The following is a 57,053-nucleotide window of genomic DNA, read 5'->3' as shown; positions in this document are numbered from 1 at the left end:
GAAGGCCTTGCCATCGCGATGGACGGCGGCGTGACGATGGCGGGCAAGCTACTGGTCGTGCAACTTCCGCTGAACGACTGAGGATTACTCACCGTTCCGACGCGGGGCTATTTCCTGAAAGCCCCTGTCACCCTGCGGTGTGTGCGCTCTACCATCGCTCTATCCGTAGCAGGCTCTCCTCCGTTTGTGCCGGTGCCCGGTTCTACGCGGGCATACCGGCTTGTACGGAGCATCGGGGGATGCACATGACCAGCGCTCCGCACCTGCTGACCGAAGACCGGCCCGAATTCGATCGGCTCCTCGACGAGGCGCTGCGCACGGCACCCGACCGGCCCGAGCTCGCCACTCTCGGCGAACGGCTGAACGCCGAACAACTGCGCACGATGGCCATGGCCGCCAGGGAGCTGGTGACGGCTGCGGCCACCGCCGAGTACGACCACTACGTGAAGATCCGCGAAGAGCGGCGCGACGAGATCCTCTCCACTCCCGGAAGCACCGGGGAGGAGGACGACGGGCAGGGCAGCGGCAGTGGCGTCGGAATCAGCGCCGTCGTCGCGGTCCTCGCGCCGGTCCTGGCGGGCACCGCCATGCTGATCTTCCTGCTCGTGGGCTACATCCTGAAGCTGGTGGAGCCCGAACCCGCCTTCGCCGACACCATGCTGACGGCCGGCTGGCTGTTCGGCGCGCTCACCGTCGCCGCCCTGGTGTTCGCGGTCATCGGGCTGCTGCTGACGGCCGTCCGCAACAGTTCGACCGAGGTCGTGGCCGACGAGACGGAGGCGGTGCCCGACGAGGTCGCCCGTGCGCGCGAGGCCTGGAGGCACGCCCTGCTGGAGCGGGGCATCGTGCCCTTCCTGCGGGACGCCCTGGCCGACCCGAGCGCGGGTCCGGGATACCCGACGCCCCGTACGCCAGGGGCCGGGCGCATCCCCAACCTGGGATACACCCGGCCCGACTTCACCAGCCCCGGAAGCCCTTCACAGGGACCCCGGCCCGGCTATGCCGCACCGGACTTCACGAGCCCGGACTTCGGCGGCCCGGATCACGAGCCGCAGTGACCTAGCGCGTGCTGTTCGGGGTCACCGAGGGGGAGAGGCCCTTCTTGTCGATGCCCTTGCTGCGCAGGCCCACCATCGGGTTCGGGCCCGGCAACTGCGGGAACCAGGCCTCGGCCCAGATGAAGTTGTTCATGCTCACATTGCCGTGCGTCTGGTACACCCCACCGGTCGTTGTCAGCACCTTCACCCAGGCGTTGTCGCCCTGGGTGAAGATGGAAATGCCACAGGCGAGACCCACGGGGAATCCCGGGTTGTCATCGGGGTCGCTGATGTTCTGCCACACCGGGGCCGCACCGGCCGGGGTCGCACGTCCCGCGTAGGCGACTCCGCCCACGATCGCGGCGTGGAAAGACTCCTCCGCCGAAACCACGACGCTATCGACGTCGACACAGGGACCGCCAGGCCCCGTGGCCCCGGTGGCGCCCGTCGGACCCGTCAAACCGGTCGGGCCTGTGAGCCCGGTGGGCCCCGTCAGACCGGTCGGTCCCGTCGGGCCCGTGGCACCCCGAGGACCGCGCGGACCCGTCGGGCCCTTCGGACCACGTGGCCCGACCGAGCCCGACTGGCACTTGTCGCTGGCGGCAGGCTTGGCTGCCTTGCCGTTCGACGCCTTGCACGGGGCGCCGGCTCCCGGCGTGGCAACCGTCCCCTTGCCCACCGGAGTGGCCGCAGCCGGGGCCACGATTCCCGTCAGCACCAGCGCCACGGAGGCGAGGGTGCCTCCGGCCAGCCAGCCGGCCCGTCGGGGCAACGGGCCCAGGAACGAACGTGCCCTGTCCTCAGAACTCATGTACTGCTCCTCGCACACACCAGGATCGAATGGTTCTGCGAAATCCGGATAGAGGACCGGACTCCGCGGGTCATCCTGAGTACTGCGGCCCGTGTCATCACCTCGGCTCGCCCACGTGTCAGCGGAACGGCTCAGCCGTACACCGCCACATGGCTGCGCCCGCAGGGGCCACCCGGGGCCCGGCACCGGCGTGCCGCCCCCGCCCCGCGCCGTGCCCTGCCTAGGGTCGGCCGCCGTGAAGCCGACCATTTGCCTCTGCATGATCGTGAAGAACGAGGCCGCCGTGATCGAGCGCTGCCTCGAGTCCGTGCGGGACCTCATCGACACCTGGGTCATCTCCGACACGGGTTCCACCGACGGCACCCAGCAACTGATCCGCAAGGCTCTGAAAGGTGTCCCGGGAGAGCTCCACGAGGAGCCGTGGACCGACTTCGGTCACAACCGCAGCCTCAACATCGCTCACGCCCGCGGTAAGGCCGACTACCTCTTGCTCCTGGACGCCGATCTCGTCCTGCGCCGCACCGGGCCACTGCCCCCGCTCACCGCGGACTCCTACATGCTGCGCCACGAGGGTGTGACCGAGTACCGCATCAAACGGCTGGTCCGGGGCGACCTCCCCTGGCGGTACGAAGGAGTCACCCACGAATACATCACGTGCGACCGGCCGGACGAAAACGAGCAGCGGCCCGGCCTCCAGGAGAACCTCGACGCGCTCGTCATCGACGACCGCGGAGACGGCGGCTCCAAGCACGACAAGTTCGAACGCGACGCGCGTCTGCTCGGCGCCGAGTTCGAGAAGGACCCGTCCAACACCCGCACCGTGTTCTACCTCGCGCAGACCATGCGCGACATGGGCGATGCTGCTGCCGCCATCAGCCTCTACGAACGCCGCGCGACGATGGGCGGCTGGCCCGAGGAGGTCTACTACGCCCTCCTCCAGGCAGGCGTCCTCCTCGCGGAGTCCGGGAACTGGCCGGCGGCCATGGACGCCCTCTCGCGTGCCTGGGAGTCCCGCCCCACGCGCCTGGAAGCGTGCTACGAACTCGCCTCGCGGCTACGGGAGCAGGGCCGCCACCATGCCGCGTACGCGTTCACCAGCGCAGCACTGGACCGGCCGGCACCGGGCGACCTGCTGTTCGTCCAGCCCTGGGTGTACCGCTGGGGCCTGCTCTTCGAGCACTCCATCAGCGCGTACTGGGTGGGGGACACGGCCGCTTCGCTCGAAGCGTGCGACCGGCTCCTGGCCCTTCCCGATCTTCCCGAGAGCTACCGCCGCCAGACGGAGACGAACCGCACGTTCGCAGCAGCGGCCCGCGGTCTGGCTGCCGGCGGCAGTGTTTCACGTGAAACACGCGTGCCTGTTTCACGTGAAACATAGCCGGAGTCCTGCTCTGGGAACTCCCCTCCAGTTCCCAGAGCAGTGCTCGTCGCCAAAGGGTCAGTCGGCGAGCGGCAGGTAGACCCGGTTGCCGGAGGCCGCGAACTCGGCGGACTTCTCCGCCATGCCCGCCTGGATCTCGTCGGCCTTCAGGTCACCGCCGTGCTCACGGCGGATGTCCTGCGAGATCTTCATCGAGCAGAACTTCGGACCGCACATGGAGCAGAAGTGCGCGGTCTTGGCCGGCTCGGCGGGGAGGGTCTCGTCGTGGAACTCACGGGCCGTGACCGGGTCCAGGGCCAGGTTGAACTGGTCCTCCCAGCGGAACTCGAACCGCGCGTCCGACAGGGCGTCGTCCCACTCCTGAGCTCCGGGGTGCCCCTTCGCCAGGTCCGCGGCGTGCGCCGCGATCTTGTACGTGATGACGCCGGTCTTCACGTCGTCACGGTTGGGCAGGCCCAGGTGCTCCTTGGGCGTGACGTAGCAGAGCATCGCGGTACCCCACCAGGCGATCATCGCAGCGCCGATGCCCGAGGTGATGTGGTCGTAGGCGGGCGCGACGTCCGTGGTCAGCGGGCCGAGCGTGTAGAACGGCGCCTCCTCACAGATCTCCTGCTGGAGGTCGATGTTCTCCTTGATCTTGTGCATCGGGACGTGTCCCGGGCCCTCGATCATCGTCTGGACGTTGTGCCGCTTGGCGATGGTGTTCAGCTCGCCCAGCGTCTTCAGCTCCGCGAACTGCGCCGCGTCGTTGGCGTCCGCGATGGAACCCGGGCGCAGGCCGTCGCCCAGCGAGTACGTGACGTCGTATGTCGCGAGGATGTCGCAGAGCTCCTCGAAGTTCGTGTAGAGGAAGTTCTCCTTGTGGTGCGCCAGGCACCACGCGGCCATGATCGAGCCACCGCGCGAGACGATGCCGGTCTTGCGGCGGGCGGTCAGCGGCACGTAGGGCAGCAGCACGCCGGCGTGGACCGTCATGTAGTCGACGCCCTGCTCGGCCTGCTCGATGACCGTGTCCTTGTAGATCTCCCAGGTCAGGTCCTCGGCGCGGCCGTCGACCTTCTCCAGCGCCTGGTAGAGCGGCACAGTGCCGATCGGGACCGGGGAATTGCGCAGCACCCACTCACGAGTGGTGTGGATGTTGCGGCCGGTCGAGAGGTCCATGACCGTGTCGGCGCCCCACTTGGTCGCCCAGGTCATCTTGTCGACCTCCTCCTCGATGGAGGAGGTGACCGCGGAGTTGCCGATGTTGGCGTTGACCTTCACCAGGAAGCGCTTGCCGATGATCATCGGCTCGATCTCCGGGTGGTTCACGTTCGCCGGAAGCACGGCGCGGCCTGCGGCGATCTCCTCGCGGACGACCTCGGGGGAGACGTTCTCGCGGATCGCGACGTACTCCATCTCCGGGGTGATCTCGCCGCGGCGGGCGTACGCGAGCTGCGTGACGGCAGCACCACCACGGCCCCGGCGAGGCTGGCGGGGGCGGCCCGGGAAGACCGCGTCGAGGTTCTTGAGGCCACCGCGCGGCGAGGTGTGCTTGATGCCGTCGTCCTCGGGGCGCACGGGACGGCCCGCGTACTCCTCGGTGTCGCCGCGGCTGATGATCCAGTTCTCGCGCAGCGGGGCGAGGCCCCGGCGCACGTCCGTCTCGATCTGCGGGTCGGTGTACGGCCCGGACGTGTCGTAGAGCGTCACGTCCTTGCCGTTGGTGAGGTGGACCTGGCGGACCGGCACCCGGAGGTCGGGGCGGGAGCCTGCCAGGTATCCCTTGTGCCAGCCCGGCTGGCGCTCGGTCTGGCCGTCGGCGTCCTGGCTGACGGCAGGCGTGCGTGCGTCCTGAATGGTCATGAGACCTGATCTCCCTACGCCGGCATTACCCGGTAACAGGTTCGGCGGTCGACGCAGCCTCTTCCCGTACGCATAAGTGATCGCGTACGGTGATCAGCGCCCTCTCAGCCCGGTGCTCCGAGCTCCCGCGTTGTGCAAAGGTGCCCCCACGCTAGCGTCATCTGTGGCGTGCTGAACAGTGGGCCCCCTCATCTCTTGCGATGATCGGCTCGTGACGTCCTCGCCGCAGCCCCCCAACGAACCCACCGAACCCCCTGGCCACACCGGTCACGCGCACTCCGGTCACGGACATGCATCCGGCCATTCCCACAGCCACAGTCACGGCCCGGCAGCCCCCGTCTCGAAGCACCTGCGCAAGGTCATCGCGGCCGTACTGATCCCCTTCGCCACCGCCGTCTTCATCGGCATGGTGGTGCTCTGGCCCGGCGGCGCTCCCGCCCACGAGCGCAGTGGGGTCGGTTTCGACCGCCAGACGCAGCAGGGCAAGGTCGTCTCGCTGGAGCAGGTCGACTGCAAATCCGTGAACGCCTCGCAAGTGCCGCCCACGGGCGACACGTCCACTCCCGAAGGCCGCGAGGCCCAGGCCGCACAGACCGGCGACTGCAAGAAGGCCACCGTCGAGGTCACCTCGGGCCCGGACAAGGGCCGCACCTTCGTCGAGATCGTCCAGCCGGGCGCACCACGGCAGTTGGAGGACGGCCAGAAGGTGGTGGTCGCCTACGCGCCGGACGCGCCCAGCGACCTCCAATACTCCGTGATCGACGTGAACCGCAAGCTCCCGCTGGCCCTGCTGGCCGGCATCTTCGCCGTCTCCGTGGTCCTCGTCGGCCGGATGCGCGGGCTGTTCGCGCTCATCGCACTGGTCATCAGCTTCGGAGTGCTGACCCTCTTCATCCTCCCGGCCATCCTGCAGGGATCCAACCCGCTGGTCGTGGCGGTCGTCGGGGCGAGCGCGATCATGCTCATCGCGCTGTACATGTGCCACGGACTGACCGCACGGACCTCGGTGGCCGTCCTCGGCACGCTCGTCTCACTGCTGCTGATCGGCCTGCTCGGTTCGCTGTTCATCGACTGGGCGTTCCTCAGCGGCAACACCGACGACAACACGGGTCTGATCCACGGCCTCTACCCCGAGATCGACATGAGCGGCCTGCTGCTCGCGGGCGTGATCATCGGATCGCTCGGCGTGCTCGACGACGTGACGGTCACTCAGACCTCGGCGGTCTGGGAACTCCGCCAGGCCGACCCGACGATGGGGCCCCGCGCCCTGTACCGGGCGGCCATCCGGATCGGCCGTGATCACATCGCGTCGGTGGTCAACACCCTGGTCCTCGCGTACGCGGGCGCGGCCCTGCCCCTTCTCCTGTTGTTCTCGATCGCGAACAGCAGCATGGGCTCGGTGGCCAACAGTGAGGTGGTCGCGGAGGAGATCGTACGGACGCTCGTGGGCTCGATCGGGCTCGTGGCCTCGGTGCCGGTGACCACGGCGCTCGCGACGCTGGTGGTGTCCGCCGACCGGCCGGGGACCCCGGAAGCCGCCCCGGCCCCCGGGCCGGGGCGCGGCGGCCGGGGCCGACGCCGCAAGCGCTGAGAGGGGGCGGGTCCGGGGCCGGCGGCCGACGGACCTCAGCCCGCGTTCTGCTCGTTCTGACGGGACTCGGCGAGGATCTTGTCGAGGGCCTCGTCGAGGTTCTCCTCGAAGTCGCCCAGATTGCGCTCCTGACCGAGCGGCACGAGCCGGTCGGTCCGGTCGAGGAACGCGACGAGCGGCGCCGCACTGGCGCGGAACAGGGCCCGGTCGCCGCCGACCTGGAGCCGGATGTGGACGTCGGACAGTTCTTCGGGATGGGTGGGGGCGATGTGCACATCACCGTCACCGCAGGGCTTGTTGATTCCGTCGAGGAGGAGCTCCCGGCCGAACGCCCAGGTCACGGGCGCATCTCCGGGAAGGTGGAAGGTCAGGCGGATGGCGTAGGGATCACGAGCGTCGTACCGGAGTTCCACCGGGATCCGGAACGAGAGCTCCTCGGAAACGAGGAAGCTCATCATGACCTCTGCCTGTACCGACTCGCGCATTGCCTACCCCGCTGTAGTGGAAGTGGCCAGGAATGGTCCCCCAGGGCCCTCTTGACAAGGGTGGTGTAAGCGCATGCAGATCACAAGGAGTGAGTTTTCAGATACTGATAGAGAACGAGAGGGTGCTCAACAGCGCGCCTACTTCACTCCGTAGTCGATCGACTACATAACGCAATCGATCCTCCTGGTGCAAAGGGAGTGAAATCGCCATAGTTGCGGCGGCATCCCCCGCGGTAATCGGAATGGCGGCGCACACCGTCCCCAGGGAGTACTCCTGACGCTCCGTAACCGGCTGCATTCGGCCGAGGGAGCTGATCCGCTGTTCCAGGGACTTCAGATCAGCCACCGTGTACGGGGTGATGGCCTCGACGGGGTGCCGGTCGTAGTGGTCCTTGCGCGTCTTCTCGTCGAGCTGGCCGAGCAGGCACTGGCCGATGGCGTGCGCGTGAGCGGTCGCCCGGAAGTCGGCCCACTCCTCGCAGGCCGGGCTGGCCGGGGTGTCCGAGACACCCACGACCTCGATCTCGCCTTCGCGGTAGACGGCGAAGTAGACGGGGGCCCCGACGGCGTCGCGGAAGTGCGCGAGGGAGTCGAGGATCATGCTGCGACGTTTCTGCTGGAGTCCCCCATGGGCAAGTCGCCCGGCGGCGTCGCCCAGTACGAACACTCCGCTCTCCCGCCGCAGATAGCCCTCGTGCGTCAGAGTGCGCAGCAGGTGGTACGCGGTGGGGAGCGGGAGCCCGGCTTCGCGCGCCAGTTGTTTCGCCGGGGCTCCCTCGCTATGGGAGCCCGCTGCTTCGAGCAGCCTCAGCGCCCGCTGCACCGAACCGATCAACGTCGGCACACCGGCGTTGTGAACCGGAGCCAAAGCTCACCCCCAGGTGTGGCGGCAGGCCTCGGGGTGGCCCGCCCTGCGGGGGCCGCCCCCGCACGTGCCGTGACTCCTGGGGTCGCGCTCGGCAGTTGCGCTTACATAACCGCAGGTCAATGCGGCCTTACCGACGTTCGGTGCCCAGGGGAACGGCACAGATTGCCACTCTATCTGCCGGTTCCGGGGGTGTGGGCGGTTTCGGGCGACACGTTCCCCCGCCTGGCTCAATCACGACGTCTGCGGCTCGGCGTGTCCTACCAGTCCCCGGACGAGGACTTGGACGCGCTCCCGCTGAACTTCTTGACGACGAAGATCAGGCCGCCGACGAGGGCGACGAACAGGAGCAGCTTGAAGACCAGCCCGATGAGGGCGCCGAGGATGCTGGTGATCACACCGCCGAAGACGAACAGCGCCAGCAGCGGAACGGCGACCCACTTGACCCACCAGGGCATGCCCGCGAAAACCTGTCGGATGCCGTCCATGTCCTCAACCTCTTCCTCGTCAATGACTTCCTGCCTTCGATGCTAGGAGGCCGGAACGCCACACGGGCCCCCGCGAGCCCCCGGAGTCCCCTGATCCGACCCCTAGGGGCATCAGGGGACCGACCCTCATCCGAGCCGCCTGCCGACCGCGGCTGACAGGAGTGCTCACCCCTCCGGCGGGGAGAACACCACCATCACCCTCAAGTCCTCCGCGATGTGGTGGAACTTGTGCGGAACCCCGGCCGGGACGTAGACCACGCTGCCTCGCGCCACCGTCGTGGTCTCCTCCCCGACCGTGATCGAGGCCCGTCCGCTCACGACGAAGTAGACCTCGTCCTGACGGTGCGGCTGCTGCGGGTCGCTCTGGCCCGCGTCGAGCGCGTACAGCCCGACCGACATGTTCCGCTCGCGCACGAACTGCAGATACGCGCCGTCGTTGGCGACCCGCTCCGCTTCGAGTTCGTCCAGCCGGAAGGCCTTCATCGTCGTTGTGCCCCTTGTGTTCGGTGATGGCGCGGCATCCGCTGATCTGCTGATGTCCCGCCGGGATCTTCTCTGCCACGATCAGACACATGACGAATTTCGTAGTCAAGACGCTCGCCAACGCCGCGGCCCTGGCCGTCGCCGTCTGGCTGGTCCACGGCATCACCCTCGACGAGGACAGCAGCACCGCCAGCCGTACGCTCACCCTGATCCTTGTGGCGCTGGTCTTCGGCCTGGTCAACCTCATCGTCAAGCCCGTCGTGCGGCTGCTCTCGCTGCCGCTGTTCGTTCTCACGCTCGGTCTGTTCACCCTCGTCGTGAACGCCCTGATGCTGCTCCTGACGTCCTGGCTGGCCACGCAGTTCAACCTCAGCTTCCACGTCGACGGCTTCTGGACCGCGATCAAGGGCGCCCTGATCATCTCCATCGTCTCCTGGGCCGTGAACCTGGCCCTGCCCGACAAGAACTGAACGGGCCGCCCATGTACCGCGTGTGCTTCGTCTGCACGGGCAACATCTGCCGCTCCCCCATGGCCGAGTCCGTCTTCCGCGCCCACGTGGCCGCGGCCGGACTCGACGGCCAGGTCGAGGTGGACAGCGCCGGCACCGGAGGCTGGCACGAGGGCGACGGAGCCGACCCGCGCACCGTCGCCGTCCTGGAGTCGGCCGGATATGCACAGGACCACCGGGCCCGGCAGTTCCGGCGCTCCTGGTTCGCCCGGCTCGATCTCGTCATCGCCCTCGACGCCGGGCACCTGCGGGACCTCAGGGCGCTCGCCCCCACCCCCGAGGACGCCGCCAAGGTCCGGCTGCTGCGGTCGTACGACCCGGCCGCCGCCTCGGAGACCGACGTACCGGACCCCTACTACGGATCGTTCGACGGGTTCGAGGCGTGCCTGGAGCTCGTCGAGGCGGCGAGCCCGGGCCTGCTGGGCGCCGTACGCGAAGCAATGAAGGAGCACACCTCGTGAACGACTTCGACGACGCAGCCCCGACCCACGGCGCCGCAGCGGCCTCCCGCATCGGTGACGGCACCCGGGCCGTGCGCGCCGGTCTGCCGGAACCCGTCAAGAACGAGCCCCCGCTGCCCGGGCCGGTCTTCGCCGCGCACTTCCACCTGCCCGGCGACGTCGAAGGGCCGTACACCTACGGCCGCGACACCAATCCCACCTGGACCCTGCTGGAACGGGCCATCGGAGAACTGGAGGCACCGGGCCGGGAGGTGGAGACCGTCGTGTTCGCCTCCGGCATGGCCGCGACCTCCGCGGTCCTCCTCTCCCAGGCGCGCACCGGGGACACCGTCGTCCTGCCCGACGACGGCTATCAGGCGCTCCCGCTGGTGCGCGCGCAGCTGGAGGCCTACGGAATCCACGTGCGCACCGCCCCGACCGGTGAGGACGCCCAGCTCACGGTGCTCGGCGGGGCCCGGCTGCTGTGGATCGAGACCCCCTCCAACCCGGGGCTCGACGTATGCGACGTACGCCGCCTCGTGGACGCCGCGCATGCCGGCGGCACCCTGGTCGCGGTCGACAACACCCTCGCCACCCCGCTCGGACAGCGGCCCCTGGAGCTCGGGGCGGACTTCTCCGTCGCCAGCGGCACCAAGGGACTGACGGGCCACGGCGACCTGCTGCTGGGGTACGTCGTCTGCCGGACGCCCGAGCTGGCCGACCGGGTCCGCCAGTGGCGCAAGGTCGTCGGCGCGATCCCGGGCCCGATGGAGGCCTGGCTCGCCCATCGCTCCCTGGCCACCATCCAGCTGCGCGCCCAGCGCCAGTGGGCCAACGCGCTGGCCGTGGCCGAGGCCCTGGCCGACCGCGCGGAGGTGTCCGGAGTGCGCTACCCGGGCCTGCCGACGGACCCGTCCCACAAGACGGCAGCCCGCCAGATGCGGGGCTTCGGGTCGGTCGTCTCCTTCACCCTTCCCGACCGCGCCCACGCGGAGCGGTTCATGGCCGCCCTGCACCTCGTCGAGGACGCCACGAGTTTCGGCGGTGTACGGTCCACCGCGGAGCGGCGCGGGCGGTGGGGCGGCGACGCCGTGGCAGAGGGTTTCATCCGGTTCTCCGCGGGCGCCGAGGACACCGATGACCTCGTCGCAGATGTCCTGCGGGCGCTGGATTCCGCAGGTGGCAAGGGCTGAACGGACCGCGGAAAGGCGGTCCGAGCCTCCCCCCTCGTGGCTCGGACCGCCTCAGGTTCCGCGCGCGAAGAACCACGTGGTCAAGGCTAGTTGACCCAGCGTCAGAGTCCAATCACGGTAAAGACAGGGGCCTATCGGCATATTTATAGTTGAAGGCCCCCACCGAGAGGTGCCGTCATGGACCTGGCCCTGCTGCGCACCTTCGTCGCCGTGCACCGGGCGGGCTCGTTCACCCGGGCCGCCACGCTCCTCGGGCTCTCCCAGCCCGCTGTCACCTCGCAGATACGCACCCTGGAACGCCAGCTGGGCCGCCCTCTCTTCCACCGCCGGGCCCGCGGCGTCACCCCCACTGCCGTCGGCGACGAACTCGCCCACAAGGCGGCCCCGCACCTCGACGCCCTGCTGCGCATCACCGAGGCCGAACGGGAGACCGCCGGTGCGTTACGCACCCTCCACGTCGCCGGGCCGCCCGAGTTCCTGTGCCTGCGCGTGCTCCCCGCACTCGCACCCCTCGTCGGCCAGGGCCACACCTTGCGCACCACCCTTCAGGCCGGTGCCGGAGAGACCCTCGACGGCCTGGCCGCGGGCCATCACGACCTGCTCGTCACCACCGCCCGGCCCCGGGGCAGCCTCTTCACCGCCACCGCGCTGTGCGACGAGGAGCACGTCCTGGTCGCGGCCCCGTACTGGGCCGCTCTCGTGGACCCGGACCGGCTGCGGGACGAGGGGCCCTCCGCCCTCGACGGCATCCCGCTCGTCGAGGTCCACGAGAGCCTGCCGCTCGTCACCCGCTACTGGGCCGCAGTATTCGACACCCGGCCCGACACCAGGCCCGCCGCCGCCACCGTCGTCGCGCCCGATCTGCGGGCCGTACTGGAATGCGTCCGTGCCGGCGCCGGGCTCGCCGTACTGCCCCGCTACCTGTGCCGGACCAACCTCGACAGCGGCCAGATCACCGCCCTGCTGGAGCCCGCGGTCCCGCCCCTGCGGACGTGGTTCCTCGTCGTCCGGACCGGCAGCCTCGCCCTCGCACACGTCGCCCGGGCCCACGAGCGGCTGCTGCGCGCCGCCGTGCACTGGTGAGCCCCCGCCTTTCCCTGCCGTGGCGCGTTTCAGATGCGGAGTCTGGGGCCACTCTTCTCCCATGACCGAACGTCCCGTGGTCAAACGCACCGCCCGCGCGATCCTGCTCGACGGTGACGACCTGATCCTCATCAAGCGCACCAAGCCCGGCGTCGATCCCTACTGGCTCACCCCCGGCGGCGGGGTGGAGTCCTCCGACACCACGGTCGTCGACGCCCTGCACCGGGAGGTCCACGAAGAACTCGGAGCGAAGATCACCGATGTGGTGCCCTGCTTCGTGGACACCGTCGAGCACATCGCCGACGGGGGAGTGACCGGCGTCAAGGTGCAGCACTTCTTCGTCTGCCACCTCGAATCGATGGACCCCAGCCAACGGCACGGCCCCGAAATCGACGAGCCCGAGGGCGAGTACGAGATCGTACGCGTGCCCTTCAGCCGGGTCGGAATCGCCGCCGTCCACCTCGTCCCCCTGTCCCTGCGGCACTACCTCGACGGCAACATCGAGGGCGTACGCGCCATGCACGCGCCTGATCTGGGCTGACGGAGCGCCCGCCCTCCCACGTCACGGGCAGCAGGCTCGGCTGGGACCGCCGGTATCCGGCGGTCTCAGCCCGCGACCCCCGCGAGCTCCTCCACGGCATCGTGCCGGATGCGCTCGCCGGGGATCCCGATCCTCTTCAGTTCGTCCACTCCACTGCGGATCATCGCGGGCGGTCCCGAGATGAACGCGTCGTAGCTGCTCCACGGTCCGTGCCGGCCGACCGCCTGCGGCAGCTGCCCGGCCAGCCAGTCGCCGACCACCGGACGCACCGAGAGCCACGGATGTGAGCGCTGGAGCCCCAACAGGGTGTCCTTGTCGTACAGGTCGTTGTCACTGCGTGCCCCGAAGAACACCTCCACGGGACGCCGTTCGCCGTGTTCGGCCACGTCCTCGATCAGGGCCTTGATCGGGGCGATGCCTGTTCCGCCGCCCAGGCAGAGCATCCCGTTGTCCGTGCTGTGGTCCACCACCATCGAGCCGGCCGGCGGACCGAGGCGCAGTACGTCCCCCGGCCTGGCATGGCGCACCAGCGCGGTGGATACCCATCCCGCGGGGACGGCCTTGACGTGGAAGGAGAGCAGCCCGTCGGCGCGCGGCGCCGAGGCGAAGGAGTAGTGCCGCCACACGCGCGGCCACCACGGGGTCTCCAGGCTCGTGTACTGGCCGGCCAGGAAGGCGTACGGCTGGTCGGGGCGGACCGTCAGCACGGCGATGTCCGGCGTGCGCAGATCGTGGGAGACCACTTCCGCGTGCCACCACGCGGGGGCCTTCGCCTCGTCCTCGGCAGCCGCATCGATCATGATCTGGGAGATCGCGGTGTACGCCCGTACCCACGCGGCCTGTGTCTCCGGCCCCCAGGTGTGCGACGCGTACCGGGCCAGCGCACCGATCAGGGCTTCTCCCACCACCGGGTAGTGCCCCGCCATGGTGCCGTACTTGCGGTGCCCAGTGCCCAGCCGACGCAGGTAGGGGCCGAGGACCTCGGGATCGTCGATGTGCTCGGCTGCGGTCAGCAGCGCCTTCAGCAGCCGGTCGCGCTGCGCGTCCATGGCTGCGGGGAACATGCTCCGCACTTCCGGGTGCCCCGTGAAGACCAGGGCGTAGAAGTACGAGGTCACCTTGTCGGCGACCGGTGCGATCTCCGTCAGGGTCCGGCGGATGAGCACGGCGTCCGGGGAGGGCTCGGTGCCACCGCCCCCGGCGGGTATCCGGGCCGCCCCCCGTCTGGCCGGTCTGTTGGGCGCAGCGTCCATGCGGTGCCTCGCTTCGAGCATCTCGGTCGGTCTGCACACGCCACGGCCTTCGAATCCGTGGTTCCGGGTTTCACAGCGTGCCAGCCGGTCCAGAGCCCTGTGGGGAAACGCGGGAAATCAGCGTTTCGAACCCACTTTCCTCTTAAGATGCCTCAATTCTCGGGCGTGCCACCCCTACGAGCTGATATGCCTCACGTAGGTCCCGGCCCTCGTAGACGTGGGTCGCGCGCTCCGTCAGCAGGGGCCGCGCGTTGACGGCCACGGACACCGGGACCGCCTCGAAGAGCACCATGTCGGTCACCGAATCCCCGTACGCGACGCAGTCGCTGCGGGTCACCCCGAACTGCTCGCACAGCCTGTCGGCCACCGTGACCTTGGCCGCGGGAGTGAGGATGCCGGCCGCTTCAACGGGCCGGGTGAACGGCACAGCGGGGAAAACCGAGCCGTGCGCGGCGTGCGCGCCCCACTCGAGCAGCAGCTCGACGAAGAACGAAGGTGACAGCGAGATCACCGCACAGTAGTCACCGCGCTCGCGGATCTCCTGCCAGACATCGCGGATGCCCGCGAGCCACGGCGACCCCTCGAACGCGGCCCTGACATGGTCGGGTGTCAGGTCGGCCCACAGTGCGTGTACGGCCACCGAGAACTGGTGGGGTCCGATCTCCCGCGCGCTGAAGGCCAGTTCCAGCTCGGCGATCTCGGTGCTCAGCCCGAGCTGACGGGAGAGCTCGACCGGCGCGGCCGAGCCGTACATCAGCGTCCCGTCGAGGTCGAAGAGGTGCAGGAGGGTCATAACCGTCGAGGCTAATGCGTCCGATTCCCTCCGAGCAGCTTGTTTCACGTGAAACAGCGGCCGGGTCGCGCATGGGCCTCGGACCGTTTCACGTGAAACATCGGCCGGTTTCACGTGAAACATCCCTCCTTCAAATTCCCTGGACGGCCCCCAGCTGATGATCCAGTCTGATCCGGTGACACCACCACACCTCACCGAACTGCCTATCCGCGCACTGACCCCGGATGACCTCCGCCACTGTGCAGACCTCTCAGAAGACCGCGGCTGGGCGCGCGAGGAATACAGATGGGGACTGCTCCTCGCTGCCGGAAGCGGCTACGGCATCGATGCGCCCGACGGGAACGGGCTCGCCGCTGCCTGCATCGTCACCCGCTACGGCCTCAGACCCGCCGAGCCGGAGCTCGCCGCGATCGGGATGGTCCTCGTGGCCGGCCGCTACGCCCGCCAGGGCCTGGGCCGCCACATGATGACCCACGTCTGCGACGAGATCCTCAAGGGCATTCCGCTCACCCTGTACGCCACGCCCAACGGCCGCCCCCTGTACGAGGAGCTCGGTTTCGAGACCACGGGCCGCGCCGAGATGCTCAGGGGTCCCTTCCGCCCTGATCCCGCCGCTTCCGCTTCCGTCCCGGACAGGATCAGGCCGGCCAGCGCCGAAGACCTGCCGCGGCTCGTCCGTCTCGACACCGAGGTCTTCGGCACCGACCGGACCCACATGATCACTCGTCTCCCCGCCTTCGCGGACCGGCTGCTCGTCGCCGAGGACGCCGCGGGAGAGCTCACCGGATACGCCGCACTCTGGCCGAACATGGAGACGCATGTCATCGGCCCGCTGATCGCCCGTGACATCTCTGCCGCCCAGGCCCTGGTCACCGCCCTCGCCGCCGGGACCGAGCGGCCGCTGCGCACCGATGTCGACGTACGCCACGAGGAACTCCTGGCCTGGCTCAAGGAACGCGGCCTCGACTCCGCGGCCTTCAACACCGTGATGACCCGCGGCACCCCCGGTCTGCCCGGCGACTGGACCCGTCGCTGGGCCCCGCTCACCGTGGCAGCGGGCTGAGAAAGGAACCTCCCCCATGAGCGAAAGCGCCGAACTGGCCATCCGTTCCGCCACCGCGGCCGATCTGCCCGCCGTCGTCGCGATGCTCGCCGACGACCCGCTGGGTGCCTCCCGGGAATCCCCCGACGACCTCACCCCGTACCTCGCCGCCTTCAAGCGCCTGGACGAAGACCCGCACCAGCACCTGGTCGTCGCCGTGCGTGCGGACCGCGTCGTCGGCACCCTTCAGCTGACGATCGTCCCGGGCCTCTCCCGCAATGGGTCCACCCGTTCCATCATCGAAGGGGTACGCGTCCACGCCGACGAACGCGGCAGCGGTCTGGGTACCCGGTTCATCGAATGGGCGATCGAGAAGTCCCGGCTCGAGGGCTGCCAGCTCGTCCAGCTCACCTCGGACGTGACGCGTACCGACGCGCACCGCTTCTACGAACGGCTCGGCTTCACCGCCTCCCACGTGGGGTTCAAACTGCAGCTCTGATCGGCCCGGTGCCGGCCGGGCCCCTGCATCGGCGGCCCGGCCTACGATCGGTGGATGAGCCCCAGCCTTCCTCTGATCACCACGGCCGAGCGGCGCCACCGGCTCGGACGGCGGCACCGACTGGCTCCTTCGGCTCGCGCCACCACGGTCAGCGAGGCGGCCGACGCCGTCGTCGCCCTGCACGCCACCGACGCAGCGACCGTCTTCCTCTCCGCCCGGGCACGGCTCGCCGAAGGCGGCCCCGGCACCGTCGAGCGGGCACTCTACGAGGACGTCGGCCTCGTCCGGCTGCTGAGCATGCGCAACACCCTCTTCGCGGTCTCCGCCGAACTCGCCCCGTACGTCGACTCATCCACGGCCCGGGGCATCGCCGCCAAGGAACGGCGCACGCTCCTCAAGCACCTCGACGAAGACGGCCAGGGTCTCGACGCCGACTGGCTGGCCGGGGCCGAGGCCACCGCCCTCGACGCCCTCGACGCGCACGGCCCGTGCACCGGCAGCCAGTTGTCCGCAGCTGTGCCCGCCCTGCGCCAGAAGATCACCATCGGCCTCGGGAAGAAGTACGAGACGCAGACCGGCGTCGCCACCCGCGTCATCCGCCTGCTCGCGGCCGATGGGCGCATCCGCCGCGACCGGCCGCGCGGGTCATGGACCTCCAGCCAGTTCCGCTGGGTCCACACCGAGCCCTGGCCGGCCGTACCCGCCGCCGAGGCCCGCGCCGAGATCGCCCGCCGCTGGCTCCGGGCCTACGGTCCGGCCACCGAGGCAGACCTCAAGTGGTGGACGGGCTGGACCCTCACCGACGCCCGCAAGGCCCTCGCCGCCGTGGACCCCGATCAGGTACGCCTTGAGGACGGCACCACCGCGCTGGTCCTCCCCGGCGACACCGCGCCCGAGCCGGCCCCGGAACCCTGGGCCGCGCTCCTGCCCGGCCTCGACCCGAGCGGCATGGGCTGGTCCGACCGCGGCTTCCACCTCGATCCCGCCCACCGGCCCGCCCTCTTCGACTACGCCGGGAACATCGGTCCTACCGTGTGGTGGAACGGCGAGATCGTCGGGGGCTGGGCCCAGCGCCCTGACGGAGAGATCGTCTGGCGGATGCTGGGCGACCCCGGCCGCGCCGCCGAACAGGCGGTCGCGGCCGAGGCCGGCCGCCTCGCCGACTGGGTGGGCGCGGCCCGTGTCACACCCCGCTTCCGCACTCCGCTGGAGCGCGAACTCGTCGCCTGAGGGGCGACGTCAGCGTCAGCCGATGCCCCGCCAGCCCTGCGGGTCCACCCCGCCGGGCACCGGGGCCTGCGCGTCGTAGGGCTCGCGAGTGAACACGAAGGACCCCAGGTCGAGGTGGCTCACCGTGCCGTCCGCGCGGCGCACGGCCCGCAGCGTCTCTCCGGCGTAGTAGCCGTTGAGTCCCGTCCAGGTTCCGTCGGTCTCGGCACGGAAGCGTGCCGTGCGGCCGGTCGCACCGACCGGCCCCAGCTCCAGCGACCCGTCCGCGTTCAGCCGCAGCGCATTGGCCGAAGTGCCCCAGTACCAGGGGCCGCACAGTTCCAGCGCCACCGGGTCGGCCTCGCGGAACGGGCGCCACGGCTCCGGGAACCGCGGCTCGGCTTCCGCGACGATCCCCACGAGGTCCGCCGCCACGGTCGCCGCAGGCAGCCCCGAGGTGCAGTTCGCCAGTACGACGGCCGCCACGTCCTGCGCCTCGTTCAGCCACAGCCCCGCGACGAAACCGGGCAGAGAGCCGGTGTGCCCTGCCAGCCGGTGCGTGCCGTGGGCCACCACCTGCATTCCCAGCCCGTAGCCGAGATCGCCCGTGCCCGGCTCCGGCGGCGCGGCCGGCGTACGCATCTCCCGTACCGACTCCGCGGCGAGGACACGCTCGTCACCGCGCAGCAGGAAGTCCGCGAACCGCCCCAGATCCTTGGTCGTGGACCACAGCTGACCGGCCGGAGCCATCAGTCCCAGGTCCTCCAGCGGCTCCGGCATCATCACGTCCGCCCACGGATGCACCGCCCAGCCGCCCGCGTGCGGCGCCTGCGGCTGCCCGCTCGTGCGGTCGAGCCCCAGGGGATCCAGGACCTCGCTGCGCAGCACCTCTTCCCAGGGCTTCCCCCTCAGCGCCTCGACGAGCGAACCGAGCAGCGTGTAACCGGGGTTGGAGTAGTGGTGCCTGCGCCCTGGCGCGTGCTTGAACGGCTCCGTGCCGAGTACGTCGGAGAGCTCCGGGCGCGTCCCACCGGGGGTGCGCTCCCACCACGGACCGGGCGTCTCCGCCGCCAGACCGCCGGTGTGGGCGAGCAGTTGGGCGATGGTCACCTCCCCGGCGGGGGTCCCCGGCAGGTGCTTCTCCAGCGGGTCGGTGAGTTCGAGCAGTCCCTCGTCGCGGAGCCTCATCACCAGAACTGCGGTGAAGGTCTTACTGATCGACCCGATCCGGTACTGCACGTTCCCGTCCGGACCGTGACCGGCCACCGAGGTCTGGGAACCCTCCCAGACCAGCTCCCCGCCCCGTATGACGGCCGCCACCACCGACGGGGCGCGTCCTGTGCTCTGGGCGACAGCGATCCGGTGCCGCAGTGCACGGCGGGTGGCAGGGAGCAGTTCCAGGTCTTCAGAGAGCGCATCCATGATCGGATGCTACGTGTTGGCCATGTCCACGAACCGCGAATAATGGCCCTGGAAGGCCACGGTGATCGTGGCGGTGGGACCGTTTCGGTGCTTGGCCACGATCAGGTCGGCCTCGCCCGCGCGGGGCGATTCCTTCTCGTAGGCGTCCTCGCGGTGCAGCAGGATCACCATGTCGGCGTCCTGCTCGATCGATCCCGATTCACGCAGGTCGGAGACCATCGGCTTCTTGTCGGTGCGCTGTTCGGGACCACGGTTGAGCTGGGACAGTGCGATCACGGGCACTTCGAGTTCCTTGGCCAGCAGCTTGAGGTTTCGGGACATGTCCGAGACCTCCTGCTGACGGCTCTCGGGACGGCGCGAGCCACCCGACTGCATGAGCTGCAGGTAGTCGATGACGACGAGGGAGAGGTCGTTGCGCTGCTTGAGCCGACGGCACTTGGCCCGGATCTCCATCATCGACAGGTTCGGTGAGTCGTCGATGTACAGCGGGGCGGCCGATACGTCCGGCATCCGGCGGGCCAGCCGGGTCCAGTCGTCGTCGGTCATCGTGCCGGAACGCATGTGGTGCAGCGCCACCCGGGCTTCCGCCGAGAGGAGGCGCATGGCGATCTCGTTGCGCCCCATTTCGAGGGAGAAGATGACGCTGGGCAGATTGCTCTTGATGGAGCAGGCCCGGGCGAAGTCCAGGGCGAGCGTGGACTTACCCATGGCGGGACGGGCAGCGATGACGATCATCTGCCCCGGGTGCAGGCCGTTGGTGAGCGAGTCGAGGTCCGTGAAGCCGGTCGGGACTCCGGACATCTGTCCGCTGCGCGAGCCGATCGCCTCGATCTCGTCGAGAGCGCCCTCCATGATGTCGCCGAGCGGCAGGTAGTCCTCGGAGGTCCGCTGCTCGGTGACCGCGTAGATCTCGGCCTGGGCGCTGTTGACGATCTCGTCGACGTCACCGTCCGCCGCATAGCCCATCTGCGTGATCTTCGTACCAGCGGCGACCAGGCGCCGCAGGACGGCTCTCTCGTGGACGATCTCCGCGTAGTACTCGGCGTTGGCCGCGGTCGGGACGGACTGCACGAGCGTGTGCAGGTAGGAGGCCCCGCCGACCTTGCTGATCTCCCCGCGGCGGGTGAGTTCGGCGCCGACCGTGATCGGGTCGGCCGGCTCGCCCTTGGCGTACAGGTCGAGGATGGCCTGGTAGATCGTCTCGTGCGAGGGCCGGTAGAAGTCGTGCCCCTTGAGGACCTCGACCACGTCGGCGATCGCGTCCTTGGAGAGCAGCATGCCGCCGAGCACCGACTGCTCGGCGTCGAGGTCCTGCGGGGGGACGCGCTCGAAGCCGCCGCCTCCACCGTCCCAGGAGCCGCCCTCACGGCCCCGGTCGTGCTGCTCGTCCCCGCGGCCGCGGCCCTCGCTGTTGCGGCGCGTACGGGCGGGCAGACGGTCACCTGGACCGCTGTCGGCCCAGGGGTCGTCCATGGGCTCGGGCATGCTCACCGGGCCGCCTCCTCCCGTCCGCAACGCGGACCTCGCCGTGCGACTCTTTCTACGACACGGCTCTGACATTTGGGGCACCCGGATCGGCTCTCGGCGAGTCGGGCAACGCACCACGGTAGGGCCGCGGGCGGCGTCAGCCAATCTGGTTATCCACAGGCTGTGTGGATGAGATGTGGATGACGGCACCAATGCTGTGGGTAACTCCCCGGAAGCTGTGCACGGACCGGGGGACGACGCTGTGGACAAAATCACCTGACCCACCCACACACCCCACATGACCTGCACTTTCTCTCTCTGTGGGCTGTGTGGGACAAAAATCTTGGCCACTGTCTCAAGATCGCCTCCAACGGGTTGCCGGGAACGCCCAAGTCAGCGCGTTGGTAAGGATCTAAAGACCCTTGCGTCTGTTACCTGTGGAAGATTAGATTGAGCACATGACACAGGCCCCCGCAGCACCGAAGGCTGCCCCGAAGCGGCACGACCGAGAGATCATCGCACTCGCCGTCCCCGCCTTCGGCGCCCTCGTCGCCGAACCCCTCTTCGTGATGGCCGACAGCGCCATCGTGGGACACCTCGGCACCCCTCAGCTGGCCGGCCTGGGCATCGCCGCCGCACTGCTCACCACCGCGGTGAGCGTCTTCGTCTTCCTCGCCTACGCCACCACCGCGGCCGTCGCCCGGCGGGTCGGTGCAGGCGACCTCCAGGCGGCCATCCGGCAGGGCATGGACGGGATCTGGCTCGCCCTGCTGCTCGGCGTGGCCGTCATCGCCGTGGTGCTGCCCGGGGCCCCCTGGCTGGTCTCCCTCTTCGGCGCCTCCGACACCGTGGCCCCCCACGCGATCACCTATCTGCGGATCTCCGCCCTGGGCATCCCGGCCATGCTGATGGTCCTGGCGGCCACCGGCGTCATCCGGGGCCTCCAGGACACCCGCACCCCGCTGTACGTCGCGATCGGCGGCTTCGCCCTCAACGGGGTCCTGAACGTCGCCCTGGTCTACGGAGCGGACCTGGGCATCGCCGGTTCGGCCTGGGGCACGGTCATCGCCCAGTGCGCCATGGCCGCCGCCTACCTCGTCGTCGTCGTACGCGGCGCCAGGCGGCACGGCGCCTCGCTGCGCCCTGATGCCGCGGGAATCCGGGCCTGCGCCCAGGCCGGAGCGCCCCTGCTGGTGCGCACGCTGTCCCTCCGCGCGGTGCTGATGATCGCGACGGCCGTGGCCGCCAGGCTCGGCGACGCCGACATCGCCGCCCACCAGATCCTGCTCTCCCTGTGGAGTCTGCTCGCCTTTGCCCTGGACGCGATCGCCATCGCCGGCCAGGCGATCATCGGCCGCTATCTGGGCGCGGGCGATACCCAGGGCGCGAAGGACGTCTGCCGCCGCATGGTGCAGTGGGGCATCGCCGCGGGCGTCGTGCTCGGCCTGCTGGTCGTCCTGGCCCGTCCGGTGTTCATCCCCCTGTTCACCAGCGACCCGGCCGTGGAGGACGCACTGCTGCCCGCACTGCTCGTCGTGGCGGTCTCCCAGCCCGTCTCCGGCATCGTCTTCGTCCTCGACGGGGTGCTGATGGGCGCGGGCGACGGCCGCTACCTGGCCTGGGCCATGCTCTTGACGCTCGCCGTCTTCACCCCGGCCGCCCTGCTCGTACCGGCCGTCGGCGGTGGCCTGACGACCCTCTGGTGGGCCATGACGCTGATGATGCTGGTCCGCATGGTCACCCTCCAGCTGCGGGCCCGCTCGGGCCGGTGGCTGGTGGCCGGAGCCACGCGCTGAGCCGACGGAACCGCGACAGCGGGGTCTCCTCTGCATGTTTCACGTGAAACATGCAGAGGAGACCCCGCTGTGTTTCACGTGAAACACAGCCCGCGGTCCGCCGTCCGGAAACGACGAAGGGCCGCACCCCAGGGGGTACGGCCCTTCACGCGCTGCCCTTAGGCGGCGACGACCTCGATGCCCACGTTCGCGGCCACGTCAGCGTGCAGACGCACGGAGACCTGGTACGAACCGAGGGTCTTGATCGGGGAGCCCAGCTCGACGCGGCGCTTGTCGACCTTCGGGCCGCCCGAGGACTCGATCGCCGTGGCGATGTCGGCCGGGGTCACGGAACCGAAGAGACGACCGGCGTCACCCGCGCGGGTGGCCAGACGAACCTTCACGCCCTCGAGCTTGGCCTTGACCTCGTTGGCCTGCTCGATGGTCGCGATCTCGTGGATCTTGCGGGCGCGGCGGATCTGCGCCACGTCCTTCTCGCCACCCTTGGTCCAGCGGATCGCGAAACCACGCGGGACCAGGTAGTTGCGAGCGTAACCGTCCTTGACGTCGACGACATCGCCGGCGGCACCGAGGCCAGAAACCTCGTGGGTCAGGATGATCTTCATTAGTCGGTCACCCTTTCCTTATCGCGCGGTGGACGTGTAGGGCAGCAGCGCCATCTCACGGCTGTTCTTCACGGCCGTGGCGACGTCACGCTGGTGCTGCGTGCAGTTGCCGGTAACGCGGCGGGCACGGATCTTGCCGCGGTCGGAAATGAACTTCCGCAGCATGTTCGTGTCCTTGTAGTCCACGTAAGCGGTCTTGTCCTTGCAGAACGCGCAGACCTTCTTCTTAGGCTTGCGCACAGGCGGCTTCGCCATTGTGTCTCTCCTGTGTGATCAAGAAGTGGGGAAGCGAGCTGCCCTAGAAGGGCGGCTCGTCCGAGTAGCCACCGCCGGAGCCGCCGGAGCTTCCGCCCCAACCGCCCCCGTTGCCGCCCTGCTGCTGGCCACCGGCCGGCGCGCTGGACGCCCACGGGTCGTCGGAGGGAGCTCCGCCGCCCTGCGGGGCACCGGCAGCCGGGGCGCCGCCCCAGTTGCCACCGCCGCCGCCCTGCTGCTGACCGCCGCCGCCGTATCCACCCTGGCCACCGCGACCCGTGGTCTTGGTGACCTTGGCCGTGGCGTTCTTCAGGCTGGGGCCGACTTCCTCGACGTCCAGCTCGTAGACCGTGCGCTTGACACCCTCACGGTCCTCGTACGACCGCTGCCTCAGCCGGCCCTGCACGATGACGCGCATGCCCCGCTGAAGGGACTCGGCCACGTTCTCGGCCGCCTGCCGCCACACCGAGCAGGTCAGGAACAGGCTCTCGCCGTCCTTCCACTCGTTGGTCTGGCGGTCGAAGGTGCGGGGGGTGGACGCGACACGGAACTTCGCGACCGCCGCACCCGAGGGGGTGAAGCGCAGCTCGGGGTCGTCGACGAGATTGCCGACGACCGTGATGACGGTCTCGCCTGCCATGGATGAACCTCTCGGCGGGGATTGCTGCTGGGCTGCTGTGCTACTCGGTCCCGATTACCGCTGAACCGAAGTTCAGTGGGTCTCGGGGCGGAGGACCTTGGTCCGGAGAACCGACTCGTTCAGGTTCATCTGTCGGTCAAGCTCCTTGACGACCGCAGGCTCGGCCTGAAGGTCGATGACCGAGTAGATGCCCTCGGGCTTCTTCTTGATCTCGTAAGCGAGACGACGACGGCCCCAGGTGTCGACCTTCTCGACCTTTCCGTTGCCCTCACGGACGACGGAGAGGAAGTTCTCGATCAGCGGGGAGACAGCGCGCTCCTCGAGATCGGGGTCGAGGATGACCATCACTTCGTAGTGACGCATGTGGAACCCACCTCCTTTGGACTCAGCGGCCACGGTCGTTCCGTGGCAGGAGGGTCGTGATGCGTAAGCACGGCGTCCGCAGAGCAGACACCGCGCAGCTGTACAGACTACCTGCTCGCGCCCTTCCGGTTGAAATCCGGCGAGAGAGGGCCACAATCTGTATCCATCGGGTGTGCTCGGTGCTAAGCCCTCGGCCCCTTGCCGGAGACAGCCCGCAGCACCGCCAGCTTCAGCCAGGAGGTGCCCTTCCGATGGCACAGGCAATGCGGCCCCCTCAGATCTCCCTGCTCTCCACCGACGGCAAGCCCCACCCGCTGCAGGACACCCTGATGGCGGTCACTCTGACCCTCGGCGCCGTGGCGTTCGTCACGGCCTTCTTCCACAACCTGCACCTGATCAGCTCGTGGGCCGGGCTGATCGGAATCGTGACGGGTGCGTACGGACAGTTCGTCTCCGTCACGACACGCGAGCGCTTCGCGCTGATCATCGGCCTTGGCGCGTCTGCCATCGGCTTCTACCTCGGCATGTTCCACGGCGGCCTCTTCGGGGGCTGACCGGGCCGAGCGGGACACCTCCGCGGCAGGGCGCCGGCCGTGCACCGGCCCGGGCCCACGCCCGTCCCCCAGAAGGGTGGCGCCCCCGTCGCAGTAGGCTTCGCGCCATAGCCAGCGAAGCCGCCGGAGGAGACGCCCCGCATGAGCCTGTCCCTGAGGACCATCAGCCGAGAGCAGCATCTGGGTTACCTCCAGAGCCTGCCCTCGGCGAGCCACTGCCAGGTCCCGGCGTGGGCCGACGTGAAGAACGAGTGGCGTTCCGAGAACCTGGGTTGGTTCGACGGATCCGGCGAACTCGTCGGCGCCGCGCTCGTGCTGTACCGCCAGCTGCCCAAGGTGAAGCGGTACCTCGCGTACCTTCCCGAGGGCCCTGTCATCAACTGGTACGCCCCGAATCTGGAGGAGTGGCTCCAGCCGATGCTGGCGCACCTCAAGCAGCAGGGCGCCTTCACGGTGAAGATGGGCCCGCCCGTCGTCATCCGCCGCTGGAACTCCACCGCCATCAAGGCCGGAATCCAGGACCCGGACGTCAAGCGCCTGCGCGACGTGGAGGCCTCGGTCATCGAGCCCCGCGCCTTCGAGGTCTCGGACAAGCTGCGCCGCATGGGCTGGCAGCAGGCCGAGGACGGCGGAGCCGGTTTCGGCGACGTCCAGCCGCGCTACGTCTTCCAGGTGCCCCTGGCCAACCGCTCGCTGGACGACGTCCTGAAGGGCTTCAACCAGCTGTGGCGCCGCAACATCAAGAAGGCCGAGAAGGCCGGCGTCGAGGTCGTCCAGGGCGGCTACGACGACCTGCCGACCTGGCAGCACCTGTACGAGATCACGGCCGAGCGCGACAAGTTCCGCCCGCGCCCGCTCAGCTACTTCCAGCGCCAGTGGACGGCCCTCAACTCCGAGGACCCCAACCGGATGCGGCTCTACATCGCGACGCACGAGGGAGAGCCGCTGGCCGCCGCCACGATGCTCACCGTCGGCCAGCACGTCTGGTACTCGTACGGCGCATCCGCCAACCACAAGCGCGAGGTGCGGCCCTCGAACGCGATGCAGTGGCGCATGCTGCGCGACTCCTACGCCCTCGGCGCCAGCGTCTACGACCTGCGCGGCATCTCTGACACCCTGGACGAGAACGATCACCTGTTCGGCCTGATCCAGTTCAAGGTCGGCACGGGCGGCGAGGCCGTGGAGTACGTCGGCGAGTGGGACTTCCCCCTGAACAAGGTCCTGCACAAGGCGCTCGACATCTACATGTCGCGCCGCTGACCCCACACCGATCCACCCACCCCACGCACCGCTGCACCACGCAGCTTCTCAGGAGAGGTTCCGGACGGGCATGGCGCTCACGCTCTACGTCGACACCGCGCGCTGGCGTGCGCACCAGAAGCAGATCCAGGACCAGTTCCCCGGGCTGATCCCGGTCTGCAAGGGCAATGGCTACGGCTTCGGCCACGAGCGCCTGTGCGAGGAGGCGACCCGTATGGGCGCCGACGTGCTGGCCGTGGGGACGACGTACGAGGCCGCCAGCATCAAGGACTGGTTCGGCGGCGACCTCCTGGTCCTCACCCCGTTCCGGCGGGGAGAGGACCCGGTGCCGCTGCCCGACCGGGTCATCCGCTCGGTGGCCTCGCTGGACGGGGTACGCGGCCTGGTCGGGGCCCGGGTGGTCATCGAGTGCATGAGCTCGATGCGCCGCCACGGCATCTCCGAGCAGGACCTCGGCCAGCTCCACGCGGCGATCGAGGACGTCCGGCTGGAGGGCTTCGCCCTGCACCTGCCCCTGGACCGCCCGGACGGCTCGGACGCCGTCGAGGAGGTCATCGGCTGGATGGACCGGCTGCGTGCGGCGCGTCTGCCGCTGCACACCATGTTCGTCAGCCACCTGCGGGCAGAGGAGCTGGCCCGGCTGCAGCAGCAGTTCCCGCAGACCCGCTTCCGGGCCCGTATCGGAACCCGGCTGTGGCTCGGCGACCACGACGCCACCCAGTACCGCGGCGCCGTCCTCGACGTCACGCGCGTCGCCAAGGGCGACCGCTTCGGATACCGCCAGCAGAAGGCCGCCTCCGACGGCTGGCTGGTCGTGGTGGCCGGCGGCACCTCGCACGGCGTGGGTCTGGAGGCGCCCAAGGCCCTCCACGGCGTGATGCCGCGTGCCAAGGGCGTCGCCCGCGCGGGACTGGCCACCGTCAACCGCAACCTGTCGCCCTTCGTCTGGGCCGGCAAGCAGCGCTGGTTCGCGGAACCGCCGCACATGCAGGTGTCGATCCTGTTCGTGCCGTCGGACGCGACCGAGCCGAAGGTCGGCGACGAGCTGGTGGCGCACCTGCGCCACACGACCACGCAGTTCGACCGGGTGCTCGACGCCTGAGCCGGGCGGGGCCGCTCCGAGCGGCCCCGCCCGTCCGCCCGGTCAGTCCTTGGGGTCCACGCCCCAGGCGACCCGCTGTCCCTCCGAGGGCGCCGCGTACCGCGGCGCCCTCGTCTTGTCCGACAGCACGAACACGTCCTCGGCCCCGTCCAGGACGCCGCCGGAGGGGTCGTCCGAACCGTCGCGGCGCACCACGTCCCGCTCGGGCAGCAGGATGTCCCGCACGATGACGGCGCACAGGTAGAGCGTGCACAGCAGATGCGCCGTGATCGCCAGCTGGTAGCCCTCGACGGGCAGCCCCTGGTGCTTGTCCCCGCTGGTCGTGTAGGCGAGGTAGAACCAGATACCGAGGAAGTACACGACCTCGCCGGCCTGCCAGATCAGGAAGTCGCGCCAGCGCGGCCGGGCCAGCGCGGCCAGCGGGATGAGCCAGAGCACGTACTGCGGCGAGTAGACCTTGTTGCAGAGGATGAAGACGGCGACGACCAGGAAGGCCAGCTGCGCGAAACGGGGCCTGCGCGGTGCGGTCAGCGTGAGCAGGCCGATGGCTCCGCACAGCAGGACCGTCAGCCCGGTCGCGTAGGTGTTGGCCCCGTCCAGGGGGTTGCCCGAGCGCTGGGAGATCAGCAGCCACACGGAACCGAAGTCGATGGGGCGTTCCTGGCTGAAGGTGTAGAACTTCGTCCAGCCTTCCCAGGCACCGATCATGACGGGCAGGTTCGCCACGAGCCAGGCACCGACCGCGCCGAGGACGGCGCCGCCGAAGGCGCGCCACTTCCCGGCCCGCCAGCAGAGCACGAACAGGGCCCCGAGGAGCAGGACGGGGTAGAGCTTGGCCGCGGTGGCCAGGCCGATGAAGACGCCGAAGAGCACCGTCCGGCCGCGGGACCACATGAGCATCCCGGCCGCGGTCAGGGCGATGGCCAGCAGGTCCCAGTTGATCGTCGCGGTCAGCGCGAGGGCCGGGGCGAGGGCGAAGAGCAGGGCGTCCCAGGGCCTGCGTCGGTGGGTCCGGGCGACGCACACGGCGATGACCGCGGTGCAGGCCATCAGCATGCCCGCGTTGACCATCCAGTACATCTGCTCGCGGTGCTGCATGGAGCCGCTGCCCGGGGTCAGCCAGGAGGCGATCTCCATGAACAGACCGGTGAGCACCGGGTACTCCAGGTACTCCATGTCGCCCGGGAGCCGGTCGAAGTAGGGCGTCAGGTTGTCGGCGAAGCCGCGTACGGCGTACAGGTGCGGGATGTCGGAGTAGCAGGCGTGGGTGTACTGCGAGCCCGCGCCCCGGAACCACGCCCAGTCGTAGCAGGGCAGCTTCTGCACCATGCCGAGCGCGAACACCCCGATGGCGACGAGGACCACGACGCGGACCGGCCCCAGCCAGTGGCCGCCGAGGCGGGCGTAGCGGCCCAGGGGGCCGCCGAAGAGCTCACTGCCGGCTGCGGCGACCTCGTCCTGCTGGGTGGGCAGTACGGGGCGGTCCTCGTGCACCTTCGTCATGCGCTCATCCTGCCGTACCGGCCCGGGCACGGGGGAAGCCCGCCGCAGGCAGTGCGACGGGCTTCCTCGGTGCGCAGGTGGGTCCGGTCAGTCCTCCGGCATGCCGGTGGGCCATCCGGCGCCGCCCGGCCGGCCGGGTCTTCCCGAACTCGACGGGGACGGTGATCCGCTGGGTCCGCCGTCGGTGCCGGCGATGACCCCGCCGTTCGTGGTGCCTCCGTTGGTGGCGCCGCCGTTGGTGGTGGAGCCGCCGTTGGTCCCGGCCGTGGTCTCCGGGTCGCAGTACAGCTCCCACGGCTTGCAGGACGGCTTGCCGCCCTTGGACGGGGTGGGGGAGGGCGGGGGCGGGGAGCTCGACGGCGAGGGGGACGGGGACGCGGACGGCGACGGGACGGCCGAGGGGGTGGGCGAGGGTGCGCCCGCGGAGTCCGCGGTGACACCGAGGGGCTCCGCTTCCGGGAACTTCTTGACCGGGGTGCCCTTGAGCGCCTCGCGCATGTACTCGGTCCAGATCACGGTGGGGATGTCACCACCGTGGATGGAGTCGGTACCGCCCACGCCGTTCATGGACAGCAGCTTCTTGTCCGCCGAGTTGGGGTCGGTACGGAACAGGGCGACGGAGGTGGACAGCTCCGGGGTGTATCCGACGAACCAGGCCGACTTGTTCTCGTCGGTGGTGCCGGTCTTGCCCGCGGCGGGGCGGCCCAGCGCCTTGGCCTTCTTGCCCGTGCCGTTCTGGACGACGTTCTCCAGGACCTTGGTGACGTTGTCCGCGACGGCGTTGTCCATCGCCCGCTGGTCCTTCGGCGCCTCGAAGCCGGACAACTGCTCGCCGTCCTTCTCGACGCTGATCACCGAGTACGGCTCGCGGTGCGTGCCGGAGGCGGCGAAGGTGGCGTAGGAGTCGGCCATCCGGATGGCGCTGGGGGTGGAGGTGCCCAGTGCGAACGAGGCGTCGTCGCCGACACCCATCGATTCCTTGAGGATGCCGGTGGACTTGGCCACCTCGCGGACCTTGCTGTGGCCCACGTCGAAGACGAGCTGCGCGAACGGCACGTTGATGGACTTCTCCATCGCCTCGTTGAGGGTCACGTAGCCGAAGGGCGTGGAGCTCTCGTTCTTCTGCTTGAAGGGCTTGCCCGAATTGTCGAGCAGGGGCCTGCCCTGCCGGTTCTTGATGACGGTCAGGTCGTCGGCCATGTACTTGCTGTCGACCGACAGGCCCTCGCCGTTCGTGTTCTGGGTGCCGTACTGCATCGCCGCCGCCAGCACGTAGGGCTTCCAGGTCGAGCCGACCGGGACACCGCCGGTGTTGGCGTTGTTGCTGAAGTACTTCTTGTCCATGCCGGGCCCGCCGTACAGGGCCACGATCGCCCCGGTCTTCACGTCGACGGAGGCGGCGCCGAACTGCACGAAGGTGTCGAGATCGGGTCGCTTCTTCTCGTCGAGGAAGTCGTTGCGGGTGTCTTCGACGGCCTTGACCAGGGCGTCCACCTTCGGCTTCTGGAAGGTGGTCTTGATCCGGTAGCCGCCGAGGGCCATCTGGTCGACGGTGATGCCCTTGGTCTTCATCACGTACTGCTTGGCCGTCTCGACCAGGTAGCCGATCTGACCGGACATGGCACGGGCCTGCTCGGACTCGACGCGCGCGGGGAACTCCGTGAACGTGGCCCGCTCGGCCTTGTCCATCCGGCCCACCTCGACCTCGCGGTCGAGCACCCAGGCCCAGCGCTTCCTGGCGCGCTCCTCGTTGGCTTCGGGGGTGGCCGCGGATCCGATGCCGCCGTCCGGGTTGTACAGGTTGGGGCCCTTGAGGACCGAGGCGAGGAACGCGCTCTCGGACGGGTTCAGGTCCTGGCAGTCCTTGCCGAAGTAGGCGCGGGCGGCCGCCTGGATGCCGTACGCGTCACGCCCGTAGTAGGCGGTGTTGAGGTAGCCCGCGAGGACGGTGTCCTTCTCCTCGGAGACGCCCAGCTTTATCGAGATGAAGAGCTCGGTGACCTTGCGCTTGAGGGTCTGGTCAGAATCGAGGTAGGTGTTCTTCACGTACTGCTGAGTGATGGTGGAGCCACCCTGGGTGGAACCGCCCTTGGCCATGTTCCACACGGCCCGGGCGATGCCCATCGGGTCGACGCCCTTGTCCGTCTCGAACGACTCGTTCTCCGCCGCGATGACGGCGTCCCTCATCGACCGGGGGATCTTGTCGATGGGCACGATCTGGCGGTTCATGGAACCGCCGGTCGCGACCATCTGACTGCCGTCCTCCCAGTAGAAGACGTTGTTCTGCGCCTGCGCCGCCAGGTTCGGGTCGGGCTTGTTGACCATGGCGATGCCGATGCCCGCGCCGGCGGTGATGATCGCGAAGAAGCCCAGGGCAGTGCCCGAGACGAACTTCCAGGACGGCACGAAGCGCTTCCAGCCGTCCCTGTCGGACCGCGGGTAGTTGATGAGCCGCTTGTCCGGCCGTCCTCCCGGCCCCGAACCCCGGCCGTTTCTGGTTGCGCCGCGTCCGCGGCCGGCGGATCCTCGCTGTGCGGCCCGGCGGGCATCGGCGCGGCTGCCCTGGGATGGCTGGTCTGCGTACGGGCCGCTGGGTGACGCCGTGGGGACGTCACGTCCGGGCTTGGCGCCCCTGCCGGGGCGCTGCTGGGCAGCGCGGCGGGCCGAAGCACGTCCGCCACCTTCGGGCTGCGGCGGTTTGCGGCGGTGCTCGCTCATCGAACGACTACTCCTCGGGCAGGCGAGTGGCCTGGAAGCGGCAGGTGAATTCCGGTTCCCCCGGTGTCCTGGCGCACAGACTACGCAGGCTCAAAACCCGAAAGGTGCCGAAGTTCACCCCAAATCAGGCAACTTGCCTCGTACGAATTGGTGATGTGACGCCGGTCACCACCCCTGCCCTTGTCGTGGGAGGCAGCCCGTTCTATCGTCTGGATGTATCGAGCCGATACATCAGCTCGGTATAAAGACTCAGGGGCGGAGGAGAGGCAGGCGGATGAGCAGACGCTCAGGCATCCTCGAATTCGCCGTCCTCGGCCTGCTCCGCGAATCCCCCATGCACGGGTACGAGCTGCGCAAGCGGCTCAACACCTCGCTGGGGGTGTTCAGGGCCTTCAGCTACGGGACGCTCTACCCCTGCCTCAAGACGCTGGTCGCCAACGGCTGGTTGATCGAGGAACCGGGGAGCGCTCCGGAGGACGCCCTCGCCGCTTCACTCGCAGGGCGCCGCGCCAAGATCGTCTACCGGTTGACGGCCGCGGGAAAGGAGCACTTCGAAGAGCTCCTCTCCCACACGGGTCCCGATACCTGGGAGGACGAGTCCTTCGCCGCCCGCTTCGCCTTCTTCGGCCAGACCGAAAGAGACGTGCGCATGCGGGTACTGGAGGGGCGTCGCAGTCGGCTCGAGGAGCGCCTCGAAAAGATGCGCGCATCGCTCGCCCGGACGCGGGAGCGCCTCGACGACTACACGCTCGAGCTGCAGCGGCACGGCATGGAGTCCGTGGAGCGCGAAGTGCGCTGGCTGAACGAGCTCATCGAGAGTGAGCGGGCGGGACGGGATCGGAGACGACCCGGTCCGTCCGACGAAAGTGCAAAGTGAGGCCTGCATCTCGCATGCCTCGTCCGAGAACAAACAGGGAGCAACCGGAATGGGTTCGGTTCGCGTAGCCATCGTCGGCGTGGGCAACTGCGCCGCCTCGCTGGTGCAGGGCGTCGAGTACTACAAGGACGCCGACCCGGCGGCCAAGGTCCCCGGTCTGATGCACGTCCAGTTCGGCGACTACCACGTGCGTGACATCGAGTTCGTCGCCGCGTTCGACGTCGACGCGAAGAAGGTCGGCCTCGACCTCTCGGACGCCATCGGCGCCAGCGAGAACAACACCATCAAGATCTGCGACGTCCCGAACGCCGGTGTGACCGTTCAGCGCGGCCACACCCTGGACGGCCTGGGCAAGTACTACCGCCTGACGATCGAGGAGTCCGCCGAGGCTCCGGTCGACGTGGTCCAGATCCTCAAGGACCGCCAGGTCGACGTCCTGATCTGCTACCTGCCCGTCGGTTCCGAGGCTGCGGCGAAGTTCTACGCCCAGTGCGCCATCGACGCCAAGGTCGCCTTCGTCAACGCCCTCCCGGTCTTCATCGCCGGCACCAAGGAGTGGGCGGACAAGTTCACCGAGGCCGGCGTCCCGATCGTCGGCGACGACATCAAGTCGCAGGTCGGCGCCACCATCACGCACCGCGTGATGGCGAAGCTGTTCGAGGACCGCGGTGTCCGTCTTGAGCGCACGATGCAGCTCAACGTCGGCGGCAACATGGACTTCAAGAACATGCTCGAGCGTGACCGCCTCGAGTCGAAGAAGATCTCCAAGACGCAGGCCGTCACCTCGCAGATCCCCGACCGTGAGCTCGGCGAGAAGAACGTCCACATCGGCCCGTCCGACTACGTCGCGTGGCTCGACGACCGCAAGTGGGCCTACGTCCGTCTCGAGGGCCGCGCCTTCGGTGACGTCCCGCTGAACCTCGAGTACAAGCTCGAGGTGTGGGACTCCCCGAACTCCGCCGGTGTCATCATCGACGCGCTGCGCGCCGCGAAGATCGCCAAGGACCGCGGTATCGGTGGCCCGATCCTGTCGGCGTCCAGCTACTTCATGAAGTCCCCGCCGGTGCAGTACTTCGACGACGAGGCCCTGGCCAACGTCGAGAAGTTCATCAAGGGCGAGGTCGAGCGCTAACCGAACCCCCAAGGGTCGTTCCGACACCTGGACTTCGGTTGTTCTTCCGCGGAGGGTCCCCGGGCAATATGCCCGGGGACCCTCCGCGTGTGTGACCCTTTCCCTCATGCCCGTCGTACGTGATCTGCGCGTACTCCTGCGCCTCAGGGACTTCCGCAACCTGCTCGCCGTACGGCTGCTCTCCCAGGCCGCGGACGGCGTCTACCAGGTCGCGCTCGCCACTTACGTCGTCTTCTCCCCCGAAAAACAGACCTCGCCGGCGGCGATCGCCTCGGCGATGGCCGTGCTCCTGCTGCCCTACTCGCTGATCGGCCCCTTCGCCGGGGTGCTGCTCGACCGCTGGCGCCGACGCCAGGTCTTCCTCTATGGCAACCTGCTGCGCGCCTTCCTCGCCTGCGTCACCGGCATGTTGATCGTCGCGCACGTTCCCGACTGGCTGTTCTACGCCTCCGCACTGTCGGTGACCGCCGTCAACCGCTTCGTCCTCGCCGGACTCGCCGCGTCTCTGCCCCACGTCGTCGGCCCCCGCCAGCTGGTCACCGCGAATGCACTGTCCCCCACCGCCGGAACGCTCGCCGCGGTCGCCGGAGGGGGTCTGGCCTTCCTCGTCCAGCTACTGGCCTCCGGTTCGAACGCGGTCGTCGTCCTGCTGGGCGCCGGGCTCTACCTGTGTGCAGCGCTCGTCTCGCTGCGGCTGGCCGTCGGTCTCCTCGGTCCCGACCACCGCGTGGGCCAGGCCCACCCCTCGGTCATCCAAGGGGTCGCGCTCACCGCCCGGGGCATGGCAGAGGGGCTTCGGCACCTCGCCGACCGGCGTGAGGCGGCCCAGGCGCTCACCGCGATGACCATGATGCGGTTCTGCTACGGGGCCCTGTTCGTGATGCTGCTCATGCTCTGCCGCTATTCCTGGGCGGACAACGAGGCCGACGGACTGGGCCTGCTGGGCCTCGCGGTCGGCTTCTCGGGGGCCGGATTCTTCACGGCCGCCCTCCTCGCCCCCTGGCTGGTGACCCGGCTCGGCACCCTCGGCTCCATCACCCTGTGCGCCGCCGGTGCGGCCGTGCTGGTCCCGGCCCTCGGGCTGTTCTTCGCTCCGGGGCCGATGCTGGCCGCCGCGTTCGTACTCGGCCTGGCCACCCAGGGCGCCAAGATCTCCACCGACACGGTCGTGCAGTCCCGGGTGGAGGACGAGTTCCGCGGACGCGTCTTCTCGGTCTACGACGTGCTCTTCAACGTGGCGTTCGTCGGCGCCGCCGCGGTGGCATCCCTGATGCTTCCCCCCGACGGACAGTCCGTGACCCTCGTCCTGTGCGTGGCGGCCCTGTATGCCGCGACCGCGATGCTTCTGAGCCGTCACGGACGACGTTTCACGTGAAACATCGCCACCGCCCGCTGCGTCCGCGTCGATGTTTCACGTGAAACATCGACGCGGACAGCCGCACATCAGGCCTGAGCGGCCCACCACTCCTTGAGAGCGGCGACGGCCGCTTCGCGGTCCATCGGGCCGTTCTCCAGGCGCAGCTCCAGCAGGAAGGCGTACGCCTTGCCGATCACCGGGCCGGGGCCGACCTCCAGCACCTGCATGATCTCGTTCCCGTCCAGGTCCGGCCGGATCGCGTCCAGCTCCTCCTGCTCCTGCAACTGCCCGATGCGCTCCTCCAGGCCGTCGTAGGTCCGCGAGAGGGCATTGGCCTTGCGCTTGTTGCGGGTGGTGCAGTCGGAGCGGGTCAGCTTGTGCAGGCGCTCCAGCAGCGGCCCGGCGTCGCGGACGTAGCGGCGCACCGCGGAGTCGGTCCACTCCCCGTCGCCGTAGCCGTGGAAGCGCAGGTGCAGCTCCACGAGCCGGGAGACGTCCTTGACCATGTCGTTCGAGTACTTCAGCGCGGTCATGCGCTTCTTGGTCATCTTCGCCCCCACCACCTCGTGGTGGTGGAAGGAGACCCGGCCGTCGCTCTCGAACCGGCGGGTGCGGGGCTTGCCGATGTCGTGCAGCAGGGCGGCGAGCCGCAGCACCAGGTCCGGGCCGTCCTCCTCCAGCGCGATCGCCTGTTCCAGAACGATCAGCGAGTGGTCGTAGACGTCCTTGTGCCGGTGGTGCTCGTCACTCTCCAGCCGCAGGGCGGGCAGCTCGGGCAGCACCCGGTCGGCCAGCCCCGTGTCGACGAGCAGACCGAGGCCCTTGCGCGGGTGGGCCGAGAGGATCAGCTTGTTCAGCTCTCCCTGCACCCGCTCCGCCGAGACGATCTCGATCCGGTCGGACATGGCCTTCATCGCCGCCACGACCTCGGGGGAGACCTCGAAGTCCAGCTGCGCCGCGAACCGCGCCGCCCGCAGCATGCGCAACGGGTCGTCCGAGAACGAGTCCTCCGGGGTGCCCGGGGTGCGCAGCACTCCCGCCGCCAAGTCCTCCAGACCACCGTGCGGGTCGATGAACTCCTGCTCCGGAAGGGCCAGCGCCATGGCGTTGACCGTGAAATCGCGGCGGACCAGGTCCTCCTCGATCGAGTCGCCGTAGGAGACCTCGGGCTTGCGCGAGGTCCGGTCGTACGCCTCGGAGCGGTACGTGGTCACCTCGATCTGGAAGCCGTGCTTCTGCGCCCCCACCGTGCCGAAGGCGATGCCGACGTCCCACACCGAGTCGGCCCACGGCCGGACGATCTTCAGAACGTCCTCAGGGCGGGCGTCGGTGGTGAAGTCGAGGTCGTTGCCGAGACGCCCCAGCAGCGCGTCGCGGACGGACCCGCCTACCAGGGCGAGCCGGAAGCCGGCCTCCTGGAATCGGCGGCCGAGCTCGTCGGCGACAGGGGCGACCCGCAGCAGTTCACTCACTGCACGGCGCTGCACCTGACTCAGGGCACTGGGGTTGTCTTCGTTGGCGTTCGGCACAACAGAAAAGGGTACGTGCCCGGCCCGGCGCGGGCTCCCTCGTTTCCGGAGGCCCCCGGCACACCCTGCCTCCGGGCCCGCGCCGATCATGTGGAGCAAGGCGCGGCACTCGCGCACAGCGGCTCTCGTTACCATGCGTGGACGCACAAACGGAGACCACCGACACTTCGAGGGACGGGTTAGCGCGTGGCCGAGGCGGCAGAGAACCAGGGGGCGGCGCCCGCCCCTGTCCGACGCCGATGGCTGCGGCGGGCGGTGGTCCTGCTCGCCGGGACGCCGGTGCTCGCGGCTCTGGTCTACTCACCCGCTCCGAGGGCCCAGGCCGCCGAGGCGGCCGCCGTCGACGTCCAGCTGGACTCGCTCGCCCCCACCGCACCGGTCAAGGGCGACACCCTCACGATCTCCGGCACGGTGGTCAACAACGGGCGCGAAACGATCACTGACGCGCACGTGGGCCTGCGGGTCGGGCCCGCGCTCCAGGACCGCGCCTCCATCGACGACGCGGCGGAACGCAAGGGCTTCCGGGCCGGCACCGACCCCGGTGAGATCGATCCGGCCTACGCCGTGAAGCTCGCCTCGCTGCCTTCGAAGGTCAGCCAGGACTTCACCCTCACCATCCCGGTGAACAAGCTGGAGCTGGACAAGGACGGCGTCTACCAGCTCGGGGTCTCCGTGTCCGGGGCGACCGAGAGCCGTCCGTCCGAGCAGGTGCTCGGGATCAAGCGGACGTTCCTGCCCTGGCAGCCGGACGCCGCGGCCAAGAAGTCACAGATCGCCTACGTGTGGCCGCTGATCGCCCGGACCCGGGTGACCGCGGAAACCGGATCCGACGAACTGCAGACCCCCGTCTTCCTCGACGACTCCCTCGCCGATGAGCTGAAGCCGGACGGCCGTCTGGGCCAGATGGTCGCGCTGGGCAAGGAACTGCCGATCACCTGGGTCATCGACCCCGACCTGCTGTACACCGTCGACGCCATGGCGAAGGGGTACCGGGTCCGCACCCCCGACGGGAACTCCGTCCAGGGCAAGAACAAGGCCGTCGCCGAGCAGTGGCTGAGCTCCCTGGAGGCGGCGGTCCAGGGCAAGAAAGTCGTCGCCCTGCCCTTCGCCGACCCCGATCTCGCCTCCCTCGCCCACCACGGCAAGGACGTCTCCGGCACCCTCGGTCAGCTGCGCCCGGCCACGGACAAGGCCAAGCGTGCCGTGGAGACCGTGCTGCACGTCCCCGCGTCCACGGACTTCTCCTGGCCTGTGGACGGCGCCATCGACCCGTCGATCGTCAACGTGGCCACCTCGGCCGGCGCCCACAACGTGCTCACCCGCAGCGACAGCCTGACGGAGACCGGTTCGCTCGGGTACACCCCGTCGGCCGCCCGCCCCATCGGCGCGGGCACCACCGCCGTGGTCGCGGACGCCGAGCTCTCCACCGCCTTCGAGGGAGACATGCTCAACGCGGGGAACTCGGTCCTCGCCGTGCAGCAGTTCCTCGCCCACAGCCTCGCGCTCAACCTGCAGAAGACGGACGAGCAGCGCGGTTTCGTCGTCGCCCCGCAGCGGATGCCGACCGTCAGCCAGGCCCACAGCATGGCCGCCGCCATACGCGCCCTCCAGGCAGGCCGCTGGACCCAGCCCGTGGACCTCGAAGCCGCCGCCGCGGCCAAGCCCGACCCCGGCGCCGCCACCCAGGTGCCGGGCGCCGGGCAGTATCCCGAGGCCCTGAGCAAGCAGGAGCTTCCGGTGTCGGCCTTCGAGAAGATCCGCACCACCCAGAACACGCTCGACCACTTCAAGGTGATCCTCGCCGCCCCCGACCGCGTCGAGATCCCCTTCGGCAACACGACCAACCGGGAGATGTCCACCTCCTGGCGCGGCCGCCCCGACGAGGCCCGGGCCTACCGGGACCAGGTGCAGGACTACCTCATCGGTCTCACCGAGAAGGTCAAGGTCATCCCCAAGTCCGACGCCACCCTGTCCGGACACAGCGCCACCATCCCCGTCACCGTCCAGAACAGCCTGGTCCAAGACGTCCACAACCTGGTGCTGCGGGTGAAGTCCGCCAACCCCACCCGCCTGATGTTCGGCAAGAGCGGCGAGTCCGAACAGGAGGTCACCGTCCAGGGCGGGCACAGCCAGACGGTCAAGTTCACCGCCAACGCCACCGCGAGCGGCCCCGTCGAGGTCACGGCGCAGCTCTTCACCAAGGACGGCGTCGCCTACGGCAAGGAGCGCAAGTTCACCGTCGAGGCCACCGAGGTCACCCCCACCGTGATGCTCGTGATCGCCGGCGGTGTGCTGCTCCTGGTCCTGGCAGGCGTCAAGATGTACGCAAGCCGTAAGCGCGTCGCAGCTCGCGCCGCTGCCGAGGAGAGCACGCAGCAGAGTGACGAGTCCCCGGACACCGGACCGCAAAGCGCCGACGGGTCCGGCACGGGTGAGACAGTGGACCGTTGAGCGATGCCGTGGCCGGTCGGCCTGGGGACGATGAGGTGGGGTTTCGATGAACGCGCCGTACGACGGTGACCGTGCGCAGGGCGCCGGCGGGCCTGCGCCCTCCCAGGGCACTGCCCCGGGCGCCCCGGTGCCCGGGCAGGTTCCCGCGCCTGCGCCCGCGCCGGAGCGTGACCCGTATGTCCAGGGGGCCTACGACTACGACCCGTACCGGTCGCAGGACCTGTCCGCCCAGGACCCCGTCGCCGAGGTCCTCTACGACCGCGCCGCGCACCCGCCGCCGCCCCCGGGTACCTACCAGGAGCCCGGCCCGCTCTACGCGGCGCCGACGGCCCCCTCCTACTCGCCCGACCCCCGGGTGTGGGCCCAGACACCGCCGCCCGAGCCCGACGGCCCCTCCCGCCACCTCCCGTACGGCGACCACGCGACCACCACCGAGTTCGTCGGCGTGGACTCCCTCGTCACCAAGGCGGCGGACGAGCAGCCCCGGCCGGACGCCTTCGCGCACCTCTACCGGGACCAGCAGGCAGCGCCCCGCACCCCCGCCGAGGACGCCCCCGTCGCCGCTCCGGCGCCGGCCAAGCCCGCCGGACGCGCCTCCAGCCTCCTCAAGTCCAGCGCCCTCATGGCCGCCGGCACGATCGTCTCCCGCATCACCGGCTTCCTGCGGACGCTGGTCATCGCCGGTGCCATCGGCGTCGGCACCTTCAACGACACGTACCAGATCGCCAACACCCTGCCCACGATGATCTACGTGCTGGTCGGCGGCGGCGCCCTCAACGCCGTCTTCATCCCGCAGCTGGTCCGGGCGATGAAGAACGACAGCGACGGCGGCGAGGCGTACGCCAACCGGCTGCTGACCCTCGTCGTGGTGCTGCTGGCCGCGATCACCACCATCTGCGTCCTCGCCGCACCGGTGTTCATCACGATGATGTCGCCGAAGATCGCCTCCGACCCCCAGCAGATGGACGTCGCGGTCGCCTTCGCCCGCTACTGCCTGCCGACGATGTTCTTCATGGGCATCCACGTGGTGCTGGGTCAGATCCTCAACGCCCGCGGCCGGTTCGGCGCGATGATGTGGACCCCGGTCCTCAACAACATCGTCGTCATCGCCACCTTCGGCGCCTTCATCTGGGCCTTCGGCGGCTTCACCACCTCCGGCGTCAACGCCGGCACCGTGACCTCCGAGGGCGTCCGCCTGCTGGGCCTGGGCACGCTCCTGGGCCTCACCGTCCAGGCTCTCGCGATGCTTCCGTACCTGCGCGACGCCGGGTTCCGCCCGCGGCTGCGCTTCGACTGGAAGGGCCACGGGCTTGGCAAGGCGGCACGTCTGGCGAAGTGGACGTTCTTCTTCGTCCTCGCCAACCAGATCGCCCTCGTCGTCGTCACCCAGTTCGCCACCTGGGCCGGTTCGGTCGCCGAGAAGCAGGGCCACTCCGGAACTGGCATCACGGCCTACAACTACGCGCTGCTGCTGTGGCAGATGCCCCAGGCCATCATCACCGTGTCCGTCATGACGGCCGTCCTGCCGCGCATCTCGCGCTCCGCCCACGACGGGGACGCCGCCGCGGTCCGCGACGACATCTCCTACGGGCTGCGCACCTCGGCCGTCGCGATCGTGCCCTGCGCCTTCGCCTTCCTCGCCCTCGGTGTCCCCATGGCCACCCTGCTCTACGCAGGCTCCGGTTCGGGCGCGCAGAACATCGGCTACATCCTGATGGCCTTCGGCCTCGGGCTGATCCCGTACTCCGTGCAGTACGTCGTCCTGCGCGGCTTCTACGCGTACGAGGACACCCGGACGCCCTTCTACAACACGGTCATCGTGGCCGCCGTCAACGCCTCGGTGTCCGCAGCCGCGTTCTTCGTCCTCCCGGCGCGCTGGGCCGTCGTCGGCATGGCCGGCGCCTACGGTCTCGGCTACGCCGTCGGTGTCGGTGTCGCCTGGCGCCGCCTGAAGACCCGCCTCGGCGGCGACCTCGACGGCGCCCACGTGATGCGCACGTACGCCCGCCTCACCGGTGCCTGCCTCCCGGCCGCCGCGGTGGCCGGTGCGACCGCCTACGCGGTCACCCAGTGGCTGGGCAGCGGGGTCCTCGGCTCGGCCACGGCTCTCGTGGCCGGCGGCATCGCCCTGGCGGCCGTCTTCCTCATCGCCGCCAAGCGGATGCGGATCGAAGAACTCAACGCGATGGTCGGCATGGTCCGCGGACGTCTGGGGCGCTGATGCGCACGACCGCCGACCGCCCTGCCCCCCATCGTGTGTCGTGCACAGCGCCGGACTGTGGGCACAATTGGCTTGGCTTCGCAGACTGGCCGACAGCGCGTAACGGATGGGGAGGCGGGAACGACGGTGGCGGAACGTAGTACGGCTGCCGTCGACGTGGCCGACAACAGCGGCGACGAGCCGCTGGCCGCTCAGGCGGCCAAGGCCACGGCCGACGGGGTGGACACCCAGAACGGACGAGCCGCGGACGGACCCATGCCCGAAAAGGACGGCGAACGCACCCCCGCGGCCCCCGCGGCCGCACCCGAACTCCACAGCGGCCACAAGCTCGCCAGACGCTACCGGCTCGAAGAGTGCGTCACCCGTCTGGACGGATTCAGCAGCTGGCGTGCGATGGACGAGAAGCTGCGCCGGGCCGTCGGCGTCCATCTCCTCCCCGCCGACCACCCGCGGGCTCGCTCCGTCCTGGCCGCCGCCCGCTCCTCCGCCCTGCTCGGTGACCCCCGGTTCGTCCAGGTCCTCGACGCCGTGGAGGAGAACGACCTCGTCTACGTCGTCCACGAATGGCTGCCGGACGCCACCGAGCTCACCGCCCTCCTCGCCTCGGGCCCGCTGGAAGCCCACGAGGCCTACCAGCTCGTCAGCCAGATCTCCCAGGCCATGACCGCCGCGCATCGCGAGGGCCTGGCCCACCTGCGCCTCACGCCCAGCGCGATACTGCGCACCTCCACGGGCCAGTACCGCATCCGCGGCCTCGCCGTGAACGCTGCCCTGCGCGGCATCACCAGCGAGACCCCTCAGCGGGCCGACACCGAGGCCATCGGTGCGCTCCTCTACGCCGCCCTCACGCAGCGCTGGCCGTACGAGAGCGACGCCTACGGCCTCACCGGCCTGCCCAAGGGGGTCGGCCTGATCGCTCCCGACCAGGTCCGCGCCGGTGTCCACCGGGGACTGGGCGAGCTCGCCATGCGCGCCCTCGCCAACGACGGGGCGACCGCCTCCCGCCAGGAGCCCGCCTGCACCACCCCGGAGGAGCTGGCCAAGGCGGTGGCCGCGATGCCCCGCATCCGGCCGCCGGAGCCCGCGTTCACCGCCCCTCCGGAGTACCAGCACACCACCTACCAGCAGGGCAGTTACGGCCGTCCTGCGGTCCCCGGAGCGCAGACCGCCCAGAGCGTTGCGGTCGCTCCTCCGGCCCCGCTGCAGAGCCGTACCGGCAGGGCCCTGAAGTGGGGCGTCGCCGCCCTGCTGATCGCCGCCCTGGGCCTCGGCAGCTGGCAGCTCGCCGACACCCTCCTGGAACACGTGAACCAGGGCAGCAGCAGCGACACCGGACCGGCGCAGCCCAAGACCGACGACGCCCCTCCGAAGAAGGACCCGGGCAAGCCCCTGTCCCTGTCCCACGCCACGGTCCTCGCCATAGGGGGAGACAAGGTCAAGCCCGAGGACGCGGGCAAGGCGATCGACGGCGACCCCGACACCGGCTGGGTCACCCCCCAGTACCTGGGCTACCCGAAATTCGGGAACCTGTCCGGCCGCAGGGACGGCAGCGGCATCATCGTCGACCTGGGCAGTGTCCAGGAGGTGACGGGGCTCGAACTGGACCTCCACGCCGCCGGGCAGAAGCTCCAGGTCCTCGCCGCGGCCCCGGAAGCCTCGGACCCGGACGCCCTCGGCGAGTTCTCCCAGCGGCTGACCAAGATGGACACGGCGCCGAAGAAGCTCCAGGTCACCCTGGACACCCCGGTCCGCACCCGGTACGTGGTCGTGCACATCGCCGAACTGCCCTCCGACAACGACGGGGGCTTCCGGGGCGGTATCAACAACATCAAGATCCTCGGCTCGAGTTCCTGATCCGTCGGCCCCACAGGGTCCGCTGCGCCACCGGCCCGGCGGACCCTCGTGTTTCCCCCGCCCAAGCCGTAATCTCCCTGCGGGAGGCTAGGTGTGATGCACGACGCAGCGACCGGCGACGACAGTGACGCAGACCTGCTGGCCAGGCATGCCGCCGGCGACCCCGACGCCTTCGGTGAGCTCGTACGCCGCCACCGCGACCGGCTGTGGGCCGTGGCGCTGCGCACCCTCGGCGACCGGGAGGAGGCCGCCGACGCCGTGCAGGACGCCCTCGTCTCCGCCTACCGCGCCGCGCACACCTTCCGCGGCGAGTCCGCCGTCACCACCTGGCTGCACCGCATCACCGTGAACGCCTGCCTCGACCGGGCCCGCAAGGCCGCCTCCCGCAGGACCGCGCCCCTCGACGACACGGACCGCCTGGAGCGGCTCCTGGAGCCCCACGAGTCCGCCGAGGCCCCTGCGGAGCGCCAGGACCTCCACCGTGAGCTCCTGGCCGCTCTCAGCACCCTCCCGCAGGAACAGCGGGCCGCTCTCGTCCTCGTCGACATGCAGGGATATCCCGTCGCGGAGGCCGCCCGCATCCTCGACGTCCCCACGGGCACCGTGAAGAGCCGGTGCGCCCGGGGCCGGGCCAAGCTCGTCCCGCTGCTCACTCATCTGCGCTCGAATGCCGGGGATAACACCGCCGCCGAGCGGGGAAGGAACCGGACGCCGGGCCCATCCGTCCCACCAGCGGCAGAACCCAGGCATCCAGACCCAGACGCTGTGAAGGGCGGAGGTGGACGACCGTGACTCCCCCGACTGGCGTGCCCGGCACGACCGGCACGATGCGGCACCCGGATGTCTCCGAGATCTCCGACCTGACCGAAGGGCTCCTCTCCCCGGCCCGGGCCGCGGAAGTCCGCCGGCACCTGGGCGACTGCGCCCTGTGCGCCGACGTCCTCTCCTCTCTCGAGGAGATCCGCTCCCTCCTGGGCACGCTCCCGGGACCCTCCCGGATGCCCGCCGACGTCGCGGGCCGCATCGACGCGGCCCTCGCCGCCGAGGCACTCCTCGATGCCACCACGCCCACGCCCCGGGTCTCCCCCCAGCAGGACCTGTCCGGGCCGGATGACATCGCGGACGCCGCCGGCCGCGATGTTTCACGTGAAACACCGACCGGAACGAGGCTCGGAACCGAGGCCCGTCGGCCCGCCGGTCACCCGGTCGGCCCAAGCGGCCCCGGCCGCCGTCGGGCCCGCCGCCGGATTGCCGTGGTCGCGGGACTCGCCGGTGCGGCAGCCTGCGCTCTGGGCGTCTTCCTCTTCGGCGACCTGAACGGCCCGCCCGCCCACCAGAGCGCCGCCCGCAACGACACCACCAGCTCGGCCGCGCAGCCGCGGGCCGACGCAGGCTCCTACACCGCCGAGGGGCTGCGGGGCAGTGTGGGGCAGCTCCTGTCTTCCGGACAGGGCTCCAAGACCGTGCCGCAGGATCAGAACAACACCTACGGCACGGACAACACCGCCCCCGGTACCGAGGTCGCCCCCGGCGACCGCAGTGCGTCCTCCGTTCCGGACTGCGTCCAGGACGGGACGGGCCGGACCGAGACCCCGATCGCCTCCGAACGCGGCAGCTACGAGGGCGCGTCCGTGTACCTCCTCGTCCTTCCGCATCCCGGGGACCCGGCCCGGGTGGACGCCTACCTCGTGGACAGCAGCTGCGAGAACGGCGCCTCGGCCGCCCCCGGAAGGCTGATGCTGAAGAGCACTTACCCCCGCGGGTGAGGCGTCGCGGTCAGCACTCGGACAGGCGGGGAATGCGAGCGCCGTAGGATCCGTTGGGTGGGGTGAGAGTCCGCACCGGCCCCCGGTAGGCAGCACGCAGTCCGCAGAGACGAGGAAGAAACCCGTGAGCGACGTCCGAAACGTGATCATCATCGGCTCCGGGCCGGCCGGTTACACCGCCGCCCTGTACACCGCACGCGCTTCGCTCAAGCCTCTGGTCTTCGAAGGTGCCGTCACCGCCGGTGGCGCACTGATGAACACCACCGAGGTCGAGAACTTCCCCGGTTTCCGGGACGGCATCATGGGCCCGGACCTCATGGACAACATGCGTGCCCAGGCCGAGCGCTTCGGTGCCGAGCTGGTCCCGGACGACATCGTGTCCGTGGACCTCACCGGTGAGATCAAGACCGTGACCGACACCGCCGGCACCGTGCACCGCGCGAAGGCCGTCATCGTCACCACGGGCTCCCAGCACCGCAAGCTCGGTCTGCCCAACGAGGACGCGCTGTCCGGCCGCGGTGTCTCCTGGTGCGCCACCTGCGACGGGTTCTTCTTCAAGGAGCAGGACATCGCCGTCGTCGGCGGCGGCGACACCGCGATCGAGGAGGCCACCTTCCTCTCCCGGTTCGCCAAGTCGGTCACCATCGTCCACCGCCGGGACAGCCTGCGCGCCTCCAAGGCCATGCAGGACCGCGCCTTCGCCGACCCGAAGATCAAGTTCGCTTGGGACAGCGAGGTCGCCGAGATCCACGGCGAGCAGAAGCTCTCCGGCCTCACCCTGCGCAACACCAAGACCGGTGAGACCTCCGCCCTGCCCGTGACCGGCCTGTTCATCGCCGTCGGCCACGACCCGCGCACCGAGCTGTTCAAGGACCAGCTGGAGCTGGACGAGGAGGGCTACCTCAAGGTCGCCGCCCCCTCCACCCGGACCAACGTCACGGGCGTGTTCGGCGCCGGCGACGTGGTCGACCACACGTACCGTCAGGCGATCACCGCCGCGGGTACCGGCTGTGCGGCCGCCCTCGACGCCGAGCGTTTCCTGGCCGCCCTCACGGACTCCGAGCACGCGCACGCGACTGTCTGACCCCCTCTCCACCCCACACCCCACACCCCGCAGGAATAAGAAGGAGGCCGCTGTGGCCGGCACCCTCAAGAACGTGACCGACGCAGACTTCGACGCCGAGGTCCTCAGCAGCGACAAGCCCGTACTGGTGGACTTCTGGGCCGCCTGGTGCGGACCGTGCCGCCAGATCGCGCCGTCCCTCGAGGCCATCGCCGCCGAGTACGGCGACCAGATCGAGATCGTCAAGCTCAACATCGACGAGAACCCGGCCACGGCTGCCAAGTACGGCGTCATGTCCATCCCGACGCTGAACGTCTACCAGGGCGGCGAGGTCGCCAAGACCATCGTCGGCGCCAAGCCCAAGGCCGCCATCCTGCGCGACCTCTCGGACTTCGTCGAGATCAAGACCCCCTGACGCTCCACGCGATGCGTACCGCGCAGCTCACGCGCAACGGGGCCGCTCCCTTCCGGGGACGGCCCCGTTGGGCTGTCCGGTGTCTTCGGTCCGCTCACAGGGGGCGTAGCGCGGGTTCCTTGCGTGCCGCACCGAGCAACCGGTCCAGTGCCAGTTCCACGTCTTCCTTCCAGGACAGCGTCGAGCGCAACTCCAGGCGCAGCCGCGGATACAGCGGGTGCGGCCGCACCGTCTTGAACCCCACCGCCAGCAGGTGGTCCGCCGGCAACAGGCACGCGGGGCCCTCCCACCGGGTCTCCCCGAAGGCCTCGATCGCGCGGAATCCCCGTCTCAACAAGTCCTTGGCCACCGTCTGGACCATGACCCGGCCCAGGCCCTGTCCCTGATATCCCGGCATGATCCAGGCCGTGATCAGCTGCACCGCGTCCGGCGAGACGGGACTGGTCGGGAACGCGGTGGCCCGGGGCACGTAGGCCGGCGGCGCGTACAGAACGAACCCCACCGGGACCTCGTCCACATAGACCACGCGGCCGCACGATCCCCACTCCAGCAGGACGGCGGAGATCCACGCTTCCTTCTCCTGGGCCGCGTTCCCCGACTTCACGGCTGCCTCGCCCCTGACGGGGTCCATCTCCCAGAACACACAGGAGCGGCAACGCCGGGGCAGGTCCTGGAGGTTGTCCAGCGTGAGCGGTACCAGCCGACGACCCATGAACGCATCGTATCCACTGGCCCGCCTTTCCACGACGGGACAGCCCGAGGGGACAAAACGACCCAAATCCATATACGGCAAAGGGCGGACCGTTCCGGTTCGCACCGGTACGGTCCGCCCCTCGGCGAGCCCTCAGCAGCCCGGGATCACTCCCCGGAGAGACCCTGCTCCAGCACCCGGCCCTCGCCCGGCGCCAGCGTGCCCAGGATCCGCTCCAGATCCTCCATCGAGGCGAACTCGACGGTGATCTTGCCCTTCTTCTGGCCCAGGTCGACCTTCACCCGCGTCTCGAACCGGTCCGACAGGCGCGTCGCCAGCTCGTTGAGCGCCGGCGCCACACGGGCACCGGCCCGCGGACCCTTCGGCTTGACCGTGCTGGACGGCTCCGAGGCCATCAGCGTCACGATCTCCTCGACCGCACGCACCGAGAGCCCCTCGGCCACGATGCGGTGCGCCAGCCTGTCCTGCTCGCCGGAGTCCTCCACAGAGAGCAGCGCACGCGCATGCCCCGCCGAGAGCACACCCGCAGCCACCCGGCGCTGCACCGAAGGCGACAGCTTCAGCAGGCGCAGCGTGTTGGAGACCTGCGGCCGCGAGCGGCCGATCCGGTCCGCCAGCTGATCGTGCGTGCAGTTGAAGTCCTGGAGCAGCTGGTCGTAGGCCGCGGCCTCTTCCAGCGGGTTCAGCTGCGCGCGGTGCAGGTTCTCCAGCAGGGCGTCCAGCAGGAGCTTCTCGTCGTCCGTCGCCCGGATGATCGCAGGGATGCGCTCCAGCCCGGCCTCCCGGCAGGCCCGCCAGCGCCGCTCACCCATGATCAGCTCGTAGCGGCCGGGGGCCGCCTGCCGCACGACCACCGGCTGGAGCAGGCCCACCTCCTGGATGGAGGTCACCAGTTCCGCCAGCGCGTCCTCGTCGAACACCTCACGCGGCTGACGCGGGTTCGGCGTGATCGCGTCCATCGGAAGCTCGGCGAACGTTGCCCCCGCCACGCCCTGGGTCTCCGGGCCCGACGTGGGCTCCGGCACGGTCGCCGCTGCGAGCGATGTTTCACGTGAAACATCGGCCTGCGCCAGCGCCGCGAGCTTCGCCGCAGCGACCCCGCGCTCCGAAGTCAGCACCGGTACCGCCGACGGGGACGTGGAACCGCCACCCATCGCAGGCGGTGTCTTCTCCTGCGGAGCCGCGGGGATCAGTGCACCGAGCCCCCGCCCCAGACCTCTGCGTCGCTCACTCACTGGATCCCCTCCGCCACACTCTGCGTGCTGTTCATGCCCGCGCCCAGATGGGCGTGCTGGGCGTCGTAATGGATGCCGACCCCGCGGTACGCGATCTCGCGCGCCGCCTCCAGATAGGACAGCGAGCCGCTGGAACCCGGATCGTAGGTGAGCACCGTCTGCCCGTAGCTCGGCGCCTCGGAAATACGCACCGACCGCGGGATGCTCGTGCGCAGCACCTCCTTGCCGAAGTGGCTGCGCACCTCCTCCGCCACCTGCGAGGCCAGCCGGGTCCTGCCGTCGTACATCGTCAGCAGGATGGTCGAGACGTGCAGGTTCGGGTTCAGATGGGCGCGCACCAGGTCGACGTTGCGCAACAGCTGCCCCAGCCCCTCCAGCGCGTAGTACTCACACTGGATCGGGATCAGCACCTCTGCGCCTGCCACCAGCGCGTTCACCGTCAGCAGCCCCAGCGAAGGCGGGCAGTCGATCAGGATGTAGTCGAGCGGCTGCTCGTAGGCCTGGATCGCCCGCTGGAGACGGCTCTCGCGGGCCACCAGGGACACCAGCTCGATCTCCGCGCCTGCCAGATCGATCGTGGCGGGGGCACAGAACAGCCCCTCCACATCCACCACCGGCTGGACGACCTCCAGCAGCGGCCGGCTGTCGACGAGCACGTCGTAGATCGAGGGAACGTCCGCGTGGTGGTCGATGCCCAGCGCCGTGGACGCATTGCCCTGCGGGTCGAGGTCGACCACCAGGACCCGTGCGCCGTGCAGGGCCAGCGAGGCGGCCAGATTCACGGTCGTGGTGGTCTTGCCCACGCCGCCCTTCTGGTTGGCGACCACGATGACGCGGGTCTGCTCCGGCCTGGGCAGGCCCTCGCCGGCACGCCCCAGCGCCTCGACGGCCAGCTGGGCAGCCCGGCCGATCGGGGTGTCATTGTCTACAAGGGGCGGGGGCGATGTTTCACGTGAAACATCCTCACCCACCGATTCAGATCGGGGACCGGGGACCGGGTCGGCCATCGGCCCCGCGAGGTTGGCGTCGGACCGCACGGTGTCACTCTCCTCGACATCAGGCTCGCGATGAACAGAGCCTCCCATGTCACCGGGGTCGCGAACCAGCGGGGCCCGTACTCCTGTGGATGAATCCACCGATGTGGACAACTCCGTCCCCCCAGCGTCCTTGCGGTTCCGGGGGGACGCAGCCGCACGACCGCGGCTGATGATTCCGTGCAGCAGAGAGCGACGTTTCACGTGAAACACGATGCCCGGACGGAGTCTTCGGGCCGCTACGACACTCCGAAATCCATACCTATAGGGCCCAACGCCCGCAACATATCTGCTGCGCCCCGAGGAAAAGCAAGATCAGCGGCGGCGGCGCGTGCGGCCCACCCGCGCCGCCTTAGCCCGCTTGGCCGCGAACCTCACCCCACCGGGGCTCTCCCCGACCTCGACCCGCACCACCGTCGACAGCGGGTCCACCACGCCCTCACCGACCTGGAGCACCGAGGTCTTCACCACACCGAGCTTGGTCAGCGCGGCCTTGGCCGCCACCAGCTCCTCCTCTGCGGTGTCCCCCTTCAGCGCCAGCATCTCGCCGTACGGACGGAGCAGCGGCACTCCCCAGCCGGCCAGCCGGTCCAGCGGGGCGACAGCGCGCGCCGTCACCACATGGACGGGCTGCACCTTGCCGAGAACCTCCTCGGCACGCCCGCGCACGACCGTGACGTGATCCAGGCCCAGCAGCTCCACGGCCTCCTGGAGGAAAGTCGTCCGCCTCAGCAACGGCTCCAGCAACGTGATCTTGAGATCGCGCCGGACCAGGGCCAGCGGAATACCGGGCAGACCGGCACCGGAGCCCACGTCGCACACGGTGACGCCCTGCGGCACCACCTCCGAGAGCACCGCACAGTTCAGCAGGTGCCGCTCCCACAGTCGCGGTACCTCGCGCGGACCGATGAGGCCCCGCTTGACACCCGCATCCGCCAGCAGCTCCGCATACCGCACAGCTTCCGGGAAAAACTCACCGAACACCGCGCGCGCCTCTTCAGGCGCCGGGGGAAGCTCCGCTGCCTCCGTCACGGGGACCGTCCTTCCGTACCGCGAGGTTTTCTAAAACCACGTCGTTGGATTGCCGCTTCGTTCACATGCCAGGCTGACAAACATCGGCCCCGCCTGCGACACAGACGGGGCCGAACACTCTCGCTACCGATCAGGCCGGGAGCACAACGACGAAGCGCTGCGGCTCCTCGCCCTCGGACTCGCTCTTCAGACCGGCGGCCGCCACCGCGTCGTGGACGACCTTCCGCTCGAACGGGGTCATCGGAGCGAGCTTCAGCGGCTCGCCGGACGCCTTCACGTCCGCCGCGGCCTGGGCGCCCAGCGCCGCCAGCTCCTCGCGCTTCTTCGCGCGGAACCCGGCGATGTCCAGCATCAGCCGGCTGCGGTCCCCGGTCTCGCGGTGCACGGCGAGGCGGGTCAGCTCCTGCAGGGCCTCCAGGACCTCACCGTCGCGGCCCACGAGCTTGCTCAGGTCACGGCTGGCGGAGTCGCTGACGATGGACACCGCGGCGCGGTCGGCCTCGACGTCCATGTCGATGTCGCCGTCCAGGTCGGCGATGTCGAGCAGACCCTCGAGGTAGTCGGCCGCGATCTCGCCCTCCTGCTCGAGGCGGGTCAGGGTGTCGCCACCCTCAGCGGCGGCGGTGGTGGTGCCTTCCGTCACGGGAGGGACTCCTTCTTACTTCTTGGTGGAGGGCTTGGTGGGCGTCTGACGCTTCGACTTCGTCTGCCGCTTGGGCTGCTGCCGCTTGACGGCACCGCCGCTCGCCGCATCCGCATCGGAGGTGGCCTCGGAACTCTTGGCCACAGAGCCGTCCGCCTGGGCGGCCAGGCCCTGCTTGGTGAGCGCGGTGATGAACTTGCGCTCGTTGTCGTTGCGGTCCGGACCCTTGGCCACGATCGCCGCCACGACCTTCTTCTTGCCCCGGCCCCGGACGTCGCCGTGCGCACCGATCGACTTGAGCAGACGGGTCAGGTACTGGTCCTGCGCCTTGCTGCCCGGCGTCGGGTTCTGGTTGATCACGTACATCTGCTGGCCCATGGTCCACACGTTCGTGGTCAGCCAGTAGACGAGGACACCGACGGGGAAGTTGATGCCCATGACCGCGAAGATCACGGGGAAGATGTACATCAGCATCTTCTGCTGCTGCATGAACGGCGTCTTGACCGAGAGGTCGACGTTCTTCGCCATCAGCTGGCGCTGCGTGTAGAACTGCGACAGCGACATCAGGACGATCATGACGGCGGTGACGATGCGCACGTTGGTGATCGACGCGTCCAGCTCAGCAACCTTCTGGGCGCTGTCCGTGAACTTGGATGCCAGCGGAGCACCGAAGATGTGCGCCTGACGCGCGCTCTCCAGCAGCGACTGGTTGATGACGCCGATGGTCTCGCCGTTGGCGATGCTCGCGAGCACGTGGTAGAGCGCGAAGAAGAACGGGGACTGCGCCAGGATGGGAAGGCACGAGGAGAGCGGGTTGGTACCCGTCTCCTTGTACAGCTTCATCATCTCTTCGGACTGACGCTGCTTGTCGTTCTTGTAGCGCTCCTGGATCACCTTCATCTTCGGCTGGAGCGCCTGCATGCCACGCGTCGCCTTGATCTGCTTCACGAAGAGCGGGATCAGGCAGATACGGATCAAGATCACCAGGGACACGATGGACAGGCCCCAGGCCCAGCCACTGTCCGCTCCGAAGATCGCCCCGTACAGGGAGTGGAACTGAACGATGATCCACGAAACGGGTGTGGTGATAAAGCTGAACAGACTGGCAATCGTGTCCACTAATCAGGCTCCTTGAGCATTGCGAGATCTACGCAACGCACTGCGCAGCTGCTCGTGCCAACGCGGGCGTTTACGGGGTGGGACATGGTCCACACCACCCGGAGACCACGGATTGCACCGCAGGATCCGCCAGGCGGTCAGAACGGTCCCCTTCACCGCACCATGCCGGTCGATGGCCGCATACCCGTAGTGCGAGCACGAGGGGTAGTAGCGGCACACCGGCCCGAGCAGCGGACTGATCGTCCACTGGTACAGCTTGATCAAAGCGAGCAGCGGGTACTTCATCGAGCCACGCCTCCCAGGAGCCGCACCAGCGCGGCATCCAGGTCCCGGGCCAGTTCGTCGTGGCCGGCGTCACCCGCTCCGGGCAACGCACGTACCACCACCAGGCTACCGGCGGGCAGCTGGGGCAGCCGCTCGCGGACAAGATGGCGCAAACGGCGCTTCACCCGGTTACGGACCACGGCGACGCCGACAGCCTTGCTGACGACGAAACCCGCACGCGTCGAGGGAACTGTCTCCCCCGGCTCGTGCGGGTCCGTTGCACCGCTTGTACGTAGGTGGACGACGAGGAGCGGGCGACCAGCCCGACGACCTCGACGTACCGCGCTCGCGAAGTCCTCGCGCCGCCTCAGCCGATTTTCGGGAGACAGCACGACGTCACGACCTGCGTGTTGTTACGCGGAAAGGGCGGCGCGGCCCTTGCCACGACGGTTTGCGAGGATCGCGCGACCGGCACGGGTACGCATCCGGAGACGGAAGCCGTGGGTCTTGGCACGACGGCGGTTGTTCGGCTGGAAGGTGCGCTTGCTCACTCGGGGGCTCCAGAGAATGAATCGTTGTGGCGGGACATCGCCTGGCTGTCACCGTGCGCCCACGAGGAAACTCGCGTGTTCGCCCGAGTGGCACCGCTAAACGATCACAACCAGTGATCTTCGCCCATCGGTAGGCAGGCGGCAGCAGCCATCGACAACTCGACCTCGTTACGGTACGCGCGGCTACGCCATCCGGTCAAACCGAGTAGACGGTGCCCCACACTGTGCACAGGCTGTGGACAACGACTTGAACCGTACCCGCCGCGCTGACTACCGTTGCCTGACCCTGGATTTTTTGTCCCGACCGTCCCAAAGAACCACACATTCGTGGGACCCCCGTGAGAGAGCGTGCTCTGTGGCTGACGTACCTGCCGATCTTGCCGCAGTGTGGCCAAGGGTGCTCGAAAAGCTCCTCGGGGAGGGACAGCCGGGCATCGAGCCCAAGGACAAGCAGTGGGTCGAGCGGTGCCAGCCCCTGGCGCTCGTCGCCGACACCGCGCTGCTCGCCGTCCCCAACGAATGGGGCAAGCGCGTCCTCGAGGGCCGCCTGGCCCCGCTCATCAGCGACGCCCTCAGCCGCGAGTGCGGCCGCCCGATCCGGATCGCCATCACGGTGGACGACTCGGCCGGCGAGCCCGCGCCCCCGGCGCCGCCCGTCCAGCAGCAGGGCGGGTACGAGCCCTACGGCGGCCAGCGCGGCGGCCACACCGGCCCCGGCGGCGGCCCGTCCGAGGACCAGCTCCCCAGCGCGCGCCCCGCCTACCCGGACTACCAGCAGCCGCGGCCCGAGCCCGGCGCCTGGCCCCGCGGCGGCCAGCAGGACGACTACGGCTGGCAGCAGCCGCGCCTGGGCGGCTTCCCCGAGCGCGATCCGTACGCCTCCCCGCAGCCGGGCTACCTCCAGCAGTCCGAGCCCTCGGGTTACGAGCAGAACTCCTACGAACAGCAGAAGTACGAGCAGCAGAAGTACGAGCAGTCCCCGTACGAGTCCCAGCAGTCCCATCAGTACGAGCAGCCCTCGCCCCGCCCGGCGCCCGGCCGGCCCTCCTCGGCCCCCGCGCCGTCCGGCGGTTCCACTTCGGGCCCGCTCGAACCCACGGCGCGGCTGAACCCCAAGTACCTCTTCGACACCTTCGTCATCGGCGCTTCCAACCGCTTCGCGCACGCGGCCGCGGTGGCCGTCGCCGAAGCACCCGCGAAGGCCTACAACCCCCTCTTCATCTACGGGGAGTCGGGCCTCGGCAAGACGCACCTGCTGCACGCCATCGGGCACTACGCGCGCAGCCTCTATCCCGGCACCCGCGTGCGCTACGTGAGCTCCGAGGAGTTCACCAACGAGTTCATCAACTCCATCCGCGACGGCAAGGGCGATGCCTTCCGCAAGCGGTACCGGGAGATGGACATCCTGCTCGTCGACGACATCCAGTTCCTCGCGAGCAAGGAGTCGACGCAGGAGGAGTTCTTCCACACCTTCAACACGCTCCACAACGCCAACAAGCAGATCGTGCTCTCGTCCGACCGGCCGCCCAAGCAGCTGGTCACCCTCGAGGACCGGCTGCGCAACCGCTTCGAGTGGGGCCTGATCACCGACGTCCAGCCGCCCGAGCTGGAGACCCGCATCGCGATCCTGCGCAAGAAGGCCGTCCAGGAGCAGCTCAACGCCCCGCCGGAGGTACTGGAGTTCATCGCCTCCCGGATCTCGCGCAACATCCGCGAGCTGGAGGGAGCGCTGATCCGCGTCACCGCCTTCGCGAGCCTCAACCGGCAGCCGGTGGACCTCGGCCTGACCGAGGACGTCCTGAAGAACCTGATCCCCGGCGGCGAGGACAGCGCCCCCGAGATCACCGCCTCCGACATCATGGCGGCCACCGCGGACTACTTCGGGCTCACCGTGGACGACCTGTGCGGCTCCTCGCGCAGCCGGGTCCTGGTCACCGCGCGGCAGATCGCCATGTACCTGTGCCGGGAGCTCACCGACCTCTCGCTGCCCAAGATCGGGGCCCAGTTCGGCGGCCGCGACCACACGACCGTCATGCACGCGGACCGCAAGATCCGCGCCCTGATGGCTGAGCGGCGCTCCATCTACAACCAGGTCACCGAGCTCACCAACCGCATCAAGAACGGCTGAGCAGGCCTCCGGTGGCTCCTGTGGAGCCCCTTCACGCCCGCTTCAGGGCACCCGTAAACCGCTTTCAGAGGGCGCTCCCGGATCACTACGGGGGCGCCCTTCTTCATGCGTGCGCCCCTGACCTGTTCGAATACGCCCCCTGGGGAGCAACTCATCCACAGATTTGGGGACTTTCTTCCGTCCACACCCTGGGGACGGCCTCCGTCGCCCACAATTTGTCCACAGGGGTGCTGGGTGAGGTTCCATCAGGGCAGGTCAGAACCCTGTGGATTTGTGCGCAACCCTTGTCCACAGGCTGTGGACAAGTTTTTCCTCCACAGGCCCGTCCACCCCTTTGTCCACCGCTGACCCACAGGTTCCCGCATCCTGTGCACAGGATGCGGCGAGTTCTCCACACCGTTGTCCACTGTTCGGCAACGGGAGGGGCCCTCTCACCGTCCGGAGTGAAAGCGGTCACACGGATGTAGACGTTTGGCCTGTGGAGTACCGGGGAAAAGCTGGGGACGCACCTGTGGAGTACCAGGGGTCACCTGGGGACAGCCTGTGCAGAACTTTCTGTTCTCCACAGACCCCCCGGGTTGTCCACCGGTGCCACCCACAGGGCCGGTGGATAAAAAACGTGGTCTGACCTGGGCAAACAAGGTTTTCCACTGTATCCACAGGCCCTACTACTACCCCCATAGAGAGTTAGGCCGGATTCGGTTTTCAAGCGGGTCCTGTGCACAACTCGTCGGGCGGCCGTCCCGACACCTCGCTCCCGACTTGACCGCCAGCCGCACCGACTGTCGGCGCCGTACGTCAGACTGGTCCCCGGCATCGGTCGAGGCATCGACGAGCCGACGACGAAGGCCGGCAGACGAGCGAGCAACAGCAGGAGGCGGTTCCGGTGAAGATCCGGGTGGAGCGCGACGTACTCGCGGAGGCGGTGGCCTGGGCGGCCCGTAGCCTCCCGGCCCGGCCGCCGGTGCCCGTTCTCGCGGGCCTTCTGCTGAAGGCCGAGGAGGGCAAGCTGAGCCTCTCCGGCTTCGACTACGAGGTCTCGGCCCGGGTCTCCGTCGAGGCGGACGTCGAGGAGGACGGCACCGTCCTGGTCTCCGGCCGGCTGCTCGCCGACATCTGCCGCGCCCTCCCCAACCGGCCGGTGGAGATTTCCACAGACGGTGTACGGGCGACCGTGGTCTGTGGATCCTCGCGGTTCACACTCCACACCCTGCCTGTGGAGGAATACCCGGCGCTGCCGCAGATGCCGACCGCGACCGGCACCGTGCCCGGTGAGGTCTTCGCCTCCGCCGCGGCCCAGGTGGCCATCGCCGCCGGCCGTGACGACACGCTGCCCGTGCTGACCGGTGTCCGCATCGAGATCGAGGGCGACCGCGTCACCCTGGCCTCCACCGACCGCTACCGCTTCGCGGTCCGCGAGTTCCTGTGGAAGCCGGAAGACCCCGAGGCCTCCGCCGTGGCGCTGGTGCCCGCGAAGACCCTGCTGGACACCGCCAAGTCCCTGACCAGCGGCGACACCGTCACCCTGGCGCTCTCCGGCTCCGGCCAGGGCGAGGGCCTGATCGGTTTCGAGGGCGCGGGCCGCCGCACCACCACCCGCCTCCTCGAGGGCGACCTGCCGAAGTACCGCACGCTCTTCCCGACCGAGTTCAACTCCGTCGCCGTGATCGAGACCGCCCCGTTCGTCGAGGCCGTCAAGCGCGTGGCCCTCGTCGCCGAGCGCAACACCCCGGTCCGGCTGAGCTTCGAGCAGGGCGTGCTGATCCTGGAAGCCGGTTCCAGCGACGATGCACAGGCTGTGGAGCGTGTGGACGCGAAGCTGGAGGGCGACGACATCTCGATCGCCTTCAACCCGACCTTCCTGCTGGACGGCCTGAGCGCGATCGACTCTCCCGCGGCCCAGCTGAGCTTCACCACGTCCACCAAGCCCGCGCTGCTCAGCGGCCGCCCGGCGGTCGACGCGGAAGCCGACGAGGCCTACAAGTACCTGATCATGCCGGTGCGCCTCTCCGGTTGATTCTTCGCAGGTCAGGCCCGGTCTCGCAGCCTGCGAGACCGGGCCTGACCGCGTTTCGTCCACAGCCCGGGGCCGTGCGTGCCCGTGGGGCCGGGCGGACCGTCCGGGCGTAGGCTCGGGGCCTGGGATGTCCTCCGGGAAGCAGGAGGCCCCGGCAAAGACGGCCACAACGCTTAAGGAACCACCTGATGGAGCTTGGTCTCGTCGGTCTCGGCAAGATGGGCGGCAACATGCGCGAGCGCATCCGCCGCGCAGGCCACACCGTCATCGGATACGACCGCAACCCGGACCTCGCGGATGTCCACAGCCTGCGGGAACTTGTGGACAGCCTGCAGTCCCCCCGCGTCGTGTGGGTGATGGTCCCGGCCGGTGCCGCGACGCAGTCCACCGTCGACGAGCTCGCGGAGCTGCTCTCGATCG

55 protein-coding genes (2 of these 55 only partly in view) are annotated in these 57,053 nt (G+C 69.4%); 29 read left to right on the top strand and 26 right to left on the bottom strand.

From position 1 onward, the window contains the following. Positions 1–81: the final stretch of a metallophosphoesterase gene (locus tag IO30_RS0109880; protein ID WP_031141354.1), read on the top strand. 1,164 nt of this gene lie to the left of the window's left edge; 81 of the gene's 1,245 nt are visible here — the last part of the coding sequence; its start codon lies beyond the left edge, outside the window; its stop codon occupies positions 79–81. Positions 82–239: 158 nt separating this feature from the next. Continuing rightward, positions 240–1,058, top strand: a complete 819-nt coding sequence (locus IO30_RS0109875) for a membrane protein (RefSeq protein WP_031141353.1) — start codon at positions 240–242, stop codon at positions 1,056–1,058. A gap of 1 nt (position 1,059) precedes the next feature. On the opposite strand, the gene IO30_RS46865 is transcribed toward IO30_RS0109875, so the two are convergent. Next, complete coding sequence (locus IO30_RS46865) at positions 1,060–1,428, bottom strand: hypothetical protein (RefSeq protein ID WP_051859369.1); 369 nt, start codon at positions 1,426–1,428, stop codon at positions 1,060–1,062. A 655-nt stretch (positions 1,429–2,083) separates the two neighbouring features. Between IO30_RS46865 and IO30_RS0109865 the strand changes: the two genes are divergently transcribed. Continuing rightward, complete coding sequence (locus IO30_RS0109865) at positions 2,084–3,226, top strand: glycosyltransferase (RefSeq protein ID WP_245234123.1); 1,143 nt, start codon at positions 2,084–2,086, stop codon at positions 3,224–3,226. Positions 3,227–3,286: 60 nt separating this feature from the next. Here the strand turns inward: IO30_RS0109865 and thiC are convergent, their stop codons facing one another. After that, the gene (gene thiC, locus IO30_RS0109860; RefSeq protein ID WP_031141348.1) at positions 3,287–5,074 is read right to left on the bottom strand and encodes a phosphomethylpyrimidine synthase ThiC; all 1,788 of its coding nucleotides are present in this window, start codon (positions 5,072–5,074) and stop codon (positions 3,287–3,289) included. A gap of 211 nt (positions 5,075–5,285) precedes the next feature. Between thiC and IO30_RS0109855 the strand changes: the two genes are divergently transcribed. After that, entirely contained in the window at positions 5,286–6,665 is a 1,380-nt protein-coding gene (locus IO30_RS0109855; protein WP_031141346.1) for a YibE/F family protein, read from the top strand. Between the two features lie 35 nt (positions 6,666–6,700). On the opposite strand, the gene IO30_RS0109850 is transcribed toward IO30_RS0109855, so the two are convergent. From IO30_RS0109850 to IO30_RS0109835, 4 genes are all read right to left on the bottom strand, one after another. Next, positions 6,701–7,150 (bottom strand): SsgA family sporulation/cell division regulator, encoded by a 450-nt coding sequence (locus tag IO30_RS0109850; protein ID WP_031141344.1) that lies wholly within the window; start codon positions 7,148–7,150, stop codon positions 6,701–6,703. 97 nt (positions 7,151–7,247) lie between these two features. Further along, entirely contained in the window at positions 7,248–7,994 is a 747-nt protein-coding gene (locus tag IO30_RS0109845) for an IclR family transcriptional regulator (protein WP_078904059.1), read from the bottom strand. 281 nt (positions 7,995–8,275) lie between these two features. After that, on the bottom strand, positions 8,276–8,503 hold the full coding sequence (locus IO30_RS0109840) for a DUF5326 family protein (RefSeq protein WP_199921049.1): 228 nt from the start codon (positions 8,501–8,503) through the stop codon (positions 8,276–8,278). 165 nt (positions 8,504–8,668) lie between these two features. Next, a complete protein-coding gene (locus tag IO30_RS0109835; protein ID WP_031141338.1) occupies positions 8,669–8,986 on the bottom strand; it encodes a cupin domain-containing protein in 318 nt (105 codons plus the stop codon). 89 nt (positions 8,987–9,075) lie between these two features. On the opposite strand from IO30_RS0109835, the gene IO30_RS0109830 reads away from it, so the two are divergent. The 5 genes from IO30_RS0109830 (at position 9,076) to IO30_RS0109810 (ending at position 12,752) form a co-directional block, all read left to right on the top strand. Beyond that, positions 9,076–9,456: a phage holin family protein gene (locus tag IO30_RS0109830; RefSeq protein WP_031141336.1), complete on the top strand. Its 381-nt coding sequence runs from the start codon at positions 9,076–9,078 to the stop codon at positions 9,454–9,456. Between the two features lie 11 nt (positions 9,457–9,467). Continuing rightward, a complete protein-coding gene (locus tag IO30_RS0109825) occupies positions 9,468–9,956 on the top strand; it encodes a low molecular weight protein-tyrosine-phosphatase (protein ID WP_031141335.1) in 489 nt (162 codons plus the stop codon). Next, the gene (locus IO30_RS0109820; protein WP_063768430.1) at positions 9,953–11,128 is read left to right on the top strand and encodes a cystathionine gamma-lyase; all 1,176 of its coding nucleotides are present in this window, start codon (positions 9,953–9,955) and stop codon (positions 11,126–11,128) included. The genes IO30_RS0109825 and IO30_RS0109820 overlap by 4 nt, the downstream gene beginning before the upstream one ends. Before the next feature lie 177 nt (positions 11,129–11,305). Then, positions 11,306–12,211, top strand: coding sequence for a LysR family transcriptional regulator (locus tag IO30_RS0109815; RefSeq protein WP_031141333.1), 906 nt, complete (start codon positions 11,306–11,308; stop codon positions 12,209–12,211). Between the two features lie 61 nt (positions 12,212–12,272). Next, positions 12,273–12,752: an NUDIX domain-containing protein gene (locus tag IO30_RS0109810; RefSeq protein WP_031141332.1), complete on the top strand. Its 480-nt coding sequence runs from the start codon at positions 12,273–12,275 to the stop codon at positions 12,750–12,752. 65 nt (positions 12,753–12,817) lie between these two features. Here IO30_RS0109810 and IO30_RS0109805 read toward each other — a convergent pair whose 3' ends face one another. Continuing rightward, entirely contained in the window at positions 12,818–14,098 is a 1,281-nt protein-coding gene (locus IO30_RS0109805) for a globin domain-containing protein (protein WP_373316545.1), read from the bottom strand. A 49-nt stretch (positions 14,099–14,147) separates the two neighbouring features. Then, positions 14,148–14,798 (bottom strand): HAD family hydrolase, encoded by a 651-nt coding sequence (locus IO30_RS0109800; protein WP_031141330.1) that lies wholly within the window; start codon positions 14,796–14,798, stop codon positions 14,148–14,150. Positions 14,799–14,973: 175 nt separating this feature from the next. On the opposite strand from IO30_RS0109800, the gene IO30_RS0109795 reads away from it, so the two are divergent. The 3 genes from IO30_RS0109795 to IO30_RS0109785 are packed head-to-tail and all read left to right on the top strand — an operon-like array spanning position 14,974 to position 17,569. Next, the gene (locus tag IO30_RS0109795) at positions 14,974–15,861 is read left to right on the top strand and encodes a GNAT family N-acetyltransferase (RefSeq protein ID WP_245234121.1); all 888 of its coding nucleotides are present in this window, start codon (positions 14,974–14,976) and stop codon (positions 15,859–15,861) included. A gap of 16 nt (positions 15,862–15,877) precedes the next feature. Continuing rightward, positions 15,878–16,339, top strand: coding sequence for a GNAT family N-acetyltransferase (locus IO30_RS0109790; protein WP_031141328.1), 462 nt, complete (start codon positions 15,878–15,880; stop codon positions 16,337–16,339). A gap of 54 nt (positions 16,340–16,393) precedes the next feature. After that, positions 16,394–17,569 carry a winged helix DNA-binding domain-containing protein gene (locus tag IO30_RS0109785; protein ID WP_031141327.1) on the top strand — a complete coding sequence of 392 codons (1,176 nt, stop codon included), beginning with the start codon at positions 16,394–16,396 and terminating at the stop codon, positions 17,567–17,569. A gap of 15 nt (positions 17,570–17,584) precedes the next feature. On the opposite strand, the gene IO30_RS0109780 is transcribed toward IO30_RS0109785, so the two are convergent. Both IO30_RS0109780 and dnaB read right to left on the bottom strand, forming a co-directional pair. Then, positions 17,585–18,970, bottom strand: a complete 1,386-nt coding sequence (locus IO30_RS0109780) for a serine hydrolase domain-containing protein (protein WP_031141326.1) — start codon at positions 18,968–18,970, stop codon at positions 17,585–17,587. Positions 18,971–18,979: 9 nt separating this feature from the next. Further along, a complete protein-coding gene (gene dnaB, locus IO30_RS0109775; protein WP_031141325.1) occupies positions 18,980–20,443 on the bottom strand; it encodes a replicative DNA helicase in 1,464 nt (487 codons plus the stop codon). Positions 20,444–20,895: 452 nt separating this feature from the next. Between dnaB and IO30_RS0109770 the strand changes: the two genes are divergently transcribed. Continuing rightward, the gene (locus IO30_RS0109770) at positions 20,896–22,233 is read left to right on the top strand and encodes an MATE family efflux transporter (RefSeq protein WP_031141324.1); all 1,338 of its coding nucleotides are present in this window, start codon (positions 20,896–20,898) and stop codon (positions 22,231–22,233) included. Between the two features lie 158 nt (positions 22,234–22,391). On the opposite strand, the gene rplI is transcribed toward IO30_RS0109770, so the two are convergent. The 4 genes from rplI to rpsF all read right to left on the bottom strand — a co-directional run bounded on the left by rplI (position 22,392) and on the right by rpsF (position 24,096). Beyond that, positions 22,392–22,838, bottom strand: a complete 447-nt coding sequence (gene rplI / locus IO30_RS0109765) for a 50S ribosomal protein L9 (protein WP_030008386.1) — start codon at positions 22,836–22,838, stop codon at positions 22,392–22,394. A gap of 18 nt (positions 22,839–22,856) precedes the next feature. Beyond that, positions 22,857–23,093 carry a 30S ribosomal protein S18 gene (rpsR, locus tag IO30_RS0109760; RefSeq protein ID WP_005315025.1) on the bottom strand — a complete coding sequence of 79 codons (237 nt, stop codon included), beginning with the start codon at positions 23,091–23,093 and terminating at the stop codon, positions 22,857–22,859. 43 nt (positions 23,094–23,136) lie between these two features. Further along, positions 23,137–23,733, bottom strand: coding sequence for a single-stranded DNA-binding protein (locus IO30_RS0109755; RefSeq protein WP_031141323.1), 597 nt, complete (start codon positions 23,731–23,733; stop codon positions 23,137–23,139). A gap of 72 nt (positions 23,734–23,805) precedes the next feature. Then, positions 23,806–24,096 carry a 30S ribosomal protein S6 gene (gene rpsF / locus IO30_RS0109750; RefSeq protein ID WP_004950685.1) on the bottom strand — a complete coding sequence of 97 codons (291 nt, stop codon included), beginning with the start codon at positions 24,094–24,096 and terminating at the stop codon, positions 23,806–23,808. 251 nt (positions 24,097–24,347) lie between these two features. Between rpsF and IO30_RS0109745 the strand changes: the two genes are divergently transcribed. The 3 genes from IO30_RS0109745 (at position 24,348) to IO30_RS0109735 (ending at position 27,012) form a co-directional block, all read left to right on the top strand. After that, positions 24,348–24,650: a hypothetical protein gene (locus IO30_RS0109745; RefSeq protein ID WP_031141322.1), complete on the top strand. Its 303-nt coding sequence runs from the start codon at positions 24,348–24,350 to the stop codon at positions 24,648–24,650. A 141-nt stretch (positions 24,651–24,791) separates the two neighbouring features. Then, positions 24,792–25,910, top strand: a complete 1,119-nt coding sequence (locus tag IO30_RS0109740; RefSeq protein ID WP_031141321.1) for a lipid II:glycine glycyltransferase FemX — start codon at positions 24,792–24,794, stop codon at positions 25,908–25,910. A 70-nt stretch (positions 25,911–25,980) separates the two neighbouring features. Continuing rightward, positions 25,981–27,012 carry an alanine racemase gene (locus IO30_RS0109735; RefSeq protein ID WP_031141320.1) on the top strand — a complete coding sequence of 344 codons (1,032 nt, stop codon included), beginning with the start codon at positions 25,981–25,983 and terminating at the stop codon, positions 27,010–27,012. A 42-nt stretch (positions 27,013–27,054) separates the two neighbouring features. Here the strand turns inward: IO30_RS0109735 and IO30_RS0109730 are convergent, their stop codons facing one another. Both IO30_RS0109730 and IO30_RS0109725 read right to left on the bottom strand, forming a co-directional pair. Beyond that, positions 27,055–28,515, bottom strand: coding sequence for a glycosyltransferase family 87 protein (locus IO30_RS0109730; protein WP_031141319.1), 1,461 nt, complete (start codon positions 28,513–28,515; stop codon positions 27,055–27,057). An 87-nt stretch (positions 28,516–28,602) separates the two neighbouring features. Continuing rightward, complete coding sequence (locus IO30_RS0109725) at positions 28,603–31,233, bottom strand: transglycosylase domain-containing protein (RefSeq protein ID WP_031141317.1); 2,631 nt, start codon at positions 31,231–31,233, stop codon at positions 28,603–28,605. 274 nt (positions 31,234–31,507) lie between these two features. Here IO30_RS0109725 and IO30_RS0109720 point away from each other — a divergent pair, with 274 nt between their 5' ends. The 3 genes from IO30_RS0109720 (at position 31,508) to IO30_RS0109710 (ending at position 34,617) form a co-directional block, all read left to right on the top strand. After that, positions 31,508–32,110: a PadR family transcriptional regulator gene (locus tag IO30_RS0109720; protein ID WP_031141315.1), complete on the top strand. Its 603-nt coding sequence runs from the start codon at positions 31,508–31,510 to the stop codon at positions 32,108–32,110. 49 nt (positions 32,111–32,159) lie between these two features. After that, positions 32,160–33,242: an inositol-3-phosphate synthase gene (locus IO30_RS0109715; protein WP_031141314.1), complete on the top strand. Its 1,083-nt coding sequence runs from the start codon at positions 32,160–32,162 to the stop codon at positions 33,240–33,242. A gap of 106 nt (positions 33,243–33,348) precedes the next feature. After that, the gene (locus IO30_RS0109710) at positions 33,349–34,617 is read left to right on the top strand and encodes an MFS transporter (protein WP_031141312.1); all 1,269 of its coding nucleotides are present in this window, start codon (positions 33,349–33,351) and stop codon (positions 34,615–34,617) included. Between the two features lie 68 nt (positions 34,618–34,685). Here IO30_RS0109710 and IO30_RS0109705 read toward each other — a convergent pair whose 3' ends face one another. Next, positions 34,686–36,128, bottom strand: coding sequence for a CCA tRNA nucleotidyltransferase (locus IO30_RS0109705; RefSeq protein WP_031141310.1), 1,443 nt, complete (start codon positions 36,126–36,128; stop codon positions 34,686–34,688). Between the two features lie 186 nt (positions 36,129–36,314). Between IO30_RS0109705 and IO30_RS0109700 the strand changes: the two genes are divergently transcribed. The 7 genes from IO30_RS0109700 to trxA all read left to right on the top strand — a co-directional run bounded on the left by IO30_RS0109700 (position 36,315) and on the right by trxA (position 45,898). Continuing rightward, positions 36,315–38,579: a DUF6049 family protein gene (locus IO30_RS0109700; protein ID WP_031141308.1), complete on the top strand. Its 2,265-nt coding sequence runs from the start codon at positions 36,315–36,317 to the stop codon at positions 38,577–38,579. A gap of 46 nt (positions 38,580–38,625) precedes the next feature. Beyond that, positions 38,626–40,800 carry a murein biosynthesis integral membrane protein MurJ gene (murJ, locus tag IO30_RS0109695; RefSeq protein ID WP_031141306.1) on the top strand — a complete coding sequence of 725 codons (2,175 nt, stop codon included), beginning with the start codon at positions 38,626–38,628 and terminating at the stop codon, positions 40,798–40,800. Positions 40,801–40,926: 126 nt separating this feature from the next. Further along, positions 40,927–42,654 carry a protein kinase family protein gene (locus IO30_RS0109690; protein WP_031141305.1) on the top strand — a complete coding sequence of 576 codons (1,728 nt, stop codon included), beginning with the start codon at positions 40,927–40,929 and terminating at the stop codon, positions 42,652–42,654. Between the two features lie 96 nt (positions 42,655–42,750). After that, positions 42,751–43,446: an RNA polymerase sigma factor SigM gene (sigM, locus tag IO30_RS0109685; RefSeq protein ID WP_031141304.1), complete on the top strand. Its 696-nt coding sequence runs from the start codon at positions 42,751–42,753 to the stop codon at positions 43,444–43,446. Beyond that, positions 43,443–44,420, top strand: coding sequence for an anti-sigma factor family protein (locus IO30_RS0109680; RefSeq protein WP_308443102.1), 978 nt, complete (start codon positions 43,443–43,445; stop codon positions 44,418–44,420). Before sigM ends, IO30_RS0109680 begins: the two co-directional genes overlap by 4 nt. A 124-nt stretch (positions 44,421–44,544) precedes the next feature. Beyond that, positions 44,545–45,504, top strand: a complete 960-nt coding sequence (trxB, locus tag IO30_RS0109675; protein ID WP_031141302.1) for a thioredoxin-disulfide reductase — start codon at positions 44,545–44,547, stop codon at positions 45,502–45,504. A 52-nt stretch (positions 45,505–45,556) separates the two neighbouring features. Beyond that, positions 45,557–45,898, top strand: coding sequence for a thioredoxin (trxA, locus tag IO30_RS0109670; protein ID WP_031141301.1), 342 nt, complete (start codon positions 45,557–45,559; stop codon positions 45,896–45,898). A gap of 94 nt (positions 45,899–45,992) precedes the next feature. Here trxA and IO30_RS0109665 read toward each other — a convergent pair whose 3' ends face one another. The 9 genes from IO30_RS0109665 to rpmH form a co-directional block, all read right to left on the bottom strand. Beyond that, complete coding sequence (locus IO30_RS0109665) at positions 45,993–46,610, bottom strand: GNAT family N-acetyltransferase (protein ID WP_031141300.1); 618 nt, start codon at positions 46,608–46,610, stop codon at positions 45,993–45,995. Between the two features lie 146 nt (positions 46,611–46,756). After that, a complete protein-coding gene (locus IO30_RS0109660; RefSeq protein WP_031141299.1) occupies positions 46,757–47,845 on the bottom strand; it encodes a ParB/RepB/Spo0J family partition protein in 1,089 nt (362 codons plus the stop codon). Then, a complete protein-coding gene (locus tag IO30_RS0109655; RefSeq protein ID WP_078904057.1) occupies positions 47,842–48,930 on the bottom strand; it encodes a ParA family protein in 1,089 nt (362 codons plus the stop codon). The genes IO30_RS0109660 and IO30_RS0109655 overlap by 4 nt, the downstream gene beginning before the upstream one ends. A 264-nt stretch (positions 48,931–49,194) precedes the next feature. Then, positions 49,195–49,911, bottom strand: coding sequence for a 16S rRNA (guanine(527)-N(7))-methyltransferase RsmG (gene rsmG / locus IO30_RS0109650; RefSeq protein ID WP_031141297.1), 717 nt, complete (start codon positions 49,909–49,911; stop codon positions 49,195–49,197). Positions 49,912–50,041: 130 nt separating this feature from the next. Further along, complete coding sequence (locus IO30_RS0109645) at positions 50,042–50,554, bottom strand: Jag family protein (RefSeq protein WP_031141296.1); 513 nt, start codon at positions 50,552–50,554, stop codon at positions 50,042–50,044. Positions 50,555–50,569: 15 nt separating this feature from the next. Then, positions 50,570–51,673: a membrane protein insertase YidC gene (gene yidC, locus IO30_RS0109640; RefSeq protein ID WP_031141293.1), complete on the bottom strand. Its 1,104-nt coding sequence runs from the start codon at positions 51,671–51,673 to the stop codon at positions 50,570–50,572. A 3-nt stretch (positions 51,674–51,676) separates the two neighbouring features. Then, on the bottom strand, positions 51,677–51,958 hold the full coding sequence (gene yidD / locus IO30_RS43250) for a membrane protein insertion efficiency factor YidD (protein WP_078904056.1): 282 nt from the start codon (positions 51,956–51,958) through the stop codon (positions 51,677–51,679). After that, the gene (gene rnpA, locus IO30_RS43245) at positions 51,955–52,329 is read right to left on the bottom strand and encodes a ribonuclease P protein component (protein WP_078904055.1); all 375 of its coding nucleotides are present in this window, start codon (positions 52,327–52,329) and stop codon (positions 51,955–51,957) included. Before rnpA ends, yidD begins: the two co-directional genes overlap by 4 nt. 21 nt (positions 52,330–52,350) lie before the next feature. Continuing rightward, entirely contained in the window at positions 52,351–52,488 is a 138-nt protein-coding gene (gene rpmH / locus IO30_RS43240) for a 50S ribosomal protein L34 (protein WP_008741645.1), read from the bottom strand. 355 nt (positions 52,489–52,843) lie between these two features. On the opposite strand from rpmH, the gene dnaA reads away from it, so the two are divergent. The 3 genes from dnaA to gnd all read left to right on the top strand — a co-directional run. After that, a complete protein-coding gene (gene dnaA / locus IO30_RS0109635) occupies positions 52,844–54,616 on the top strand; it encodes a chromosomal replication initiator protein DnaA (protein ID WP_078904054.1) in 1,773 nt (590 codons plus the stop codon). An 886-nt stretch (positions 54,617–55,502) separates the two neighbouring features. Then, on the top strand, positions 55,503–56,633 hold the full coding sequence (dnaN, locus tag IO30_RS0109630; protein WP_031141289.1) for a DNA polymerase III subunit beta: 1,131 nt from the start codon (positions 55,503–55,505) through the stop codon (positions 56,631–56,633). A 188-nt stretch (positions 56,634–56,821) separates the two neighbouring features. Next, positions 56,822–57,053 carry the start of a phosphogluconate dehydrogenase (NAD(+)-dependent, decarboxylating) gene (gnd, locus tag IO30_RS0109625; RefSeq protein ID WP_031141287.1) on the top strand. The gene runs 644 nt beyond the window's last position, so the window shows 232 of its 876 coding nt (coding positions 1–232); the start codon lies at positions 56,822–56,824; the stop codon falls past the right edge of the window.

It is taken from the genome of Streptomyces xanthophaeus (assembly GCF_000725805.1).
Classification (GTDB): Bacteria; Actinomycetota; Actinomycetes; order Streptomycetales; family Streptomycetaceae; genus Streptomyces; species Streptomyces xanthophaeus.
Note: the sequence above shows the minus strand (reverse complement) of the source record. Positions and strands in the feature narration are given on the sequence as shown.

Coding starts and splice junctions, on each gene's coding strand:
- rpsF (WP_004950685.1), bottom strand. CDS start 24,096: ATGCGTCACTACGAAGTGATGGTCATCCTCGACCCCGATCTCGAGGAG.
- IO30_RS0109840 (WP_199921049.1), bottom strand. CDS start 8,503: ATGGACGGCATCCGACAGGTTTTCGCGGGCATGCCCTGGTGGGTCAAG.
- IO30_RS0109790 (WP_031141328.1), top strand. CDS start 15,878: ATGAGCGAAAGCGCCGAACTGGCCATCCGTTCCGCCACCGCGGCCGAT.
- IO30_RS0109735 (WP_031141320.1), top strand. CDS start 25,981: ATGGCGCTCACGCTCTACGTCGACACCGCGCGCTGGCGTGCGCACCAG.
- IO30_RS0109800 (WP_031141330.1), bottom strand. CDS start 14,798: ATGACCCTCCTGCACCTCTTCGACCTCGACGGGACGCTGATGTACGGC.
- IO30_RS0109740 (WP_031141321.1), top strand. CDS start 24,792: ATGAGCCTGTCCCTGAGGACCATCAGCCGAGAGCAGCATCTGGGTTAC.
- thiC (WP_031141348.1), bottom strand. CDS start 5,074: ATGACCATTCAGGACGCACGCACGCCTGCCGTCAGCCAGGACGCCGAC.
- IO30_RS0109655 (WP_078904057.1), bottom strand. CDS start 48,930: ATGGGAGGCTCTGTTCATCGCGAGCCTGATGTCGAGGAGAGTGACACC.
- IO30_RS0109825 (WP_031141335.1), top strand. CDS start 9,468: ATGTACCGCGTGTGCTTCGTCTGCACGGGCAACATCTGCCGCTCCCCC.
- IO30_RS0109710 (WP_031141312.1), top strand. CDS start 33,349: ATGCCCGTCGTACGTGATCTGCGCGTACTCCTGCGCCTCAGGGACTTC.
- sigM (WP_031141304.1), top strand. CDS start 42,751: ATGCACGACGCAGCGACCGGCGACGACAGTGACGCAGACCTGCTGGCC.
- rpsR (WP_005315025.1), bottom strand. CDS start 23,093: ATGGCGAAGCCGCCTGTGCGCAAGCCTAAGAAGAAGGTCTGCGCGTTC.
- IO30_RS0109720 (WP_031141315.1), top strand. CDS start 31,508: ATGAGCAGACGCTCAGGCATCCTCGAATTCGCCGTCCTCGGCCTGCTC.
- IO30_RS0109770 (WP_031141324.1), top strand. CDS start 20,896: ATGACACAGGCCCCCGCAGCACCGAAGGCTGCCCCGAAGCGGCACGAC.
- IO30_RS0109665 (WP_031141300.1), bottom strand. CDS start 46,610: ATGGGTCGTCGGCTGGTACCGCTCACGCTGGACAACCTCCAGGACCTG.
- dnaB (WP_031141325.1), bottom strand. CDS start 20,443: ATGGACGACCCCTGGGCCGACAGCGGTCCAGGTGACCGTCTGCCCGCC.
- IO30_RS0109745 (WP_031141322.1), top strand. CDS start 24,348: ATGGCACAGGCAATGCGGCCCCCTCAGATCTCCCTGCTCTCCACCGAC.
- IO30_RS0109755 (WP_031141323.1), bottom strand. CDS start 23,733: ATGGCAGGCGAGACCGTCATCACGGTCGTCGGCAATCTCGTCGACGAC.
- IO30_RS0109780 (WP_031141326.1), bottom strand. CDS start 18,970: ATGGATGCGCTCTCTGAAGACCTGGAACTGCTCCCTGCCACCCGCCGT.
- IO30_RS0109715 (WP_031141314.1), top strand. CDS start 32,160: ATGGGTTCGGTTCGCGTAGCCATCGTCGGCGTGGGCAACTGCGCCGCC.
- IO30_RS0109875 (WP_031141353.1), top strand. CDS start 240: ATGCACATGACCAGCGCTCCGCACCTGCTGACCGAAGACCGGCCCGAA.
- IO30_RS0109785 (WP_031141327.1), top strand. CDS start 16,394: ATGAGCCCCAGCCTTCCTCTGATCACCACGGCCGAGCGGCGCCACCGG.
- IO30_RS0109815 (WP_031141333.1), top strand. CDS start 11,306: ATGGACCTGGCCCTGCTGCGCACCTTCGTCGCCGTGCACCGGGCGGGC.
- IO30_RS0109810 (WP_031141332.1), top strand. CDS start 12,273: ATGACCGAACGTCCCGTGGTCAAACGCACCGCCCGCGCGATCCTGCTC.
- IO30_RS0109850 (WP_031141344.1), bottom strand. CDS start 7,150: ATGCGCGAGTCGGTACAGGCAGAGGTCATGATGAGCTTCCTCGTTTCC.
- IO30_RS0109730 (WP_031141319.1), bottom strand. CDS start 28,515: ATGACGAAGGTGCACGAGGACCGCCCCGTACTGCCCACCCAGCAGGAC.
- IO30_RS0109835 (WP_031141338.1), bottom strand. CDS start 8,986: ATGAAGGCCTTCCGGCTGGACGAACTCGAAGCGGAGCGGGTCGCCAAC.
- yidD (WP_078904056.1), bottom strand. CDS start 51,958: ATGAAGTACCCGCTGCTCGCTTTGATCAAGCTGTACCAGTGGACGATC.
- murJ (WP_031141306.1), top strand. CDS start 38,626: ATGAACGCGCCGTACGACGGTGACCGTGCGCAGGGCGCCGGCGGGCCT.
- rplI (WP_030008386.1), bottom strand. CDS start 22,838: ATGAAGATCATCCTGACCCACGAGGTTTCTGGCCTCGGTGCCGCCGGC.
- IO30_RS0109725 (WP_031141317.1), bottom strand. CDS start 31,233: ATGAGCGAGCACCGCCGCAAACCGCCGCAGCCCGAAGGTGGCGGACGT.
- IO30_RS0109830 (WP_031141336.1), top strand. CDS start 9,076: ATGACGAATTTCGTAGTCAAGACGCTCGCCAACGCCGCGGCCCTGGCC.